Source organism: Fictibacillus sp. BK138 (genome assembly GCF_004216955.1).
Classification (GTDB): Bacteria; Bacillota; Bacilli; order Bacillales; family Fictibacillaceae; genus Fictibacillus.
Genome location: NZ_SGXL01000001.1, coordinates 2,780,392 through 2,837,324, shown reverse-complemented (window position 1 = coordinate 2,837,324; position 56,933 = coordinate 2,780,392). Strand labels below are relative to the sequence as shown.

Annotated in this window: 63 protein-coding genes and 1 pseudogene (2 of these 64 only partly in view); 47 read left to right on the top strand and 17 right to left on the bottom strand. The window is 40.9% G+C overall.

The features are described 5' to 3' along the window. The 5 genes from EV282_RS14325 to EV282_RS14305 form a co-directional block, all read left to right on the top strand. Positions 1 to 277 carry the final stretch of an amidohydrolase family protein gene (locus EV282_RS14325; protein WP_130296444.1) on the top strand. Its footprint begins 581 nt before the window's first position, so 277 of the gene's 858 nt are visible here — the last part of the coding sequence; the start codon falls outside the window, past its left edge; its stop codon occupies positions 275 to 277. Positions 278 to 375: 98 nt separating this feature from the next. Then, a complete protein-coding gene (locus EV282_RS14320; protein WP_130296443.1) occupies positions 376 to 933 on the top strand; it encodes a GNAT family N-acetyltransferase in 558 nt (185 codons plus the stop codon). Between the two features lie 183 nt (positions 934 to 1,116). After that, entirely contained in the window at positions 1,117 to 1,539 is a 423-nt protein-coding gene (locus tag EV282_RS14315) for a cytidine deaminase (protein WP_130296442.1), read from the top strand. A 24-nt stretch (positions 1,540 to 1,563) separates the two neighbouring features. Then, positions 1,564 to 1,746 carry a hypothetical protein gene (locus tag EV282_RS14310; protein ID WP_226536725.1) on the top strand — a complete coding sequence of 61 codons (183 nt, stop codon included), beginning with the start codon at positions 1,564 to 1,566 and terminating at the stop codon, positions 1,744 to 1,746. Beyond that, entirely contained in the window at positions 1,739 to 2,302 is a 564-nt protein-coding gene (locus EV282_RS14305; protein WP_130296440.1) for a chloramphenicol phosphotransferase CPT family protein, read from the top strand. The genes EV282_RS14310 and EV282_RS14305 overlap by 8 nt, the downstream gene beginning before the upstream one ends. 254 nt (positions 2,303 to 2,556) lie before the next feature. Here the strand turns inward: EV282_RS14305 and EV282_RS14300 are convergent, their stop codons facing one another. Both EV282_RS14300 and fdhF read right to left on the bottom strand, forming a co-directional pair. Then, the gene (locus EV282_RS14300; protein ID WP_130296439.1) at positions 2,557 to 3,036 is read right to left on the bottom strand and encodes a DUF1641 domain-containing protein; all 480 of its coding nucleotides are present in this window, start codon (positions 3,034 to 3,036) and stop codon (positions 2,557 to 2,559) included. Positions 3,037 to 3,051: 15 nt separating this feature from the next. Next, a complete protein-coding gene (gene fdhF, locus EV282_RS14295) occupies positions 3,052 to 5,979 on the bottom strand; it encodes a formate dehydrogenase subunit alpha (RefSeq protein WP_130297008.1) in 2,928 nt (975 codons plus the stop codon). Positions 5,980 to 6,310: 331 nt separating this feature from the next. Here fdhF and EV282_RS14290 point away from each other — a divergent pair, with 331 nt between their 5' ends. Next, on the top strand, positions 6,311 to 6,655 hold the full coding sequence (locus EV282_RS14290) for a DUF2294 domain-containing protein (protein WP_077363750.1): 345 nt from the start codon (positions 6,311 to 6,313) through the stop codon (positions 6,653 to 6,655). 10 nt (positions 6,656 to 6,665) lie between these two features. Continuing rightward, positions 6,666 to 7,460: a formate dehydrogenase accessory sulfurtransferase FdhD gene (gene fdhD / locus EV282_RS14285; RefSeq protein ID WP_130296438.1), complete on the top strand. Its 795-nt coding sequence runs from the start codon at positions 6,666 to 6,668 to the stop codon at positions 7,458 to 7,460. 59 nt (positions 7,461 to 7,519) lie between these two features. On the opposite strand, the gene EV282_RS14280 is transcribed toward fdhD, so the two are convergent. Then, complete coding sequence (locus EV282_RS14280) at positions 7,520 to 7,888, bottom strand: VOC family protein (RefSeq protein WP_130296437.1); 369 nt, start codon at positions 7,886 to 7,888, stop codon at positions 7,520 to 7,522. Positions 7,889 to 7,995: 107 nt separating this feature from the next. Next, the gene (locus EV282_RS14275; RefSeq protein WP_130296436.1) at positions 7,996 to 9,657 is read right to left on the bottom strand and encodes a serine hydrolase domain-containing protein; all 1,662 of its coding nucleotides are present in this window, start codon (positions 9,655 to 9,657) and stop codon (positions 7,996 to 7,998) included. A 214-nt stretch (positions 9,658 to 9,871) separates the two neighbouring features. Between EV282_RS14275 and mraY the strand changes: the two genes are divergently transcribed. The 4 genes from mraY (at position 9,872) to EV282_RS14255 (ending at position 12,977) form a co-directional block, all read left to right on the top strand. After that, positions 9,872 to 10,822, top strand: coding sequence for a phospho-N-acetylmuramoyl-pentapeptide-transferase (gene mraY / locus EV282_RS14270; protein ID WP_130296435.1), 951 nt, complete (start codon positions 9,872 to 9,874; stop codon positions 10,820 to 10,822). A gap of 90 nt (positions 10,823 to 10,912) precedes the next feature. Beyond that, entirely contained in the window at positions 10,913 to 11,815 is a 903-nt protein-coding gene (locus EV282_RS14265; RefSeq protein WP_130296434.1) for an alpha/beta hydrolase, read from the top strand. 19 nt (positions 11,816 to 11,834) lie between these two features. Then, the gene (locus EV282_RS14260) at positions 11,835 to 12,407 is read left to right on the top strand and encodes a DUF4256 domain-containing protein (protein WP_130296433.1); all 573 of its coding nucleotides are present in this window, start codon (positions 11,835 to 11,837) and stop codon (positions 12,405 to 12,407) included. Between the two features lie 60 nt (positions 12,408 to 12,467). Continuing rightward, entirely contained in the window at positions 12,468 to 12,977 is a 510-nt protein-coding gene (locus EV282_RS14255) for a GNAT family N-acetyltransferase (RefSeq protein ID WP_130296432.1), read from the top strand. A gap of 281 nt (positions 12,978 to 13,258) precedes the next feature. On the opposite strand, the gene EV282_RS14250 is transcribed toward EV282_RS14255, so the two are convergent. Beyond that, a complete protein-coding gene (locus EV282_RS14250) occupies positions 13,259 to 14,446 on the bottom strand; it encodes an endonuclease (RefSeq protein ID WP_425590195.1) in 1,188 nt (395 codons plus the stop codon). Between the two features lie 278 nt (positions 14,447 to 14,724). Here EV282_RS14250 and EV282_RS14245 point away from each other — a divergent pair, with 278 nt between their 5' ends. The 8 genes from EV282_RS14245 (at position 14,725) to EV282_RS14210 (ending at position 21,097) form a co-directional block, all read left to right on the top strand. Continuing rightward, entirely contained in the window at positions 14,725 to 15,369 is a 645-nt protein-coding gene (locus EV282_RS14245) for a pentapeptide repeat-containing protein (protein ID WP_130296430.1), read from the top strand. 248 nt (positions 15,370 to 15,617) lie between these two features. Further along, positions 15,618 to 16,145 (top strand): GNAT family N-acetyltransferase, encoded by a 528-nt coding sequence (locus tag EV282_RS14240; RefSeq protein WP_130296429.1) that lies wholly within the window; start codon positions 15,618 to 15,620, stop codon positions 16,143 to 16,145. 104 nt (positions 16,146 to 16,249) lie between these two features. Beyond that, a complete protein-coding gene (locus EV282_RS14235) occupies positions 16,250 to 17,314 on the top strand; it encodes an NAD(P)H-dependent flavin oxidoreductase (RefSeq protein WP_130296428.1) in 1,065 nt (354 codons plus the stop codon). A 111-nt stretch (positions 17,315 to 17,425) separates the two neighbouring features. Next, the gene (locus EV282_RS14230; protein WP_130296427.1) at positions 17,426 to 17,683 is read left to right on the top strand and encodes a phage holin family protein; all 258 of its coding nucleotides are present in this window, start codon (positions 17,426 to 17,428) and stop codon (positions 17,681 to 17,683) included. A 135-nt stretch (positions 17,684 to 17,818) separates the two neighbouring features. Beyond that, positions 17,819 to 18,157 (top strand): RNA polymerase sigma factor, encoded by a 339-nt coding sequence (locus tag EV282_RS14225; RefSeq protein WP_130296426.1) that lies wholly within the window; start codon positions 17,819 to 17,821, stop codon positions 18,155 to 18,157. 245 nt (positions 18,158 to 18,402) lie between these two features. Then, positions 18,403 to 19,656, top strand: coding sequence for an L-lactate MFS transporter (locus EV282_RS14220; RefSeq protein ID WP_130296425.1), 1,254 nt, complete (start codon positions 18,403 to 18,405; stop codon positions 19,654 to 19,656). Positions 19,657 to 19,775: 119 nt separating this feature from the next. Continuing rightward, positions 19,776 to 20,228 (top strand): GNAT family N-acetyltransferase, encoded by a 453-nt coding sequence (locus tag EV282_RS14215; protein WP_130296424.1) that lies wholly within the window; start codon positions 19,776 to 19,778, stop codon positions 20,226 to 20,228. 221 nt (positions 20,229 to 20,449) lie between these two features. After that, on the top strand, positions 20,450 to 21,097 hold the full coding sequence (locus tag EV282_RS14210) for a YrrS family protein (protein ID WP_130296423.1): 648 nt from the start codon (positions 20,450 to 20,452) through the stop codon (positions 21,095 to 21,097). A 67-nt stretch (positions 21,098 to 21,164) separates the two neighbouring features. Here the strand turns inward: EV282_RS14210 and EV282_RS14205 are convergent, their stop codons facing one another. Then, the gene (locus EV282_RS14205; protein ID WP_130296422.1) at positions 21,165 to 21,926 is read right to left on the bottom strand and encodes a class I SAM-dependent methyltransferase; all 762 of its coding nucleotides are present in this window, start codon (positions 21,924 to 21,926) and stop codon (positions 21,165 to 21,167) included. Between the two features lie 231 nt (positions 21,927 to 22,157). On the opposite strand from EV282_RS14205, the gene EV282_RS14200 reads away from it, so the two are divergent. Genes EV282_RS14200 through EV282_RS14190 form a run of 3 tightly spaced genes read left to right on the top strand, consistent with a single transcriptional unit; the run spans position 22,158 to position 23,997 of the window. Continuing rightward, positions 22,158 to 22,745, top strand: coding sequence for a SurA N-terminal domain-containing protein (locus EV282_RS14200; RefSeq protein WP_130296421.1), 588 nt, complete (start codon positions 22,158 to 22,160; stop codon positions 22,743 to 22,745). 28 nt (positions 22,746 to 22,773) lie between these two features. Next, complete coding sequence (locus EV282_RS14195) at positions 22,774 to 23,274, top strand: DinB family protein (RefSeq protein WP_130296420.1); 501 nt, start codon at positions 22,774 to 22,776, stop codon at positions 23,272 to 23,274. Positions 23,275 to 23,292: 18 nt separating this feature from the next. Then, entirely contained in the window at positions 23,293 to 23,997 is a 705-nt protein-coding gene (locus EV282_RS14190; RefSeq protein ID WP_130296419.1) for a polysaccharide deacetylase family protein, read from the top strand. Between the two features lie 52 nt (positions 23,998 to 24,049). Here EV282_RS14190 and EV282_RS14185 read toward each other — a convergent pair whose 3' ends face one another. Further along, positions 24,050 to 24,502: a universal stress protein gene (locus EV282_RS14185; protein WP_165389475.1), complete on the bottom strand. Its 453-nt coding sequence runs from the start codon at positions 24,500 to 24,502 to the stop codon at positions 24,050 to 24,052. Positions 24,503 to 24,661: 159 nt separating this feature from the next. On the opposite strand from EV282_RS14185, the gene EV282_RS14180 reads away from it, so the two are divergent. From EV282_RS14180 to EV282_RS14165, 4 genes are read left to right on the top strand one after another with little or no spacing between them, the layout of a single operon-like run. Next, positions 24,662 to 25,951, top strand: coding sequence for a phytoene desaturase family protein (locus tag EV282_RS14180; RefSeq protein ID WP_130296417.1), 1,290 nt, complete (start codon positions 24,662 to 24,664; stop codon positions 25,949 to 25,951). A 2-nt stretch (positions 25,952 to 25,953) separates the two neighbouring features. Further along, positions 25,954 to 26,817: an RNA polymerase sigma-70 factor gene (locus tag EV282_RS14175; RefSeq protein WP_130296416.1), complete on the top strand. Its 864-nt coding sequence runs from the start codon at positions 25,954 to 25,956 to the stop codon at positions 26,815 to 26,817. Positions 26,818 to 26,835: 18 nt separating this feature from the next. Continuing rightward, positions 26,836 to 27,399: a GNAT family N-acetyltransferase gene (locus EV282_RS14170; protein ID WP_130296415.1), complete on the top strand. Its 564-nt coding sequence runs from the start codon at positions 26,836 to 26,838 to the stop codon at positions 27,397 to 27,399. 16 nt (positions 27,400 to 27,415) lie between these two features. Then, positions 27,416 to 28,093, top strand: coding sequence for an HAD family hydrolase (locus EV282_RS14165; RefSeq protein WP_130296414.1), 678 nt, complete (start codon positions 27,416 to 27,418; stop codon positions 28,091 to 28,093). A gap of 249 nt (positions 28,094 to 28,342) precedes the next feature. Here EV282_RS14165 and EV282_RS14160 read toward each other — a convergent pair whose 3' ends face one another. Both EV282_RS14160 and EV282_RS14155 read right to left on the bottom strand, forming a co-directional pair. Next, complete coding sequence (locus tag EV282_RS14160; protein ID WP_130296413.1) at positions 28,343 to 29,584, bottom strand: MFS transporter; 1,242 nt, start codon at positions 29,582 to 29,584, stop codon at positions 28,343 to 28,345. Then, positions 29,584 to 30,021, bottom strand: a complete 438-nt coding sequence (locus tag EV282_RS14155; protein ID WP_130296412.1) for an ArsR/SmtB family transcription factor — start codon at positions 30,019 to 30,021, stop codon at positions 29,584 to 29,586. The genes EV282_RS14160 and EV282_RS14155 overlap by 1 nt, the downstream gene beginning before the upstream one ends. 299 nt (positions 30,022 to 30,320) lie before the next feature. Here EV282_RS14155 and EV282_RS14150 point away from each other — a divergent pair, with 299 nt between their 5' ends. From EV282_RS14150 to EV282_RS14130, 5 genes are all read left to right on the top strand, one after another. Beyond that, positions 30,321 to 31,208 (top strand): AraC family transcriptional regulator, encoded by an 888-nt coding sequence (locus EV282_RS14150; protein WP_130297007.1) that lies wholly within the window; start codon positions 30,321 to 30,323, stop codon positions 31,206 to 31,208. 106 nt (positions 31,209 to 31,314) lie between these two features. Beyond that, positions 31,315 to 32,430, top strand: coding sequence for a DNA polymerase III subunit beta (gene dnaN, locus EV282_RS14145; RefSeq protein WP_130296411.1), 1,116 nt, complete (start codon positions 31,315 to 31,317; stop codon positions 32,428 to 32,430). 17 nt (positions 32,431 to 32,447) lie between these two features. After that, on the top strand, positions 32,448 to 32,816 hold the full coding sequence (locus EV282_RS20690; RefSeq protein ID WP_165389473.1) for a DUF4181 domain-containing protein: 369 nt from the start codon (positions 32,448 to 32,450) through the stop codon (positions 32,814 to 32,816). A 16-nt stretch (positions 32,817 to 32,832) separates the two neighbouring features. Next, positions 32,833 to 33,279 (top strand): NUDIX domain-containing protein, encoded by a 447-nt coding sequence (locus EV282_RS14135; protein ID WP_130296410.1) that lies wholly within the window; start codon positions 32,833 to 32,835, stop codon positions 33,277 to 33,279. A 15-nt stretch (positions 33,280 to 33,294) separates the two neighbouring features. Continuing rightward, entirely contained in the window at positions 33,295 to 33,843 is a 549-nt protein-coding gene (locus EV282_RS14130) for a GNAT family N-acetyltransferase (protein ID WP_130296409.1), read from the top strand. Positions 33,844 to 33,861: 18 nt separating this feature from the next. On the opposite strand, the pseudogene EV282_RS14125 reads toward EV282_RS14130, so the two are convergent. After that, a pseudogene (locus EV282_RS14125) lies at positions 33,862 to 34,115 on the bottom strand (YiaA/YiaB family inner membrane protein). 101 nt (positions 34,116 to 34,216) lie between these two features. Continuing rightward, a complete protein-coding gene (locus tag EV282_RS14120) occupies positions 34,217 to 35,173 on the bottom strand; it encodes a helix-turn-helix transcriptional regulator (protein WP_130296408.1) in 957 nt (318 codons plus the stop codon). Between the two features lie 85 nt (positions 35,174 to 35,258). On the opposite strand from EV282_RS14120, the gene EV282_RS14115 reads away from it, so the two are divergent. Then, positions 35,259 to 36,170 (top strand): SDR family oxidoreductase, encoded by a 912-nt coding sequence (locus EV282_RS14115; protein WP_130296407.1) that lies wholly within the window; start codon positions 35,259 to 35,261, stop codon positions 36,168 to 36,170. Between the two features lie 41 nt (positions 36,171 to 36,211). Here the strand turns inward: EV282_RS14115 and EV282_RS14110 are convergent, their stop codons facing one another. Together EV282_RS14110 and EV282_RS14105 are read right to left on the bottom strand one after the other, a co-directional pair. Beyond that, a complete protein-coding gene (locus tag EV282_RS14110; protein WP_130296406.1) occupies positions 36,212 to 36,577 on the bottom strand; it encodes a cupin in 366 nt (121 codons plus the stop codon). Between the two features lie 15 nt (positions 36,578 to 36,592). Next, a complete protein-coding gene (locus EV282_RS14105) occupies positions 36,593 to 38,158 on the bottom strand; it encodes a hypothetical protein (RefSeq protein WP_130296405.1) in 1,566 nt (521 codons plus the stop codon). A gap of 88 nt (positions 38,159 to 38,246) precedes the next feature. Here EV282_RS14105 and EV282_RS14100 point away from each other — a divergent pair, with 88 nt between their 5' ends. Continuing rightward, entirely contained in the window at positions 38,247 to 38,819 is a 573-nt protein-coding gene (locus EV282_RS14100) for a GNAT family N-acetyltransferase (RefSeq protein WP_130296404.1), read from the top strand. A 14-nt stretch (positions 38,820 to 38,833) separates the two neighbouring features. Further along, positions 38,834 to 39,571: a DUF4362 domain-containing protein gene (locus EV282_RS14095; RefSeq protein WP_165389472.1), complete on the top strand. Its 738-nt coding sequence runs from the start codon at positions 38,834 to 38,836 to the stop codon at positions 39,569 to 39,571. 294 nt (positions 39,572 to 39,865) lie between these two features. Here the strand turns inward: EV282_RS14095 and EV282_RS14090 are convergent, their stop codons facing one another. After that, positions 39,866 to 41,407, bottom strand: coding sequence for an ATP-binding protein (locus EV282_RS14090; RefSeq protein ID WP_165389471.1), 1,542 nt, complete (start codon positions 41,405 to 41,407; stop codon positions 39,866 to 39,868). 397 nt (positions 41,408 to 41,804) lie between these two features. On the opposite strand from EV282_RS14090, the gene abc-f reads away from it, so the two are divergent. The 3 genes from abc-f (at position 41,805) to EV282_RS14075 (ending at position 45,880) form a co-directional block, all read left to right on the top strand. Then, a complete protein-coding gene (gene abc-f / locus EV282_RS14085; protein WP_130296401.1) occupies positions 41,805 to 43,535 on the top strand; it encodes a ribosomal protection-like ABC-F family protein in 1,731 nt (576 codons plus the stop codon). A gap of 255 nt (positions 43,536 to 43,790) precedes the next feature. Then, positions 43,791 to 44,663 carry a hypothetical protein gene (locus EV282_RS14080; protein WP_130296400.1) on the top strand — a complete coding sequence of 291 codons (873 nt, stop codon included), beginning with the start codon at positions 43,791 to 43,793 and terminating at the stop codon, positions 44,661 to 44,663. 242 nt (positions 44,664 to 44,905) lie between these two features. Then, positions 44,906 to 45,880, top strand: coding sequence for a bile acid:sodium symporter family protein (locus EV282_RS14075; protein WP_130296399.1), 975 nt, complete (start codon positions 44,906 to 44,908; stop codon positions 45,878 to 45,880). A 294-nt stretch (positions 45,881 to 46,174) separates the two neighbouring features. Here the strand turns inward: EV282_RS14075 and EV282_RS14070 are convergent, their stop codons facing one another. Next, the gene (locus tag EV282_RS14070; RefSeq protein WP_077362752.1) at positions 46,175 to 46,372 is read right to left on the bottom strand and encodes a hypothetical protein; all 198 of its coding nucleotides are present in this window, start codon (positions 46,370 to 46,372) and stop codon (positions 46,175 to 46,177) included. A gap of 212 nt (positions 46,373 to 46,584) precedes the next feature. On the opposite strand from EV282_RS14070, the gene EV282_RS14065 reads away from it, so the two are divergent. From EV282_RS14065 to EV282_RS14055, 3 genes are read left to right on the top strand one after another with little or no spacing between them, the layout of a single operon-like run. Beyond that, on the top strand, positions 46,585 to 47,859 hold the full coding sequence (locus tag EV282_RS14065) for an ammonium transporter (RefSeq protein ID WP_278043774.1): 1,275 nt from the start codon (positions 46,585 to 46,587) through the stop codon (positions 47,857 to 47,859). A 60-nt stretch (positions 47,860 to 47,919) separates the two neighbouring features. After that, on the top strand, positions 47,920 to 48,894 hold the full coding sequence (locus tag EV282_RS14060) for a DUF294 nucleotidyltransferase-like domain-containing protein (RefSeq protein WP_130296398.1): 975 nt from the start codon (positions 47,920 to 47,922) through the stop codon (positions 48,892 to 48,894). After that, positions 48,891 to 49,619: an exonuclease domain-containing protein gene (locus EV282_RS14055; RefSeq protein ID WP_130296397.1), complete on the top strand. Its 729-nt coding sequence runs from the start codon at positions 48,891 to 48,893 to the stop codon at positions 49,617 to 49,619. Before EV282_RS14060 ends, EV282_RS14055 begins: the two co-directional genes overlap by 4 nt. Before the next feature lie 35 nt (positions 49,620 to 49,654). Here EV282_RS14055 and EV282_RS14050 read toward each other — a convergent pair whose 3' ends face one another. Then, positions 49,655 to 49,972 (bottom strand): MerR family transcriptional regulator, encoded by a 318-nt coding sequence (locus tag EV282_RS14050; RefSeq protein ID WP_130296396.1) that lies wholly within the window; start codon positions 49,970 to 49,972, stop codon positions 49,655 to 49,657. A gap of 203 nt (positions 49,973 to 50,175) precedes the next feature. On the opposite strand from EV282_RS14050, the gene EV282_RS14045 reads away from it, so the two are divergent. The 5 genes from EV282_RS14045 (at position 50,176) to EV282_RS14030 (ending at position 53,714) form a co-directional block, all read left to right on the top strand. Further along, a complete protein-coding gene (locus tag EV282_RS14045) occupies positions 50,176 to 50,745 on the top strand; it encodes a nitroreductase family protein (protein WP_130296395.1) in 570 nt (189 codons plus the stop codon). A gap of 188 nt (positions 50,746 to 50,933) precedes the next feature. Continuing rightward, a complete protein-coding gene (locus tag EV282_RS14040; protein WP_130296394.1) occupies positions 50,934 to 51,113 on the top strand; it encodes an alpha/beta-type small acid-soluble spore protein in 180 nt (59 codons plus the stop codon). 114 nt (positions 51,114 to 51,227) lie between these two features. Continuing rightward, a complete protein-coding gene (locus tag EV282_RS20325; RefSeq protein ID WP_165389470.1) occupies positions 51,228 to 51,374 on the top strand; it encodes a hypothetical protein in 147 nt (48 codons plus the stop codon). 22 nt (positions 51,375 to 51,396) lie between these two features. Next, complete coding sequence (locus EV282_RS14035; RefSeq protein WP_130296393.1) at positions 51,397 to 52,032, top strand: FMN-dependent NADH-azoreductase; 636 nt, start codon at positions 51,397 to 51,399, stop codon at positions 52,030 to 52,032. Between the two features lie 380 nt (positions 52,033 to 52,412). After that, positions 52,413 to 53,714: an Nramp family divalent metal transporter gene (locus EV282_RS14030; RefSeq protein ID WP_242611882.1), complete on the top strand. Its 1,302-nt coding sequence runs from the start codon at positions 52,413 to 52,415 to the stop codon at positions 53,712 to 53,714. A 250-nt stretch (positions 53,715 to 53,964) separates the two neighbouring features. On the opposite strand, the gene EV282_RS14025 is transcribed toward EV282_RS14030, so the two are convergent. Beyond that, positions 53,965 to 54,945: a D-2-hydroxyacid dehydrogenase family protein gene (locus EV282_RS14025; protein WP_130296392.1), complete on the bottom strand. Its 981-nt coding sequence runs from the start codon at positions 54,943 to 54,945 to the stop codon at positions 53,965 to 53,967. 163 nt (positions 54,946 to 55,108) lie between these two features. On the opposite strand from EV282_RS14025, the gene EV282_RS14020 reads away from it, so the two are divergent. Further along, entirely contained in the window at positions 55,109 to 56,467 is a 1,359-nt protein-coding gene (locus EV282_RS14020) for a sugar phosphate nucleotidyltransferase (protein ID WP_130296391.1), read from the top strand. 13 nt (positions 56,468 to 56,480) lie between these two features. Beyond that, positions 56,481 to 56,933, top strand: partial view of a glycosyltransferase family 2 protein gene (locus EV282_RS14015; protein WP_130296390.1) — the 5' portion only. Its footprint extends 234 nt past the window's final position; the window shows 453 of its 687 coding nt (coding positions 1–453); the start codon lies at positions 56,481 to 56,483; its stop codon lies beyond the right edge, outside the window.

Genomic DNA, 56,933 nt, shown 5'->3' with positions numbered 1-56,933 from the left:
TCGCAACATGTATGCGGACCTTTCCGGACTGGTCGTCGGAACGAGAGAAGATATTAATAGATACAAAGATTCACCGCGGTTCTTTAACCACCTGAAGCATGCACTGACTTTTACAGATAACTATGAAAAGTTTTTGTTCGGAACAGACTGGCCGCTCGTGCCAATCCAGCCGTACATCGATTTTGTAAAAGAGATCATACCAGAAGAGCATCATGAGGATGTCTTTTACAATACGGCGGTAAAAATTTTTCCAAAGATCAGACCGTTTTTAAAATAAAAGATTGAGAGTGAGAGGGGTGATGCCTTTGGTACACGTAACTGGATTTTATCAAAAGAAGTTTAATAGAATACAAACGGAAAGAAGGGATCACCCCCATGATTACAGGGAAAAAAGTAGAGTTGCGACCGGTATCATTAGAAGATCATAAGCGATCGTACCATTGGCGCAATGACGAAGAAACGGCACGATTTGATGCGGGTTCGGGTCTATATCGGTATAGTCATGTACCGCTCGAACAACTAGAAGCAAGCTATGAGAAAGATATTAGGAACATCGATAAACGGGAAGTAGGAGAATTCTCGATTTATACACTTGGAGAAGATGCCAGGCATATTGGTTCGATCGGGTATCGGAATCTTGATATTGTTTCAAGACGGTGCGTAGTCGGTCTTGGGATTGGAGAAAAAGAGCTGTGGGGCAAGGGCTATGGAACAGATGCCCTTAAAGCTTTAATCAACTATCTGTTTAAGACGATGAATTTAAGAAGAATTCAACTGGATACGTGGAGCGGAAACACGCGTGCAGTCCGTTCCTATGAAAAATGCGGTTTTGTGGTCGAAGGACGTCTGAGAGAAGATACTTTTATCGATGGAAAGTACTATGACACCATCGTGATGGGGTTATTAAGAGAAGAATTTCAATATGAATCTTAATCTCCCATCATTTTTTCGTCTGATCGCATAATTTTAGCGGCTCATCACATAAATTCTGCGGTCAATCACATAAAAAAGTCGCAATATCACATAAAAATTAAGGGTCATCACATAATTTAACAAAATGTGGGAAATGAAGGTGGGCGTTATAGCTCACCTCTTCCTATGAACAGGAGAGATAAAATGCTGAGAGTAATAGATTTGGAAGAAAGAGATCACGAGCTCATTCGTGCAGCTGAACAAGTCATCGAAAAAAATTACATATACGGTAAGCATCACATTGGAGCGGCAGTCCGCACAAAATCAGGTAGAATTCATGCGGGTGTTCACTTAGAGGCAAACGTAGGCAGAATTGCCGTTTGCGGTGAAGCGATAGCGCTAGGGAAATCCATATCTGAAGGCGATCATGATATCGAAACGATTGTAGCTGTTGCACATCCTCACCCGCACGAGGATATAGAAAAATGCTGGGTCGTCGCACCATGTGGAATGTGCCGTGAATTGATCAGTGACTATGGACAGGATACGATGGTGATTTTGCCGTATCAAGGGCAGATTGTAAAATGTAATGTGAAGGAGCTTCTGCCGGAAAAATATAATAGCTGAGACTAAATGAAAGCGGGTAATGATGTGGACTTCTTACTTTTAATATTGATTTTTACAGCATTGTTTGCCATTTACGATGCGATCAGAAAAGTTAACAACAATATATTAAATCAGACAGAGGAAATAAAAAAATTAAACGAGCATTTAAAAACCAGCAATAAAGTGATCAAAATAGAAGGATTCAAATGGGGTAAACGAGATGAATAAAGGAAAGATCATCCTATTAAACGGGGTATCCAGCTCCGGGAAATCTACCTTAGCAAAAGAATTGTTGAAGAGGCTGCCGGATTATTTTCACTTCAGTATTGATGATTTTGACACCATTATTGAGAAGATGGAGGATCGGAACAGCGGTCATTTAATTCGTGTTCCAACCGAACATTTTTTTCATCGCAACATGGCGATGTTCTCTGATCAAGGCGTTAATCTCGTCGTTGATCAAATTTTACATAACAAAGATACCACGAAGGATTGCTATGAAATTTTGCATGATTATCCTGTATTTTTTGTTGGTGTTCATTGCGCAATTAATGAACTAGAAAAAAGAGAGAAAGAAAGAGGCGACCGGCCGGTTGGACAGGCAACATCACAGCTGAACTATGTGCATCAGCAGGGCGAAGTTTATGATATCGAAGTGGATACGTGTGAAGGAATTGAAAAGGCCGTTATAGCCATAGTTGAAAAAATTTCAGAGATTACGGATTCTAAAGCTTGGAAAACAACTATTGATTATTATAAGGATGCAGATAATACTCGTACTTAAGATGTTTAATCTTGAAGAGAGTGAAATAAAGGTGGGTTGAAGAGCAGTAATTTTTGTCGCAGTGTGTCGACTCGTGGTTATTTTTAAAATAACGTGGGATTAATTCGATTAACGTTAGAATAAATTCATTTAACGTGGGATTTTATCTACTTAACGTGGGATTCCCTGAACTGATACCTATAGAGGTATCGATCGAAATAATGAATAAATAATATAAAATAAAAGGTGACGCCAATTATAAGCGTCACCTTACCTTATTTCTTCAATTCCTGCCCCATGCCTTTTAAAAAGTGAAGACCGAAGCCGATCGCACGGTTAATATCCGGGTCTTTCAAAGACTTAACTAGATCGAAAGCTCCGATCTTTTGCTCACTTTCCACAAACATTTCGCCTTGCTTCAAACCAGAAACGACGCTGTCGAGGAGTTTCGCAGTTGCTTCGGGATCCATCTTTGTAAGGACGCCAGCCGCACCCATCAAGTTGTTAATCATGTTCGTGACCGGTTCGCGGGAAACCTGCCCGAGTGCAATGCTGGCGATTTTGTCTTTTGCTTCAAGCATGGCGTTTGCCGCTTCCAACGCGCCAATCTTATCGAGCTCTCCAATAAAATCGAGCGCCTTTGTTAAGGCTGCATCTTTTTCCGCTAATGCTCTTTGAAGTTCGGCGAGTTTTTCCTGCTGGATCTGTTCTTCTGTTTTTACATTTTTCTTAACAGCTGTAATCGGTTGTGCCATATTGAATCAGCCCTCCTACACTTCATCCGTCAGATGGACATAGCCAGGACGGTTCCATTTTCTTTCTACTTCCACGCCGTTTTGCGGATAACGTTTCTTGTTTCTTGGGTTGTTGCCAGGCAGCTTCACTTCGCCTTCACGGCTGATGATCTCCATTCTTACTTTAGTCTGCTTGTAGGCAGGCGTACGTGTTCGATGGTCAACGGCTGGGCCGGTAAGGAAGTTGATGGCCGAGTCCTTATCCACCGAGTTCATCGGCAGGTACAGCTCGTTGTTTTTAACACGATCGGTAACAAGTGCATTCAGTTTCACGGCTCCAAAAGGAGAAATAAGCCGGACGACTGAACCATCAATCAAACCGCGTTCCTCGGCAAGACTCGGAGACACTTCAACAAAAACATCTGGAACTTTGTGCTGAATTCCTTGCGATTTGTTCGTCAGGTTACCTTCATGGAAGTGCTCCAGCATACGTCCGTTGTTGATATGCAGATCGAACTCTTCAGGGAACTCGGCTGGCAGCATCCAGTCAGAAAGTGCAAAGCGCGCCTTTTTATCCGGGAAGTTAAAGCCTTCTGTGTAAAGAAGCGGTGTGCTCTTGCCGCTGAAATCTCCCCAAAGGAAACTGCCCCAGCCCTCAAGAACGTCATAGCTCGCTTCACCAAACAACGGTGCTAATGACGCCATCTCTGCAAAAATTTCGCTCGGGTGTGAGTAGTTCCAGTCAGCTCCCATACGAATGGCGATCGCCTGGATGATCTCCCAGTCCGGTCGTGAACCTCCTGTTGTCGGAAGCGCTTGATACAATCGCTGAACACGGCGTTCCGTATTCGTGAACGTTCCTTCTTTTTCTAAAGAAGGTGCCGCTGGTAAAATCACGTCCGCATATTGAGCGGTCTTCGTTAGGAAAATATCTTGAACGACGAAGAAATCAAGTTGAGATAACATGTCATGAACGTGGTTCGAGTTGGAATCCACTAACGCCATGTCTTCACCGATCAAGTACATCGCTTTGATCTCGCCTTTTCCAATGCCTTCAACCATCTGGATGTTGTCTTTTCCTGGTTTAGCGTCGATCGAAACGCCATACGCTTTTTCAAATTTCGCGCGGGCAACATCATCGGTAATGTGTTGGTAACCTGGCAGCCATGCAGGAAGGGTACCCATGTCACACGCACCTTGAACGTTGTTGTGTCCGCGAAGCGGGTAAGCTCCAGCACCAGGACGTCGATAGTTTCCAGTTGCTAAAAGGAGGTTCGAAATGGCAGCTGATGTATCACTTCCACCTGTGTTCTGCGTAACACCCATGCCCCAAAGGACACATGTGCCATCGGCGTCACGGATCATTTTCGCCACATTGATTAAAGTCTCTTGTGTCAATCCAGTGATCTCTTCTGCATATTCAAGAGTGTATTTCTCTAATACTTCCTTAAACTCATCAAGGAAATGAACGTTTTCATCAATAAACTTCTGATCATGCCAGCCTTGATCGATGATATACTTCGTAACGGCCATCAGCCATACCTGGTCGGTTCCTTGTTTCGGACTAATAAAGATGTCCGATCGCTCAGCAAGTTCATGTTTACGAAGGTCGGCGACGATCAGTTTTTGACCGTGAAGCTTGTGTGCGCGTTTTACGCGAGTCGCAAGTACAGGATGACCTTCTGTCGGATTCGCACCAACAACGATAACGAGCCCAGCTTCAGCGATATCTTGGATCGTACCGGCGTCGCCACCCATGCCGACTGTTCGGAAAAGACCGTCTGTTGCAGGGGACTGGCAATAACGCGAGCAGTTATCCACGTTGTTCGTACCGAAAACTTGGCGGGCAAGTTTCTGCATCAAATAGTTTTCTTCATTCGTAATTTTAGATGAAGAGACGAACCCTAGAGCGTTGCTTCCGTAATCTTGTTTGATCTGACTCATCTTGCTTGCGATCAAGGATAGTGCTTCATCCCAAGTTGATTCTACAAACTCCCCGCCTTTACGGATAAGAGGAGTAGTCAGGCGTTCCTCAGAGTTCACGAAATCCCAGCCGAATTTTCCCTTTACACATGTAGAGATTGCGTTTACTGGACCCTCACTCGGTTCCACTTTTAAAATCTTTCTGCCTTTCGTCCACACTTCGAACGAACAGCCGACACCACAGAACGTACAAACGGTTTTTGTCTTTTTCGTACGCGTCTCCCGCATGGCGGCTTCCACTTCAGATACGGCAAAAATACCGCTGTAGCCAGGCTCTACTTCTTTTACAAGCTCGACCATAGGCTCAAGAAGATCTTCTTTCAATCCAGTCATAAAACCAGCTTCACCGAGCATCGATTTTTCCATGAGCGCGTTGCACGGACAAACCGTTACACACTGTCCGCAGCTGACACATGAAGATTCGTCGATACTAGAACCCGCATCCCAAATAACACGAGGACGTTCACGCTCCCAATCGATCGAAAGTGTCTCGTTCACCTGAAGGTTCTGACATACTTCAACGCACTGTCCGCACGTGATGCACTGGTTCGCGTCATAACGGTAGAAGGGGTGAGACATATCGATATCCACGGTTTCTTCTTTTGGCGAGTAGGGAATAGACTGATGTTCGATTTCCATCAGTTCTGCCGTGTTGTGAAGTTTGCAATTCCCGTTGTTGTTATCACAGACTGTGCAATAGAGAAGGTGATTTTCAAGTAGTCGGTCCATCGCCTGATTTTGTGCATCCTTCGCTCGAGAAGAAGAACGCTCAATGCTCATGCCGTCCAGTGCCATCGTCGAGCAAGAACGCATCAGTTTGCCATCTACCTCAACGATACATGTGTCACACGTCTCGATCGGATCCACTTGCGGCGTGTAGCAAATTTGTGGATGAGGCAGTTCATTTTTGTTGATGATATCTAGGATGGACGTTCCGGTTGGTGCTTCGTACGCCTTCCCGTCGATCTTGATCTGAATCATTTTTTCCATTTGTGACCTTCCTTTCAAATATGAAAGTACAAAAAAATCCACCACGAAAGCACAGATTCTATGGAGCGCAGAAAATGTGTATCATGGTGGAATAGTTTAATAGCAGGGCTTACTATTGAGCCAATCCAACATATTATGTAATTCGGTAAGAGGGAAGAAGAACAAAACATTATTCCTGCATCCAACTTTTCTCCTCTTATTATAGCGTTTTCATAGAAAAAGAACAATGAATCTTCAAAGCTCGCTAAATTTTTTCACGTGCGAAAAGTAAGTACATCATGTATGATTAGTAAAAAATGGAGAAACAGTGGTGATGGTACAAATGTCTAAAAAGGTACACGACTTCAATGATATTATCCGAAAGCTGCGAAAGAATCTATTAGGAAAAGGGCCGGAAAAAATACATACAGTCTTTGTTGAAAACATGGCGATCTCAACCATGTATGGCAACTTGACTCCGACTGAGAAGTTTATCGCGAGAACGTCTGAAGGTAAAGAGATGGTGCATGCGGCCAGAACTCGCCTCATCCAGGATATTTATGCAACAGCTCCACCAGAAGGATTAGAAGATGTGACAGGTGCAAAGTTTGTATATCTGTTCTCAGATTTTAAAGTAGATGAAGACATGGCCGTATCTGTATTTGTTTTCGATAAACCCATCGCTTAAGGGGGCGCTCATGAAACCAGTTGTAACAAAACGCGAAGTTCTTCAATTTAAAAAGGGTAAAGCGTTTCAAGTGGAAGACACTATCGTAACCGAACTCCCAGTCACGATCAAAATCAACGGGGAAGAATTCGTGACGATGGTCTGCAGTCCGGAGTACATAGAAGACATGGTTGTTGGCTATCTCGCCTCAGAAGGCATTATACGAAACTATAAAGATATTAAAAACATCTGGGTGCAAGAGGATGGAAGCTATGTTCATGTGACGACGGAAAAGCTGAACCCGGTTTATCAAAACCTGCAGAATAAAAGATACATAACCTCGTGCTGCGGGATGAGCAGACAAGGGTTTGTCTTTGCGAACGATGCGCTTACGGCAAAATCTATGAATGACATCCGGGTAAGGGTGACCCCTGAGGACTGTTTCCGTTTGATGGAAGAGATGCAGGGAACCGCTGGCATTTTTAAAGAGACAGGCGGAGTGCATAACGCAGCACTGTGTGATATGAACGGAATCGTGCTGAGCCGGATGGATATCGGGCGACACAATGCACTTGATAAAATCTATGGATACTGCTTAAAGAATGATATTTTTATAGGGGACAAGATCCTCGTATTCAGCGGCAGGATTTCATCAGAGATCTTGTTGAAGGTAGCGAAGATCGGATGCGAGATCGTGCTGTCCAAGTCAGCGCCGACGGAATTTGCCCTGCAGTCAGCGGAAGAGCTCGGAATTACGACGGTCGGGTTCATCCGTGGAGACTCGATGAACGTGTATACGAGGCCGGAGAGGATTATAACGGAATGAAACTGATTAGAGTAAAGAGAATTGAGCAGTCCACCGTTATGGTGTGACTGCTTTTTGAATTAATTGTGTACTTGGAGTTTGTTTCCGCTAGGATCAAAGAAGTGAAAATAGCTGTGCCCGCTGTCTTCTTGCATCTCATCCACTTTTACATTTTGATCTATTAAATATGTATGAAGCTCATTAATATTTGAAGTTGTAAATCCTATAGAAAATTCAGCTTGCCCGTTTATGGTGAAATGCCCCCTGGAATCCGGATCTCCTTGTACTAAAATCAGTAATGGACCGGAATTCAGCTCTATAACAGCAAGTTTTCCATCACTGTGCCTTAATTGAAATCCTAAACATTCTGTGTACCAAGTAATGGACTCTTGAAGGTCCAGGACAGGTATCCTAAAGTAATGCATCTCATGAATTAAAGATTTAGTCATTGTTGTTCCTCCTAATAATTTCTTTTTGCATATTTCGGTAATAATTGTCATATTCCTTCAAAAAAATAAGCAGTCCTGCTACAAAGAGCAGGACTGCTTCATGCTTATTACCAGCTGCGCTGTTCCCACTGGCTATTGGTTAGTTCCAATCTCTCTTTATTTCCTTCCGAATCAGTAGCATACACATCATCGACATACCAGCCTCTGCCGTTTACAGAGCCATCCGTCTGATAGAGGAAGCGAACGAATTGTGTTCCATCAGGAAGGTCCACTTTTTCGTGCGACCATTTTTCATCCTTACCTGTATAAACGTCAGGTAAGTTCGTCCACGTTTCACCGTCTTCAGAAACTTGAAGTAATCCTTTGTCACTGCCGTTTTCGATGCTGAACCAGTTTTGGAAGTGAAGTGTATTCTGACCCTCTTCAAGTTTAAAAGTTAAATGCTTTGCAAGTTTGTCGCCGTATCCCGCAAACCAAGCTTTATCCTTTTGTCCCATAGCCACGGAAATCGAATCACCAGCGTATTGTGCAACCTGGCGTCTGATCGGATTCATCGAAACGGTAGCACGTGAGGGATGTACACGATTCGTCAACGTTAAAACGATCATCTGATTTTTCGGCGATACGACCATAGATGTACCTGTATATCCCGTATGACCGAGAGTCTCTTCATTTGCTAAAGAATCCATGTACCAGCCTTGATTCAGCTCCCAGCCGAGTCCGTGTGAGTTGCTAGGGAACTGAGGAAGCTGGTTTTCAGTTAATAAGCGAACGGTTTCTGGCTTTAGAATTTGAGTCGAACCATACTTTCCTTTTTGTAAGATCATGTGGCCAAAAACTGCGAGGTCTTTCGCGGTTGAGAAAACTCCAGCATGTCCGGCTACACCGTCAAGACTCCATGCGTTTTCGTCATGAACACTGCCCCAAACCATACCGCGGCCGATGTTCGGCTGATACTCGGTAGCAGCCACGCGGTCACGAAGCTCAGCAGGTGGATTGTACATCGTATCTTTCATCCCGAGCGGCTCAGTGATGTTTTCTTTTACAAACTCATCAAGCCTTTGACCAGACAGTCTTTCAACTAAAACACCAAGTGTGATTAGGTTCAGGTCACTGTATGTATAAGTAGTGCCGGGCTGATTTTTCAGCTGGTATCTTAAAGCGATCTGCAGTCTGTCTTCACGATTCGTTCCCATGTTGTAAAGCGGGATCCACGCTCTGAAACCAGAGGTATGCGTCATGATCTGCCGAATCGTTACGGATTCTTTGCCGTTCTCGTTAAACTCTGGAATGTACTTCCCGACGGGGTCATCCAGCTCAAATTTTCCTTGTTCGTAAAGCTGCATAGCAGCAGTTGTAGTAAAAAGCTTGGAGATGGACGCGATGTCAAAGATCGTATCCTTTTTCATCTCTACAGGGTTTTCCATTTCAGTAAACTGATCATCGGTATAGCGAGCAGAATAACCATAAGCATCATGCTTTGCGATACTGCCGCTGCGTGCAACGAGAACTACCGCACCAGGCATTGTCCGTTTCTCCATCTCACTCTCGATTAAAGAATCGATTTTTTGAAGCGGCTCTTTTTTGAGTGAAGCGCTTTCAGGTGTTCCCGGGTGAAGGACAGCAGAAGGCTGAACAGGCCGGTTCCAATCTCCTGGTTTTATTTGATTGTTGATTGAAGAATCTTCGGCAAAAATGGCAGGGGTCATACTGGATAAAAGCATGGCTGTACTTAGCATGGTACAAACTAATACGCGTTTTCCTTTCATATGTACATCTCCTTATTCTGAAAATTCTTACACTTTATTACAGTATCAATCCAGAAAAGGGCTGTCCATCACTCAGAAGACCCATAGCACAAGGACCTATAGAATTGTCAGAATTGTTTGGGGTCTGTCCCGGGACAGACCCTTTTTTATTTTGAAGGAACATTTTGCCTTTTATCGAATTCTATATAAATGGCAAACTTGAAAGGAGATTATCGTGCTTCTACAGCTAACCCCTGCATTTATTACGTTTTTATTAACGGTTCTTATAGCACCTGTATTGATATTCACTTTAAAGAAATTAAAATTAACACAGCCAATTAGAGTAGAACTCCCAGCAGATCATCAAGAGAAGAAAGGAACACCCCTCATGGCGGGGAGTGTGTTCTTCGTAGGAATCATAGTCGCTTTGTTTTATTACACAAGTCCCAGCATGCTCTTTTTGGTAGGTACATTTATATTATTTAGTTTTATCGGTTTTCTTGATGACTTTTGGAAAGCATCAAAACAAGATCCTGGCGGCGTGTCGGGGAGAACAAAGCTTATCTTTCAATTTGGATTTACGATATTGCTCTTATACATTGGCATCGATCTTTTCAACATTGATACGAGCATCAGGGTGACGGAATCCTTCCACATCGTATTGCCGTACATTCCGTATCTTGTGATTATCACGCTATTTATCGTAGGTACCGCCAACGCGATCAATTTTACTGACGGCATGGACGGGCTTCTGGGCATGGTAGCGATCCCGACATACTTCTTTTTCTTTGTGATCACGGAGAATATGGAAGTGAAGGTCTTTTGTTTAGTTATGATCGCGACCATTCTTGGTTTCTTGATCTATAATCTATATCCGGCAAAAGCGTTTATGGGGGATACAGGTTCGTTAGCATTAGGAGGGACGTTATCATTTCTCGCAATCATTGAAAACGTAGAAATTCTGATCCCGATCCTGTTTATCATCTATCTTGCCGAACAGCTATCTGTCATCATTCAAGTCGCTTATTTTAAACGAACGAAGAAGAAACTGTTCAGCTTTACGCCATTACATTACCATTACGGCATAAAACATGGCTGGTCTGAAAATATGATCGTCACCGTATTTGCCATGGTTTCATGGGCTGCGTGCGGAATATGTCTTTTCTACTTTGAAGTGTTTATGTAGTTTGATAGATGTTAAGGTTCATACCCCTTCTTTTTCCAAACAGAAGGGGTTTTCTGTATAATTGGAAATGGTTAGAAAAGGGGGATAACAATGAGTGGAGAACTAATTGAGATCAGAGGTAAAAAACTTTATGTAGAATGCATCGGCTCGTTGGATAAACCACCTGTTCTGTATCTTCACGGTGGTCCAGGAGAAAGCTGTCACGATTTTTCGTATCATCAATCTAAGAGATTGGGAGAACATGTTAGATTAATAGCTATTGATCAAAGAGGCGTTTGCCGGTCGGAGATTATCCATGAGAACGAAGAATTTGGATTAAACGATCTTGTAGAAGATTGCGAAGCGCTGAGAGAGTCACTTAATATTGAAAAATGGTCAGTGATTGGACATTCTTTTGGTGGATTCCTTTCTCTTCTGTACGTTTCAAAATATCCTGAATCCATAGACAAGGTGATCTTTGAGGGTCCTACCTTCGATTTTGAACTAACTTCGAGAAGTTTGATAAGAAAAACAGCCAGGTTATTAAAAAAACACGGGAAACCTGAATTGCACTTAAAAGGGTTAATTCTTGCAGAAAGTGATCTATCCATTCGTGAACTAACAGAAAAGTATATGGAACTAAGTGATGAACTCGGAGAAAACAGAATGGAGATCTATAGACATAATCATAACAATCCCACGGATTACTACTCGTTCTACTCGGAAAAAGAGTGGGATGAATTCTATGATCGGTCAGAAATACACTATAACTTATTAAGAGAAGAAGGGGAGATTTTCAAGTCTCTGCTTCCGAAGATTAAAGAGGTAACGAACCCTATGCTGCTGGCTGTTGGAAAGTACGATGCGGCAACCTGTGATAAACACTTCGAAATCTTTAGGGAAGATGCCATCGATGGGGAAGTATATATCTTCGAAAATAGCGGTCACACACCTCACTACGAAGAAGCTGATCTTTTTAAAGACATCGCAGTTGGGTTCTTAAATCGTAATTAAACAATAAGGAGGAACAAATATGACAGCGACTACCGGTAAAAAGGAATTATCACTCGAACAGCGTGAAGAATTACTGGAAACATTGAGTACCCGTTTTGAGAAAAACATGGACCGTCATAAAGATCTGGAGTGGGACAAAGTACAAGCAAAGCTTGAAGCTGATACAGAAAAGCTGTGGTCGCTCAATGAAATGGAAAGGACTGAAGGGGAACCGGACGTTATTGATTACGATGAAAAGACGGACGAATACGTTTTTTGTGACTGTTCAGCCGAAAGTCCCAAAGGCCGCAGAAGTCTTTGTTACGACCGTGAAGCACTCGAAGCGAGAAAAAAACATAAACCAGAGAATAGCGCACTTGATATGGCAGCTGAAATGGGCATTGAACTTTTAACGGAAGACCAATATCGGGCATTGCAGAAACTTGGAAACTTTGATAAGAAAACGTCCAGTTGGGTACAAACCCCTCCAGATATTAGAAAACTAGGCGGGGCTCTTTTCTGCGATTATCGTTTCGGGCATGTCTTCGTATACCACAATGGAGCTGATTCCTACTATGCAGCAAGAGGCTTCCGCGGCTTACTAAAAGTTTAATCTAAAAATAACAAAAAAAGCTTGGATTTGTTTAACGGTTACGAAAGGCTGGAATAAATCATGGCAAAAAAAGAAGCACCGAAAATTCAAACAGAACGATTGGTTTTACGTCCGAGAGCAGAAAAAGACATTCCCAATATGATTAAAATGTTAAACAATGATGAAGTAAGAGAATTTCTTGGAATTAATCCCCCTCGTGATGAACACTCAATGTTAGAAATGGTTAGGAATCGTACTGAAACAAAATGGACGGTCGCATTAAAAGATACGGATGAATTCATCGGTGATGTAATGATTCCAGAAATTGCAGAAGGTTATCTTGGCGAAATTGGTTATCGCTTCATGAGGGAGTATTGGGGAAGCGGTTTTGCGTATGAAGCGGTTTCCGCGATCATTGAGCATAGTAAAAGCACATTAAACCTCAAACGCCTATTTGCTACTATAGATAATAAAAATATACCGTCAAAAAAGTTAATTGAAAAACTTGGATTTACTTTGGTAGCGGTGTTGCCTGAATCGCATTTACACGGCAGAGTTGCTGATATAGCTTACTATTCTCGTATAGTATAAGCATTTTTACGCTCTCCTGAGAAAAATGGACAAACTGGTGAGTGATTAAACAACTAATAATAAGCTTATTCCACTAACGGGGGCTTTAATTGAATAAGACATTACTTAAAACTTAAAAGGACCGACTCTAATTTAAAGTCGGTCCTTTTGCTTGAGAATTATACTGTGATTCACTCATATAAACTTGTGTGATTTTATATGAGATTTTATACGTTTTTTATCTGTTTGCGCCTCACAAGTAAACCCGTTAGATTTTTTAGCCAAAGTGTTTTAATATTCGTTTACCAGATTTCTTCAGCCCATTCTGGATGGTCGATGAAAGGATTTCGGTTGTGCTGATAATCGTTATAGATGATGTTATTGCGGTTGCGTTCCCAGTTATCAACCGGATCTTCTAAATGCCACTGCAGCAGCACCGACATTTTACCGTGGTATGGAGCCGTTCCGTTATTCACGTTGTTGTTTAGCTCTAGCTGAGGCTCACCGCTGTCGCCTTCATAACGGACAGCCATGTAGAACAGCATGCGTGCAACGTCGCCTTTTACCGCATCCCTCGGTTCCCAAGAATCACTGTCATAATAGTTACCAAGTGCTTCAGAGTGTTGCGTACCTCCATTATCAAAATCAAGGTTGCCTCTTGAACTGTTTACTGTTACATCAGTCGGACGAAGGTGGTGAATGTCTGTACCCGGTCCCATCGTCGTACCGAAATCACCGTGAGATTTTGCCCAAACGTGTTCACGGTTCCAGTCGTTCACGTTGCCGCCGTTCGTTGTTTTACTTTGAGAACGTCCCGTATATAACAGAATTACGTTGCTGCTGTTGTTGGGATCTTCGTCTGTTTCTTTTAACGCTTCCCAAACTTCAGAATAAGAAAGCTCCGTGTGATCGTCGATGATGTTGTGCAGAGCGGTTTTTAAAGCTGCACCCGTTTTCCCTCTGGCTGAATCATAATAAGAATCGTCATACGCTGGCGGATCAGTCGGATCCCCTGGGTCACCTGGATCTCCAGGATCAGAGCCTGATGCTTTTTCCATCGCAGTTGCGTTCTTTAAGCCAGGGTGTGAGAAATAAGCGGTTAAGTTTCCGGTTACTTTAATCGATTGCCCTTTTAAGGTTGGATTTGATTGTAAGCCGAATTCTGAACGGAACGATGAAGGGATTTGGACATACACCATATTGGCCGTGTTTGTTTCAGAAGCATTGTCCGCGAGTGCGAGCGCATAGTCGTTCGGATAGTTGCTCGTCACAACCGTATTGGTAGCAGTAGGCTGCCCGACAACATACCCTTGCACCGTTTTGATGCTGTTGTTTTGATTGGATAGGGCTTGAGAAACAGAGTACGGACTTGTCCAGGAACCATCACCGGCCGCCTGAAGAGTAGGAATGAATGCTAGTGTACTGATCGCTAAAGCAATGACTACAGAAAAAAGAGAAAGAAACTTCTTGTTTCCATGCCTTCTTTTCATCATCAACGCCTCCATTATTTTATTTTCTTTCTAAGCTTTAAACTGCTTTTATTTTACAATTATTTCATTAACTTCATTTTACAGACTTGTAAAATCTCAACCTAGTTACTAAGGAACGAACTATTTATCAGGAAAAAGCAGTTAGATATGCCTAGTAGATAATCGGGAATGGAACGAAACCGAACTTTTATAGTATAAGTCTGCAGTCTAGTTAGAGGGAATATGCATGTTGTGTCGAAACAGACGAAAAGAGAAAACCGTGAAATGAGGTGAGTGAATTGAAAAAGAAAATAAGATCAATCAACAAGCCAGACCTGCCCGAACACTTGGAAAGATTAGAGATAAACGGGCTGGGGGATAGTGATTCATTCGAAATGGGGATGGTTGAATCATCCGTTGGAACACTTGATGCAAAGCATGTGCAATTTAATGAAGTTCTTATAAAAGGTGTCAACTTGGGAGATTCCCAGTTACCATTTTCGGCATGGAATGATGTTGTCTTTGAAAAATGCGATCTGTCGAACGTAAAGTTAACGGGTGCACGGTTCAACCGTGTGGAATTTATTGAATGTAAACTGGTAGGTGCGGATTTTGATGAAGCAGTTCTGCGTGATGTTCAATTTATCGACTGCCCTGCTCCGTATTCCTTGTTTAGTCTTACTGAACTTAGAGATGTTCGGTTTGATAATTGCTTGTTAAAAGAAGCAACTTTCATCGAGTCCAAGCTGGACAATTTACAACTTGGTACTTCAACGATTCAAGAGGTGCAGTTTTCAGACACATCATTAAAAAATGTAGACCTGAGCAGATGCCAATTTTCATTCATACATGTAAAGGAAGATGATCTGCGCGGTGCCATCATCTCACCTGAACAGGCAGTCACCTTAATTGAAGTGTTTGGTGTGGAAGTGAATGACGATTGAGGTTGGGACCGGACAAAAATGGCGGTTGACCGTACAATAATCAAGCTTGACCGAACAAAAAAGTGGCGTCACCGAACAATTTTTCTTCTTAACCGAACAAAAATAGTTTTACTCAAAAAAATATCCGCCTGAAAAAGACTGCCAGTACTTCCCCGTTGCGTTCTAATCTATCCCAACAAAAATACTAGTGGTTTAAATGAAAAAAGGATATTATTTACTATTGGGTGGAATTTACGATAGGGGGGTTAATGATGTCTGACCAAAAAACACATATTCGTCCTGTACGAGTAGAAGATGCTGAAGCTGTCTTATCGATTCAGCGTGAAGTCGTTGGAGAAAAAGATTATTTTATTGCGGTATCCGAGGAATTTAACAAAACGACGGAAGAGCATCAAGAATGGATTCAGAAGATTATTGAACACGAAAGGGAAACCATGTTCGTGACAGAAATAGAAGGCAAAGTGGTCGGATGGATCGTATTCAAATCACAAGAGCGCAAAAGAATGCATCATACAGGTTCGTTTGCGATCATGCTTCAAAAAGACTGCAGGAATAAAGGGATTGGCAAGCTGTTGATCCACGAATTGCTGCGTTGGGCAGAAGAGCATCCGATCATAGAAAAAGTTTCATTAGGTACGTTCTCGACGAACACAAGAGCGATCGAACTCTATAAAAAGCTTGGTTTTGTTGAAGAAGGACGCAAAGTGAACGAATTTAAGTTTAATGAAAATGAATACGTAGATGATGTACTTATGTACAAATTGGTAAAAGCATAAATAGATTGAAAGATTGCCGTGTAATAGATCTTGAGCTTTGGTCAAAACAGACTAAAGCTCTTTTTGATATGATGTTAAAAAACCATGTGGAGGGTGAATGCTGTATGATCTGTAAAAGACTGAACATCAAATACCCTATTATCCAGGCAGGAATGGCAGGCGGGCCGACAACTAAGGAGCTTGTAGCCACAGTCAGCAACGCAGGGGCTCTTGGAACGCTAGGAGCGGGGTATATGTCACCAGAAGATATACGAAATGTACTCTCGCAAATTATGAAACTAACGAAAGAACCTTTTGCCGTTAATCTCTTTCTTCCACAAGTCTATGAAAAAAACGAAGAGCAGATCTTAGGCATGCAGAAGTATTTAAATAAGTTCCGGATACAGCTCGGCATTCCGGAAGTCAGTTCTGTCCCGGATATCCAGGATCTTTTTGAACGACAGCTTGCCGTGGTGATTGAAGCGGGAGTGAAAATAGTTAGCTTTACGTTCAACAAGCCTTCTGCTAGTTTAATAGAAAAATTGCATGATAGCGGAATTACGGTGATCGCCACAGCAACAACTGTAAAAGAAGCGAAGGAACTAGATTCACTCGGTGTTGATATGATCGTAGCACAGGGGAGTGAAGCGGGTGGTCATAGAGGGACTTTCTTGGATGCTGAAGATGAAGCACTGATCGGCACGATGGCATTGGTTCCCCAAATCGTTGATGCTGTTCAATGCCCTGTAATCGTAGCCGGAGGGATTATGGACGGCAGAGGGATGGCCGCAGCATTCTCGCTAGGAGCATCAGCGGTACAGCTAGGAACAGCTTTTCTAACCGTTCAAGAAAGCGGTGCGAGCGGAATCCACCAGTCAGCCATCTTATCAAGCAAGGATACCGATACAAAAATAACCCAAGCGTTCTCTGGAAAAAGCGCGAGAGGATTTAAGAACGAAATGATGTTGAGTTTAGAGAGCGCAACTGACTTGCCGCCTTATCCGATCCAGCATGTATTAACATCAGACATCAGAAAAGAAGCGGCAAGGCAAGGAAACAAAGAGTTGATCTCTATGTGGGCAGGACAGGCATCTGCGTTAAGCAAGAAGCAATCGGCTAAGCAATTGATTGAACGAATTATACAAGAATACAAAACAACGATTTCAAAGATTTCAACTGAATGGAACTAAGCCAGCATCACATATCGTGATGCTGTTTTTTATTGTGCTGCTGTTCTTTTAGTTAAGCCATAAAAATATATTGTGAATAAGCAGTACAATACAGTGAACGGGGTGACAGTTATGGATTTTGCGAGTATGGCAGCAAATTTTTCACCGTATGTCGGTCTGGCTGTGATTTTATATGCGATTCGCCAAACAGAACGAGTGTCAAATAAGTATATCCCGATTGTAGCGATCGTGTTAGGAGTCCTATATTCTTTTTGGGAAACTGGAGGAGCAAGTCCAGGTGCTACATTAGAAGGATTGAAATATGCACTGCTTGGAATAGGAACGGTTGCTGGTGTTAAGTATTCGATTGAAAACAAAGGCAAGAAATAAAAATGAAAGCAGTACTGCGTAACAAGCGGTACTGCTTTTTTTGAGAAAAACAAATATGTACAATTATTATACAAATGTTTAACAATAATCAGAAGGGGTAATGTAAACTAAATCTATGAAAAGGGTGATGCTGCTATGAAACTGAAAAAAGATTTAGATTCTGAGCTTCTTGAGAGATTGTTGTTTAAAGATCCTGAGGCTCTAAAACAATTAGTAAGTTCATACAGCAGACTTCTCTTTCAGATTGCCGTTCGAATAACTGGAGATCAAAAAGCTTCTGAAAAAATACTTTGTGATGTATTTCGGGAACTTTGGGACAAGCCGAATCATTTTAATCAATCTGAAGACACTTTTCTTTCAAGCTACCTGATCAAACGCTGTAAAATCAAATGTGTTCAGTTTGAAGAGACTTATATAAATTCTCTTTTGTCAAAAAAATCAAAAAATTATATTGCGGCTTGCCGTTCTATCTGATAACATTAAAAGCGTTTACAACTATTGCAAACTGAAATGGAAGATTTGCACGATCTGCTCATTTTCTATTTTATAAAATAATGATGAATGATCTCTCTGCACGAGTATGTAGAGATGTTAGGCAACATTCTTAAAAGACTTATCATTGTATAAGTTCTTTTGGATGTTGCCTTTTTCTTTTGTTGCAATAGGCGTAACAAGAAATAATACTTAACAAAATTAACTTTTTAGGGGGGATATCCGAAATGAAAAAGACAAAAAACCGTTGGCTTATTGCATTGTCGGCTGTTGGTATTCATATTTCAATCGGGTCTGTTTATGCGTGGAGCAACTTTACTAATCCACTAATTGATAAGTTTGGCTGGTCAGCGTCACAAGTACAGATGACGTTCAGTATCGCTATTCTTTTCTTAGGATTTTCAGCTGCATTTCTAGGACATTTCGTTGAGAAGCACGGTCCAAAAAAAGCAGGTATGCTTGCTGCCATATTTTTTGGAGTAGGTATTGCTGGATCGGGGCTGGCAGTTAATATTGGCTCACTGCCGCTGCTTTATATCTTTTACGGGGTGCTTGGCGGAATAGGACTAGGCGTCGGATACATCGCACCTGTTTCAACACTGATCAAATGGTTCCCTGACCGTCGCGGTCTGGCGACTGGACTTGCAATCATGGGCTTTGGTTTCGCGGCTGCAATCAGTTCGCCGATCATGGACTCATTAATCAAGTCCGTTGGGGTAGCGAACACGTTCTTTATTTTAGGAATCGCTTATTTTGTCATCATGACATTATCTTCTCTTTATTTAGAAAAACCAGAAGAGGGATGGCTGCCGGAAGGGTTTAAAGAAAACGTAGAGAGTGGAAAGGTGAAGATCAAGAAGGACCTTTCTCAACTTACGGCAAATGAAGCTGTAAAAACTCGCCGTTTCTATTACCTGTGGATCATGCTTTTTATTAACGTAACGTGCGGAATTGCCATCCTTTCAGCTGCAAAACCTCTTGCGCAAGAAAGTATCGGTCTTTCAACCGCAGAGGCAGCAGCACTTGTCGGGGTACTTGGATTGTTCAACGGATTCGGTCGTATCGGCTGGGCTTCCATTTCGGATTACATCGGGCGGCCAAACACATACACGACGTTCTTTGTCTTACAGATCGCACTCTTTTTCATGCTGCCGCAGACAACATCATCGATTCTGTTCCAAGTGATGCTTGCGGTCGTTTACACGTGTTACGGCGGTGGATTCGCATCGATTCCAGCATACATCGGTGACTTGTTTGGAACAAAGCAAGTTGGTGCGATTCACGGCTACATCTTAACAGCCTGGGCAGCGGCGGGTCTTGCTGGTCCATTGTTCGCAGCATGGATCAAAGACACAACAGGATCATACGCAAACAGCTTGTCATTCTTCTCAGGTTTGTTCGTTGTGGCACTCGTCGTTTCCATTTTAGTACGCTTTGATATGAAACGATTAGCCGCGAAACAAGAGAAATCAGTAGCATAGTCTACCATAAAGAAATGCAGTGCTTTCATTGACGGGAAAGCGCTGTTTTTCTTTGAATAGTTTTTGAGAATATATGGTATGGTTAGGTTGATACATAATGACAGTCAAAAGGGGAATTTATGAATAACAACCTAGTAGAGATCGTAGAATTAAACGCAGAAAATTGGTATGAATGCTGTACGTTAGAAGTGTCTGAAGAGCAGGCAGGTCACATTGAGCCAAATGCCGTTTCAATCGTTCAATCGAAATTTGAACCGACTTTAAAGCCTTACGCTATTCAGTTTGAAGGCAAAACAGTTGGCTTTCTCATGTTTAATACAGTTGAAGAAGAACTTGGCGGGTATTGGATCTATCGAATCATGCTCGATAAGAACTATCAGCAAAAAGGAATCGGGAAAATCGCGACACAGTTAATGATTGAAGAAATGAGTACATTGCCTAACGTAAAAAGAATTGTAGTAGGTTATCACCCTGAAAACTTAGGAGCGCATCAGCTTTATAAAAGTATGGGATTTGTTGATAACGGAGATCGGTTCGGCAAAGAGATGGCCGTAGTTTTAGAAGTTAATTAATATTTTTCGACTGCCTGAATGGGTAGTCTTTTTAACATGGAAAGAAAACATCCTATAGCAATTTCTAACAAAGCTCCTTATACCCTCATCTTTTCACACCATTTTTACGAATAGTGTTGAGTGATTAAAAGAGATTCTTATTTGATAGAACTCCTCATAATGGAGTTCTTTTGTTTTGTTTCAAAGATAGAGGGAACCGTATTTTAAGGAGTGATTTATAGATGGGAAGATATAACAAAAAAGAGAGAAGTACGAAGAAAAGGAATGTTGTCCTGTTTACTGCGTTAAGTGCAGTCCTTTTAGCGCTATTGTTCCTACCGAAAGATGCGTTGTTAATGGGCAATGAAGAAGAGGAACCCGTTAAAAAAGAAAGCAAAGAACCAAAACATAAAGTTGTAAAGCTTCAGCCAGACAATGAAAGTGCATATGAAGATGAAGAGAAGAACTCTGATAAAAAGGAAGAAGCGCAAACAGCAAGTGAAGAATCGGAGCCTTCTGAAGAAATCGGTATAGATCCAGAAAAAGAAGCGGATAAAAAAGAAAAAGCTAAAAAAGCAGCAGAAGAGAAAAAGAAAAAGCAAGCTGCTGCGGATAAGCCTAAAATTAACGAACCGATCGGAACATCCCAAACCGGAACACACACATCAAGTTATGAAGAAGGCAGTGTAGATTGGAATGAGAAACTGAAAGCCATTCGTCTTGCTACAGGACTTGATGAAAACATGACAGTTTGGAAGATCGCAAACGGAGGCGGACCGCAAAAATCGGTAGCAGAAGTGAGTCCAGACGGTAAGCCTGGTGAAAGATATACGGTAAATCTTGAGTGGGTTGACCAAAAAGGATGGAAAGTAACGAGCGTGAAAAAGTAACAGGTTAATATAATGAAGCTGACTCCAAATAGGGATGAACCTATAATGGAGTCAGCTTTTTTTATGATTAACCTTTTTTAGCTTTAAGCAGGAAACGATGCTGCTTTACGTCAAAATACCCCTTTAAATGGATCATCTCATGAATTTGGTGAAGTTGAGGTATATAGTTTTCACTTTTGAAATCGGGAACTTGCCAAGGTATTGCTTTTAAATAATAGAGAAGAGCTCCGATGTCATAAAAACGTTGAGTCGGAAATTCTTCTTTCGCCTCCAGGACTTCGAATCCATTTTCACGTAATTCTTTCTCTGCATAAGCGAGCTCCCAATGTGAAAACTCGTCATTTACCGGAGCACCAAGAGCATGATTAATATCTACATAATCGGAACCGCCAACCTGCTGCGTTACAAAAATGCCATCATCAGTCAGTACTCTGCGCACTTCACTCGGAGAATAGGATTCATGTTTGTTGATGATCAAATCGAACTGCTGATCATCAAAAGGAAGCAAGTCATCCTCACCGATCTGATAAACCTCTACGCCTATTGGTTCAAGCCTTTCTCTAGCTACTGGAACATTCGGCGGGTAGCCTTCTGTTGCACAAACTTTTTCCGGAAAAGGCTGCAGCTTTGATAAGAGCTCACCACCGCCCGTTCCCATATCTAGCATGGATGCGGATTTCTGAATGAGCGGCAACACCATGCTTCCATATGACCAAGAAAGCAAACTGCTGCTCACCCGGCCGGTTTCTGTTATATAGGAAAAATCCCAACCCGAAAAAGGCTTTTCAATTTCTTTTAAATAACTCTCAAATGATTGATCTTTTAACATAATGGCACCTCCGTAATTTTTTGAAAATGATGATTAATAAAAGCAGCCGGAGGGCCTCTGCACAGATAGCGTTTTTATATGTCATGTTCAAATGTATTCATTATTTACTCCCCTCACACAGTTTTAGTTGTTTAGTTATTCTTTAAAAGAAGGCATTTTCCTCCAAAATAGCAGGGTTTTAAAACTTTTTGTCGAAATTCAGCAGACGCCGATTTATTAAGGAGCGACTGGATGAAAGATAAAAGGACAGTTTTTTTTGGAGCAGTTACACTTATTCTGCTCATTTTGGTTACCAGTCCTGGTGATCAAAGTTTTGCTCAATACATACGATCATTTGCTGACTCAAACATCACTTATAAAGAAGTTCTCTCTGAACATGAAATCGAGGAACTCACCTATTTTTACGAGCATGTGATGAAGAAAACAAAGAAAGAAGCAACAAAAACGGCTATTGATCGTTTATTAAATGATAAAGCAGTTCAACTAGAAGCCAAAAAGCAGAAGCTGAGTGTTTCAGATGAAGAAGTTCAAAAAACAATCAACATCCAAATGGAGCATGCAAAAAAGATAGATTCACCAGAATTGACATCACTACTAAAATCTTTAGATATGACGATCGAAGAGTATTATCAAGATTACGCCTATGAAAAGGTGCGCGGAAAGTTATTAGAAAATAAGTTATTTCATGAGGTCACAAAAGATATTCAAGATCCTGAAGAAAAAGACAAGGTATGGATGAAGGAGAAACAAAAACTAATTAGAAGTTTTATGGCCAAAAATCATGTAGAAATCGAGCAACTAAAAAAGAAGTATCTGTAGCTGAAAAAGAAAGGAAGGAGGAAGAATGATGTCTGGAACTCATCATGCCATTGAAATGTTTGATTATCACATTTGGGCAAATAAAACGTTGTTTAACCGTTTAGTAGAACTGCAAAATGATGTATATCATCAAGAGATTCAAAGTGTATTTCCTTCTATCTCTAAAGTAGTTTCACATATGTACATTGTGGATCAGCTATGGTTTCACATCATTTCTGGAGTAAGTATGAGTAAAGCCCTTGAAATTGAAAAAGTAGAAACGGATACGAAGAACATTGAAGAAATCGTTGTTATGTTTCAGGAGTTATATGATCAGTATAGAGACTTATTAAACAAGCAAGAAGACTTGGACAAAGTGACAGTCCTGGATACACCATGGGCAGGGCGGAGAGAAACGAGTCTCTCTGAGATGGTCATGCACCTTGTAACTCATGGGTCTTACCATCGTGGGAATATTACAGCAATGCTTCGTCAAATGGGCTACCCATCGGTTACAACAGATCTGACTAGCTATTGGTATTCAGGTTGAGCATAAAAGGAGAAACACATGAAAAAGACGATATTGATTGTTTTGATTTCTATCGTAATACTGTTTACGATCGCCTATGGTCTCCTGAAAATCAGCAGTTCAAGAGATTTTCAGTTTTACGGCGGTCTTGTTACAAAAGCAGAAACGACAGATAAGATAGTTGCACTAACGTTTGATGATGGTCCTACGGAAAACACAGATGAAATTTTATCGATTTTAAAAGAAGAAGATGTAAAAGCGACATTTTTTGTTACAGGGCGTGAAATTGAGGAAAACTTTAAAGAAGCGAAAAAGCTGGCTGAAGCAGGTCACGAACTAGGAAACCATTCCTATTCTCATAAAAGAATGGTCTTGAAATCACCATCTTTTATTAAGAGTGAAGTTGAGAAAACAGATGAACTGATCCGGAAAGCCGGCTACGAAGGGACGATCCAATTCAGACCGCCTTTTGGAAAAAAGCTGATCGGTCTTCCTCGTTATTTGGATAAACATGATCGAAAGACGGTCCTTTGGAACCTAGAACCTGATTCATATCCGGAAATCGCCTCGGATTCAGAGAAGATCGTAAAGCATGTAAATGAAAAAATAGAACCTGGATCCATCATACTTCTGCACGTTATGTATGAAAGCCGGGAAGAATCCATGAAATCAGTAAAAGGAATCATCAAGGACTTGAAGGCACAAGGATACACCTTTCAAACGGTCTCTGAAATGCTGGAATAAAAAAAGGAGCACACTCTCGCTAGAGTGGGCTCCTTTCCTGTATTTGCTGTAATTATTTTGCGACAAGTACTGGCTGGTGTGCGTCAGATACGACTTTTTGACTGACGCTGCCTAGGAATAATTTTTTAAATCCGCTATGGCCTCGGTTTCCGATGACGATGAGATCGATGTTATGGGTATCCGCATACGAGCAAATTGTCGAAGACGGGTCTCCATGCAGAATGGCTGATGTTGTTTTTGTTGCGGGATCGACTCTTCTTTGTGCTCTGTTCAGGATTTCTTCTCCATGACTTTGCTCAGTAATGGCAGCCTCTTTCACTTCAACAGTCGTACTTTCCATGCCTACTGGATAAACTCCGCCGTACAACGGAAGAGATACCTCATTCGTCACGTAGAGCAACGTTATTTCAGCACCTGTGTTTCTGGCGATCTCAATGCCATTGTGAAGAGCAACAAAGCTTCCTTCTGAACCGTCAACTGCTACGAGAATCTTTTTGTATAACATCACGTGATCTCCTTTCATGCAGATTTGGCAACTTCTATTAAAATAGTTACCTTATAAAAACATTACCCCTTGAAGTTTTATGTAAACAAATTCCGGTTTTCTGTCACAAAACATAACCCTTTCTCGTCTTGTTTGTAAAATCAGAAAGTGGTGATGGGATTGAATAAATACGATGCAGCGATTATTGGTGGCGGAGTTTCTGGATTGGCAGCGGCAGTGTACCTGGCTAAAGCAGGACGATCTGTTGTTATTTTTGAAAAAGGAAAAGAACTTGGAGGGCGAGCTCAAACTGTTAATCGAAACGGTGCACTATTTAACCTGGGAGGTCATGCATTATATAGAGGGGGAGCAGCAGAAGAGATATTACAGGAACTTGAGATAAACGTCTCTGGAAATGTTCCCGATACGAAAGGATATGCCATATGGAGCAATGGACTCCTAGAATTGCCAGATTCGTTAACCAGTATGTTAAAGACAAAGTTATTATCGTGGTCTGGAAAAATGGAGCTTGGCAAATTAATGATGAAACTTCGGAAAATAAATGCCGCTTCCATTAAACCAATGACATTGCGAAAATGGGCAGAAACAGAGGTTAAAGACCCAATGGTTAGACATGTGTTCTATGCACTCTGCAGGACATCTACTTATTGCATAGATCCGGATAAGCAAGCAGCAAGTGCTGTAATTAAACAAGTTCAGCTTGGTATGAAAGGTGTTCTGTATATAGACGGCGGATGGCAGACGATAGTAGATCATTTAAGAAGGAAAGCCGAAGAAAATGGTGTGGAAATCCTTACAAACAAAAACGTTGTTTCTATAGACTGTAAAGAAATGCAGCAAATCCATTTTACAGATGGAGAAAAGCTCGAAGTGCCAAACGTTATCGTAACAGCTGGTCCAGAACAAACGTGTAAAATTGTTAAAGGTGCTGAACAAACCATGCTTCAGGAATGGAAGGAACAGGCACAACCCGTTTATGCAGCGTGTTTGGATGTAGCATTAAATAATCTTCCCAATCCGAACCATAACTTTGCGATAGTAGTGGATCAGCACATTTTATTTTCGAACCACTCACGAGCTTCAACGTTAAGTAATAATGGATCGACAGTACTGCAGCTTATTAAATATCTAGGGACTGAAAAAAATAGCGATCCTAAGATTCACAAACAAGAGCTTGAAGAAGTCATGGATCTTATGCAGCCAGGGTGGAGAGAGAACGTAATTGCTCAACAATTTCTCCCTCAAATGACTGTTGTCCATGATACCATCACAGTGGATGACAAACGTTATTTTGGTCCATCTATTCCTGAGATTCCAGGGCTCTATATAGCAGGAGATGGAACAGGACATGGAGAAATGTTGGTGGACGCAGCACTTGCCAGCAGTAAAAGAGCAGCTAATGCCATAATCGAGAAGTATGGAGTTCAAAGGGTTCAGAGGGAGGCTTGACGATGAATGAAACGGAACAATTATTTATGGTGCATCGTCCTTTGTTATTTTCATTGGCGTACCGAATGTTAGGAAGTGTGCAGGATGCAGAGGATATTGTTCAAGAAGCCTATCTTACCCTGAGTGAGACAACAACGGAACACGTTCTGAACCCGAAAGCCTATCTCTGTAAAATGGTGACTAACCGCTGTATCGATTTGCTGAAATCAGCAAAAAAACAGCGGGAATCCTATACAGGTCCTTGGCTTCCTGAACCACTCCTAATAGATGACAAGGAAGATCCAGCTCAAAACTATATCATGAAGGAATCGCTTTCCACGGCTTATTTGCTTTTGCTAGAACAGCTATCAGAAACGGAACGTGCCGTATTCCTTCTGCGTGAGGCTCTTCAATATGACTATGACGCCATTGCGGATGTGGTAGGGAAGAGCAGTACAAACTGCAGACAGATTTATCACCGCGCGAAAAAAGCAGTCGGGAATCATAGACGATCTGATCCATTAACACCAGCTAAAGCGCACGCGCTCTCAGAACAGTTTGTTTCAGCGATTATTACAGGAAACGTTAGTAAACTATTAAGCTTGTTAGCCGTTGATGCGACTCTTTTATCAGACGGTGGAGGGAAAACAAAAGCAGCCCTATTCCCAATTCTTGGTGCAGAACGAATCTCTCGTTTTTATATGGGAATCCTGGCTAAAACAACTGAAGATTTTTCATTCGAATATACAACGGTTAACGGTGACCCTGGTATCGTATTGTATATAGAAAGCCAGGTCTATGGAGTGCTTTCACTTCATGTCCAAGACGACTTGATCAAAAAGATATACTGGGTAGCAAATCCCGATAAATTATCTCATATCAGCTGACATAATTGGAGGAACACGATGAAACCGATACTATTAGACTTTCCAACAGAATTTACAACAGATAGACTGCTGATCCGCTTGCCGAAGCCTGGTGATGGCAAGGCAAGGTTTGAAGCGATCAATGCTTCCATTGAAGATCTAAAACCATGGCTGCCCTTTGCTCATATAGATCAGACAGAAGAAGATGTTGAAGTAAATATAAGAGAGGCGCATCTGAAATTTTTGAAGAGAGAAGATCTGCGTCTTCTCGTTTTTCTAAAAGAAACAGGTGAGCTCATCGCCTCATCTGGTTTGCACCGGATTGACTGGGACATCCCGAAGTTTGAGATCGGCTATTGGATCGATTCGCGTCACGGAGGAAAAGGATATATGACAGAAGCGGTTCAAGGAATTACTGATTTCGCAGTCAATGAATTGAAAGCTCGTCGGATCGAAATCCGCTGTGACACGAAAAACGTAAGAAGTGCTGCGATACCTGAACGATTAGGCTTTACATTAGAAGGGATTCACAGGAATGACTCTTTAGCTGTTGGGTCAGTTACTGTACTTAGAGATACAAGTGTTTATGCGAAGGTGTTTTAACTAGGAGGACTTTCTTTTGATAAAAGCAGTTTTTTTCGACCTTTATGAAACGCTTATAACAGAGTGGAACGGCAATCAGAAAAAAGCAGTATATTCGACCGATGAGCTTGGACTGGATCCCAAGGTTTTTAAAATAGAGTGGGATAGCAGAAGAGAGCTGCGGATGAACGGAACCTTTCCAGATCACCCTAGTGTATTGAGGGATATCTTGAATTCTCATGACTTATCTCCAGATCTTGATTTGATCGAGAAAGTTCATCAACAGAGAGTGTGGGCAAAGACAGTACCTTTTCAAGAAATGCATCCAGAAGTAATAGAATTACTCGCAACCCTTAAAGAAAAAGGCATGAAACTTGGTCTGATCTCAAATTGTGCACCAGAAGAAGTCTTTTCCTGGAATACAAGTAAACTAGCAGACTATTTTGATGCTGTTGTTTTTTCTTATGAAGTAAAGGTCGCAAAACCAAGTTCTGAGATCTATCATATAGCATGTAAAAAACTTGGGGTAACACCAGAAGAAGCTATATTCATTGGTGATGGTGGAGCTAATGAATTAGTGGGGGCAACTGAAGCTGGTTTGAAAGCTTATCATGCTACTTGGTTTTTGCCTGAAAAAATAAGCAGTAAAATCATTGGTTATCCGAAGCTTAAAACGCCATCTGATCTATTAATAATGGAACTAGCACGATATTAACGTGCTAGTTCTTTCTGTATGGTCTGATAGGAACGGGTTAACAACCATATAATCAAAGTAAATATAGGGTCATGCGTGAAAATAAGGGGATACTGCGTGAAACTCGGGCAGTCTTGCGTGAAACCAGCACTTAATCGCGTGAAACCAAAGCGTTTATGCGTGATATAAGGTGTTTTTTGCGTGAACGTGTAACAGATAAAAGAACACGTACCGTAAAAATAGACTTAGATCCAAATTTTTTGCTCCTCGTTATCTTGCTGCCCTTTCTTGTTTTTCTTGGACCGTAATTGCTGCTTTTTGACCACCAAACATCATCACATTAAGAGTGACTGCTACTATTATGATAGCCAGAGATGTTCCGATCACAATGCTTTTTACTCCGAGCCAACTACTCATAAATCCAGCCGTAAAAATAGTCAAAATAAGGATGAAGCTTTGAAAAAAACCAAGGGTTGCCCCGACTCGACCCATCTTTTCAGCAGGCACACTTTTTTGGAAAAAGGTTTGGTACCCTGTGTTAGCAAATGATGAGAAGAATCCTAAGATGATAAATCCGATGCATGCTGATAAAAAGGACTGTGAAAAAGCATAGATCGCAAAACCGATACTAAAAAGGATGGAACCAAAACCGATCAAATAAGGGATCGGAATCTTGTTTGCAAAAACAGTCATAAGGAAAGAGCCTGATAAATAGCCGAGCCCAGTAATACTCACAAGTAAACTATACTGACTCTCAGATAAGCCGATGATCGTTTGTGTGAATACAACTTCTTGTGAATCAAGTGCGATGGCAAAGGTCATGATGATTTGGAAAAGGATATAGACGGATAGGAACAATCGATTCAGTTTTAAAAAGGAGAATACTAGTTTCCAGTCGCTCATTATCATTTTTATTCCTTTGTTACTTGAGATATCTGAGTCTACTTTTGTATGCAAGCTGGGTAAGAGGGATAGGAGAATGGCAGACAGTATAAAAGAGAGAGCATTACACCAAATGGCGATTTCATATGTACTATAAAAGACGAGTGCACCAGCAATTGCTGGTCCGATGACAAGCGCTCCTGTTATCAGTATAGACGCTATTGAGTTGTAGCGAAGCAGCTTGTCTTGAGGAACCAAGTGAACAGTATAAGCTCCAGAAGCTGGATTGAAAAAAGAACTGCAAAGACTGATGAAAAACAAAATTGCATAAATGAGCCAAACATCAGAAATGAGAGGGATAAGAGCTACAAGAATTCCTCGCAAAATATCGGTAATGATCATGATCGTTTTTTTATTCATGCGGTCTATTAAACTTCCAGACCAAGAACTTGTCATGATACCAGCGATTGGAGCGATCAGCCACAGTGTCGCAACGGCTGTAACAGAGTCAGTTTTTGCAAAAATAAACAAGTTCAGTGCAACAAGATAGATAAAATCTCCAATGTACGAAATGCCGACCGCTGATAACAGAAGACCAGGGTATTTCCAATCTTCAAATACTCGATTCATTATTTATTCTCCTCAAAAGTACAAACAACCTGATATTCTTTTTTATCGTTATCCTTTGTAATCTGGCTTTCCCAACGGACAAAAAGCTGCTCCAGTTCTAAGAAAAACTGCCTTTTTTCATCATCATTTAATAAAAGATTAGTAGATACGGAAGAAGGGGCTGATGCGTTTTTGTCCTTTATCTCAAAACGGGTTGATTTGGATCGGTAGTATTTTTCGATGATTCCGCCTTTCTTTTGTTCTCTTACAAGTTCAAGAATCCCCCCATTATAGAGAAGCTGAATGTGATAATGAACGGTCCCGGCGGTTTTACCTAACTTGTCTGCAACTTCTTTGGCTGTCAGTTCTTGTTCATTTAACAAGTGAATGATCTGGATACGGGTGGCGTTGGCAAGCAATTTTTGCTGATCAGCTGATATGGAAAGAGAAGTGGTCATGATTAAAACCTCCTAATAATCTAATTTTATAAATCATTCTATTTTTTTAGAACAAATCCTTCTTGTTCTTAAAAAAAGTGGATGTCGATTCTTGTCGAGGAAAGTAAACTCGTGGATAAACAGCAAATATTTTTGGATTCGAGCCTCAATCTCGTGGATAAAATACGAAAATTTTTGGATTCAGCTATAAAACTTTTGGATTGAACTCAGGTACAATACATATTAGGAAGAACTTAGCAAAAAAGGTTAAGAACGAATAACTGTTCGGGGATATGATGGAAGCAGGGTAGGTGATGGAGATGGATTATGAGGTTTGTATTCAGCGGACATTGGATTATATTGAAGAAAACTTGCACGAACGGATCACATTAGAGGAGCTTGCAGAGCTCGCTTGCTTCTCGCCGTTTCACTATCATCGGGTGTTTCATTTTCTCGTAGGAGAATCGGTCATGGATTATGTGCGGAAAAGAAGGCTTACGCATGCAGCACAAAGACTTTTAAACTCTGATGAAAAAGTGATCGATATCGCACTGGATCTTGGATTTCAATACCAGGAGTCATTCAATCGTGCTTTTAAAAAGTTCTTTGGTGTCTCGCCTAGACAGTACCGGAATACAACTTTTATTCCGAGGTCTCTTCATCAAAAAGCTTACCTGAATATGAGCAGTTTTACGGGAGGAATTTCTATGGAAATGAAGTTAGTTACGAAACCTGCGTTCAACCTGATCGGATATGAACTGAAAACACGAAATATCGATGGCGAAAACAACCATGAGATCCCAAAATTCTGGCAGCATTATATCCAAAACAACCTTGGAGCTAAAATACCAAACCCTCTTAATAGAAATGAACTTGGGCTTTGTACAGACTACAACATGACCACGGGCGAGTTCGTATATATCATTGGGATGGAAGTGGCAGAAGGAACACCTGCTCCTGAAGGCTTAGTGTACAGAAGCTTTCCTGAAAAGGAGTATGCTGTTTTTACAACACCTAAAGCGACAGAAGAAAACTTCCCTTCAACGATTCAATCTACTTGGGTTGAAATCTACTTAAAGTGGTTTCCGAATTCAGGATATGAACAAGAAGGGACCCTTGAGTTTGAGTTGTATGATGAAAAATGTTTGGGTAATGAAAAGCAGATCGATATTTATATCCCGGTAAAAAAACAAAAAGTAAAAGCATAGGGAAAAGTAAGGCAGCTGCAAAGGGCTGTCTTTTTTCTTTTTAAAAAGACTTTTGTATTTTTTGTCGAATAATAAAGTAGACAATAAGATTGGAAGGAAGTAACATATGGAATTTTTAATTTCACAGAATCTTTTTAGCAAAGCTCTTTCTGATGTTAGTAAAGCAGTTTCATCAAGGACACTATTACCTATTTTATCTGGTATAAAGATTGTTGCAGAAGAAGATGGTATCACTTTGGTCGGCAGCAACTCAGACATTATCATTGAACGAATCATTCCGGTAACGGATGAAAAAGTTAAGATACGAAAGACGGGGAGTATGGTTGTCTCTGCAAAACATCTAACTGAACTTGTTAAAAAGCTGCCCGAACGAATCCAAGTTAAAGCGGATAATAACCAAATACATATACAAGCAGGAACGATCAGCACCAAGCTGAATGGTATTGATGCGGAGGAATATCCCACACTTCCTGTAATTGTTGGCGATTCCATACATATACCAGCAGAAGAATTAAAGGATGCCGTGAAAACAACAGGATTTGCGACAGCGAAAAGTGAAACAAGACCTGTCCTGACAGGGGTGAACCTCACTTTTGCAGAGAACTCATTCACTTCGGTTGCCACAGATTCACAGCGTTTGGCATTCAAGAAAAGTGACATTCAAAGCTCAGGTGAAGGAAGCTTTCTCGTTCCGAAATCGAGCATAGATGAACTAGCCAAACTCGTAAACCATTATACGGGTATGGTAGAGATACAGTCAGCGGAAGGCTTTATCCATTTTAAAACCGATGAGATTTCCTTGTATTCAAGATTGATTGCAGGGCATTATCCAAATACTTCTGCTCTGATTCCAAATGAAGTAAATACGACTCTCGTATTGTGCAAAGAGACACTGATTAAAGGAATAGACCGTGCGTGCTTGTTTGCCGGAGAGTGGAAGAACAATAATGTCGTGCTAAGTATAAATGAACAAAAGCTGTCTATCTCTTCTGGTTCAACTGAGATGGGCAACATTGAGGAACTTCAAGAGATAAAGGCCATTGAAGGAGAGTCGGACTTGAAAATATCAGTCGACGGTCAATTCTTGCTGGATGCCTTGAAGACAATTAACGTCGCAGAAATCAAGATGAAATTCAGTGGTTCGATGAAACCAATCGTTATTGAATCTGCAAGAAAGGAATCAACCTACTTGCACCTGATCTCGCCAGTCCGGTCTTATTAAAGTTTCAGGAGGTACATGTGTCTATATTTCTATTAACCTTTATAGCCTTTTTGGTAACTGCCTTTGTTTCGGAAAAAGTATTAAGGAGAAAGTACAATATTCAAAAAAACAAATATAAACACGTTAACAGCTTTCACAAATGGGGAGAATTTCTGATTATAGCTGTTTTTATTATTAGCGGAATTGAATGGGTATTTAATGATAACGCACATCCGATGCTTCAGTATGTTTTTCCTATCAGTTTAACATTTCTTTGGGTATATAGGACTCTCATGGAATGGAAGTTTAATAGGGAAAGTAAGGAGTATATTATTTCTCTCTCGGGTCTGGTATGTATGACCGTTTTCGTTCCAGCTATTATTTTTTTAAATATATACGTTAAATAAAAGGAGAAACAAACATATGCTGACTTTTATAAATGAGCTTCCAACAGATAAAAAGATTGCGGGTGTTCATACCATTCCCATTACAGAAGAAGGGAATATTATGATGGCTTGGGACGAAGATGAGCAAATTCTCACAACGATTGGTGGCAGAGTGGAAGGAAATGAGAGTTTAGAAGTAGCTCTTACACGTGAAGTAATGGAAGAATCGGGAATAACGCTTCATGATGAAAAAATCCCACTTGCTTGCTGGTATTGGGATTCTACCAACACGTATACAGTTTGGTACTTGAGCAGAGTTGACCAATTTGTTTCAAATACTTTTACCTTAGAAAAAACAGGCCATGTAATAAGTAATTTTGAAACAATGAAACAAATGGTTAGAAAAATGGAAGGTGCCACAAGTATCCGGATGCAACTATTAATCGAAGCAGAAAAAAGAGTAAACCAATTTAGCTGCGTATAATCTTAGGAGATTTCAATGAAAAAACAAATGCCAAAAGTAATATTGCGTGAATTAATAATGAAAGATGCAGAAGACCGTTTTCAATGGTGCATGAATCCAGAAGTGACTAGACACCTCAACATGCCTGATCGAACACCACCATTCAGCTTGAATGAGACGAAGGACTGGATAGAAAAGTGCATCAACAAGTCAAATGGTTATGAACAAAAAGCAATACTTGCTGAAGATGGCAAACATATCGGTTGGATTGATTTGAAGAACATCGACTCTTTAAATAAACATGCAGAATTAGGCATAGCGATAGGAGATAAGAACTATTGGGGCAAGGGTTATGGACTTGCTGCAATGAATGAAATGTTAACATACGGATTTACAGAGCTCGATTTAAACAAGATCTGGCTTCGAGTGGAAGTGGATAATGAAAAGGCAATTAGATCTTATAAAAGAGCAGGATATGTAGAAGAAGGTATCCTAAGGCAAGATCGATTAAGAAAAGGCAAGTATGTGGACAGGCTAAGAATGAGTATTTTAAAAGAAGAATATGTAAAGGGAAGGCACTCCTGATGCCTTCCCTTGTTTTTGTTATTCAGCTTTACTCATTCTGCGTTCTTGCTCGGCGATGATCTCATCGTCTTCTGCATTATCACGTGTAACCTTTTGTGTAAGGATTGCGCCTACCGCGACTAAGATCATAACTGCAATGTAATACCCTTTTTCGTTCAGTTGCAGATTATCTGCATTTAGAGACCGATACAGAACATGGAAACTCCCGCAAAAAAAGTGAAATACGCCAATACCGTAAAGGCCGGAGTGTTTCTTCTTCTATATTTTTGCATATGTACTTCCCCCTTTTTAATTAGAGAGAATAAAAATATATATGCCAAATCGTATCTTCATTATAATCAAAAAAAGGATTAATTTCCTTATTCTTCTTGTTTTAATTGTATAGGTAAAGCACAGACTCCGCCATTTTAGTTACAGCTTCAATCAATGAAACAGGATGTTTAATCCTGATTTGATTACCAAAGCCTAATACATAGGCTTCTGCTTCTTCCTTCGTGTCAAAAGAAAGCTTAACAGGAATCCAGCCATCCTCGTTCGGTGCTCCAGTATGTAACACTTGAGCAAAACGTCCAGTAAACATTAAACGCGGAATAATGGCAGGAGACACCTCAACATCCACTTCAAAGACAGGTAGATTTTGAACAAAGGTTTGTTTGGACTCATTCCAATACTCAGCTAGTTTAAAATCTTGTGGTCTTGCAAATACCTCGTCAGTCATTTCAGCAGATTTTATTCGAGATACTCTAAAGTTTCTAATGTTATTTTTTGAGAGCGCGATAAGATACCACGTACGTCCTTTTGCTACCAATCCCAATGGCTCAACGATTCTCTCTGATGTTTCTTGGTTTGCTTTTTCATACCCCATCTTTATTTTTCGTTCTTCCCATATTGCTTGCTGCAAGGTGCTTAGTGCCGAAAGTTCTTGACTGGACTGTCTCCAAGTATCGGTATCGATATGAATGCGGTTCCACATATCATCTGCTTGTGATTGAAGAGCGTTTGGAAGAGATGCCAATAGCTTCTGCCGTGCTTCCTTCCAATCCTTTGTGAAACCAAGATCACTTAGAAGCTGAAAGGAAGGGGAAAGAAACAACGTTCTTAGCTCGTTGTCTTTTAATCCTGTTAGTTTTGTTCGGTATTGATCAACCAGACGCCATCCCCCATGTTTTCCGCGTTCGGCAAGTACCGGAATTCCAGCTGCACTCAACGCATCCATGTCACGATGGATAGTACGTTCTGTTACTTCTAGTTCGTCGGCTAAAGCTTTCGTAGTCATCTTTTCATGATTTTGCAGCAATAATAAGATACTTATCAATCGGTCTGCTCGCATACATTTCTCCTATTTTTTAATATGACAAAAGGTGTCAACTTTAAAGGTTATACTAAAGATAATTCAAAAAAGGAGCGGATGCAAATTGAAACCACTTGAAGGAAAAATAGCACTTGTAGCTGGAGGAACAAGAGGGGCTGGACGAGGAATCGCTATGGAGCTAGGTGCTGCAGGAGCGACCGTCTATATTACGGGAAGAACAACTCGCAATGAGATTTCTGAATACGGAAGACCAGAGACGATCGAAGGAACAGCTGACCTCGTGAACGAATTAGGCGGTGTTGGAATTCCGGTGCAGACTGACCATCTCGTACCAGAACAGGTTAAGGCATTGATCGAGAGAATTGAAAAAGAACATGGCAGGCTAGACATCCTTGTCAATGATATATGGGGTGGAGAAAATTTGATCGAGTGGGATACACCTGTTTGGAAACATTCGCTTGAAAAAGGGCTGCGAATGCTTCGTCTCGCTGTTGATACGCACCTTATCACCAGCCATTATGCACTCCCATTATTAATCAAAAATGAAGGCGGCCTGGTGGTTGAAATGACGGACGGTACAAAAGAATACAACGATAAAAATTACAGGGTATCGATGTTTTATGAATTAGCGAAAACCTCTGTAAACAGAATGGCAAAAGCTCTGTCGCATGAGCTTTCACTTTACAAATGTACAGCGGTTTCTGTATCGCCAGGCTGGATGCGATCAGAAATCATGCTCGAGGTATTTGGTGTGACCGAGGAAAATTGGCGAGATGGAACCGAGAAAGACCCGCACTTCGCAATCTCTGAAACACCGAGGTTTGTTGGAAGAGCTGTGGCTGCAATTGCGGGGGATGAAAATCGACATGAACTGAATGGTCAATCCTTTTCAAGCGGAGAACTTGCAAAGAAATATGACTTTTATGATTTAGATGGGTCACAGCCAGACTGCTTTCGTTATTTAGTCGAAGTGGTGGAGGCTGGGAAACCAGCAGATATAAAAGGGTATAAATAAAGCAAAAAGGCGTATTTCGTATACGCCTTTTTTTGTACCTATTAAACGGATGTAACGTCCGTATTCATAAATGAAGCAGGATCTAATGTTTCACTTTCAATCACTATCGCAGTCAATCCAGTTTTAGTAGTCGTTTCATGGAATTCATCTTTTACCCAAAATGCGGCTTCCCCGGCTTTGATAGGGTAGATCGCATCGTCCTCGCCGCGCACAAAACCTTCGCCGCTCACAACAAGAAGTAACTGTGGAACAACCGCCTGGTGGTAGCCGATGATGCCATCTTTATCAAGATGCATGCACCCAATATTTGCGGGCTTATCCGTAAGTAAAATGCGTGACATCACAAAATCAGAATCAAATCTCGTAATGTGTTTACCAGCTTCTTTACTAAAGTCAAAAATCTTCATAATGAACCTCCATCTCTAGAACATATATGGACCAACAGTTAGGGATAAAAATGTGATGTTTACTACTACAAAGTAACAAATAGATACAATCATACTCCAGTCTTTCTTTTTACCGAACATTACCGCCACTCCGCTTAAAACAGACAGAACTAATGGAATGATAACCGAACTTCCAGAGAACGTCAGAAAGTCAGGTGCAAAATAATAATAATGCTCGTTAAATAATTTTTGAATAAAAATAAGCTGTACGCCTAGATAAAGGGCAAGGATCGTAAACATAACCCGTTTGTCTTCGCCCTCTATCAGCGAAATTTTAACCAAATAGACAAGAAGAGCAAAAAGTACGGCAGGTGTAATCCAAAACAAAGCACTCATGGCAAGTACTAATCCTTGGAATAGGGTTAGAATCGTTGTTGAAATCGCCTGCTTATAATCTTCTTTTGTTTTTACTAGACTCTTTTCAATAATGTCAGGATTAGAAGAAGCTCCGCTAAACGTAAATTCCTTTTGTGAGATCATGTTCATCCAAACCATTGATCTTTCATCAATCCAGTGTGCATGCAATGAGCCATTATTCGTTGTGCTCCTTCTTTCTGTCAGCCACACATCACCTTTCTGGTATGCTTCGTAAACATTAACGGCTTCTTTTTCATGAGATTTCATGGCCCGTGTAGTAAAAAGAACTTTTGCTTGATTGTTCTCATCAACCCCATATTGTAAATGTTTTGGATTTTCTAGTTTTATCCCATTCTTATCTTGAAAGGTCATTTTATTAAATGTCCATTTTTCACCAGAATCCAATTGATTGGTTCCCTTAAAAATATAATATGATTTTCCCCCAGATGCATTTTGGAAAAGGCTATAATAAATAGTTATATCCAAACCTTTCTCGATAAAATAAAACCCAAAGTGATTTTGCGTGAGCAGTTCTTCTTTATTTATAACTTCGTGCTTTTTATATGATGAATCCTTAAACTGATAAAAAACCGCTTTAGCTTTCTTGGTATCACCTGTAATCACTCCAGATGCTAGGAATGATTGAGAAGTTTCGTTCAATACAACAGCTTCTAAACGCTCCTTTACTTTATCAATCGTTTTAATATTCCATGTTCCGGGTTCAAGGCTCAAAATTTCATGTTCTTTAAAATAAATAATTTTCTCTTGATTGGCATCCATTCCAAAAACTTCATCGTCAAGGAGGTTCTCTTTATTTCCATCAAAGTTAATCAGCTGTTTGTTTTTCACATAAACAAATTGATTTTCTTTTGCCCAGAAATTTTGAGGACTAGGAATAGAGATCGGTGTGGTCTTTTTATTTTTTACTTCGAGGTCACTGTTAACCGTAAAAGACAGCACTTCATTTTCTTTCGGAACGTATACATGCTGCTGACTGTTCTCTTGAATGAAAACAGGTTTAACTTCGCCGGAATTACCTGCATCTAAAGACAAGGAACGGCTCCATCCCTCAGCAGGAAGTTCCAGCTCAATTTGTAAGTTCTGATTCGTTAATATAGAAAAGACTAAAAGAAAAAATAAAATAGGAATTGCAAAAGGTTTTAACTTTCCACCTATTTTTTTCATAGAACATCCCCCTTGAATCAAATTTCGACACATGTCCATAATTTTCCTTTTTCATGTATAATGATTAAAAGAATTGGAGGGGAACGAAGTGAATGTGCAAGATATTTATAAAGAGATTCCGTCCTTAGAAACGGAGCGAATTTTACTTAGAAAAATAACGATGGATGACCTTGAAGATATGTTTGAATATGGATCTGATGAAGATGTGGCAAAATATGTAACGTGGGACAAGCACAAAACGACAAACGATACAAAGGAATTTATTGAATTTGTGTTGGGTCGATACGAAAAAGGCGAGGTTGCTCCATGGGGCATCGAACTAAAAGAAAACGGTAAGTTTATCGGAACTGTAGATTTTGTTTCATGGTCACCATACCACAATAATGCTGAGATCGGATATGTTCTTTCAAAACCTTATTGGGGGAAGGGCATTACGACAGAAGCCGTCCATGAACTTATTCGGTTTGGGTTTGGAAAAATGGATCTCGTCAGGATTCAGGCCAGATGTTTTATGGAGAACATAGGGTCAGAACGTGTGATGGAAAAGATTGGCATGACATATGAGGGAGTTATCCGAAAAGGGATGTTCGCAAAAGGAGAGCACCGAGACTTAAAACTGTACTCCCTGTTAAAAGAAGAGTTTGATAGATTCGATCTTTAAAAAGAGGTGGTATGTTGAAAAATTGGATAATGGTGATTGCAAGTTTAGTATGTTTAGCAGCTTGTTCTCAAGACACAGGAACACAAACTGATAAAGTAGAAAATCATGTGGATGAAGTCGTCATAGGGCACAATGCAATAGAAAATGCAGATCGTTTTCAAGCATTTTCAAAGCGTGTCTCTCAAAAGCAAAAAGACGAAATCCGCATCATGCAGCGCACTATAGAAGGTGATCCAATCTATCAAGATGTCCGATTTGACGGCAAGAAGTACGAGTATACACATGATAGCCGTGAAGACGCATATGGGAGCAAAGAAGTTACAAAAGATACGTGCAAAGAGTTTCGAGTAATAGAAACCAATACAGAAACTACCGCACTTCTAGAGAAATGTGATAATAGAATCGAGGGTATCACACTTTTTAATTTGAGTTATGATACAGCGAAAGAAGATCGAGTTGATTTTTTGCTGAAGTATGGTGAGAACCTAGAGAAGGTAATAGATACGAACAAAGTAAAGCTTGCAAACAAAGAAAAGAATATTGTGTTTAAAAACATGATTTACATGAATTTGTTCAAGGATAAAAAGCTGGAGAATTCTTGTTCGAATTCAAACATGCAATATGATCTGACTGTCTGGGTCAATCAAGGCAAAAAGAATTACAAATGGTTGGACTGTGATTCGGGTAAGGATGCGAAAGACTTAACTGGGCTCGCTGAGACGATTATCGGGGTGTTTGAACATAAAAGATAAAAATAATAGTTGGGGAGCTGACTTAAAAGATGCTAAATTCATCATTTAATGTCAGCTTTTAAATTTATTTTTTACATAAAAGAGTGAGAGATTAACATTGTGCGTGGTACAGGGCTGTTCTTGCGTGAAAAATAAGATTCTTGCGTGAAACTAGGGACTATATGCGTGGAAAGTAAGAGTTTCTGCGTGAAACTCACTAATTTTGGCGTGAACGTGTAAAAAAATAAAAAACACGTACCGTAACATCATTAAATAAATTAAAAGATGTCCCAAACGGGCATAGGGACATCTTCTTCATTTTTTATTGGTAGAACTGTATGTACTCATAGCGTTGTTTTCAATTAGTGGTAGTGTGATATCGAAGGTTGTGCCTTTGTTGAGCTCACTTTTTACAGAGATACTGCCGTTATGATTCTGAATAATTTTATAGCTGACCATAAGTCCAAGACCTGTACCGGTTGCTTTTGTCGTATAGAATGGCTCACCGATTTTCTTCACTTGTTCTTCGGTCATGCCTACGCCGTTATCCTCGATTGATATTCTGACTTTGTCTTTGACTAGAGCAGTGGAAACGCGAATGATACCGCCGTTCGGCAATGCTTCCATCGCATTTTTTATTAAGTTAACAAAAACCTGAGTAAGCTGGTTCTTTTCTCCATGCAAAGTGACGTCTTCTTCTATAAAATCATGAAGGATGACGACGTTCTTCAAATTCGCTTCGGCTTCTAGAAGGTAGATCACTTTTTTTAAAATATCTGTTAAACTGCACTCCGTAAAATAGATTGCATGCGGTTTTGCCAGCACCATAAATTCACTGACGATATAGTTGATCCGGTCGATTTCGGTCAAGATGATGTCCGAATACAGCACTTTCTTATCCTCGGTCGTTTCCTGAAGCACTTGAACCATACCTTTTATCGTAGTAAGCGGGTTTCTTATCTCATGGGCGAGGCCGGCTGCCAGTTCACCTACAAGAGATAGTTTTTCTGATTTGAGGAGCATTTCTTCCGTTTTCTTTTGTTCTGTTATGTCATATTGGATGGAGATGTGCTTATACGTCTTACCGTCATAATTCAAATAAGGAATAATGGTCGTATCCACCCAATACAGAGTGCCGTCTTTCGCTTTGTTGCAGATTTCGCCCTTCCACACTTTTCCCTGGTGGATGGAATGCAAAATGTTATCAAGGTATTCCTCCGTATGATAGCCAGACTTGAAGATCTCGCCATGGTTTTTTCCGATTAATTCGTCCCGAGAGTATTTTGAGATTTTACAGAAATGATCATTTACATAGGAAATGATGTTGTTCTGATCAGTCACCGCGAAAATCGTGGCCTCATTTAATGCGAATTTAAAATCCTTCAGCTCTTCTAACGTAATAATCAAGTCTTCATCTGTTTCGGTATGATATGTATTCATCGTATAGTTATTGGTCAATGAACTTGTTGCATGATCTAATAATGGATCGATCACCTTTAAGATCTCGAGAAGAGCTGCTGATGAGACGGTATTGTCATTTATTTCATTTTCTAAAACGCTTAAGATAAGGTTGCGGGAATAAAAAACGGAGTTTAAATAATAAGTCAGCGAATATTCATGAGGAACCTTTTGCTCTTTTAAATCAGCCCAGTCCTGGATTTCGGCTTGTGCTTTTTCATAGTTTTCACTTAAAGCATAGCCGAGGTGCTGGAAGAGCTTGCTACGCCATTCGATCATTTCTTTCCTGTCTTGTTCGGGTGAATGATTTCTTAGCTGATGAATCTCAGTTATTTTATTCGCTAACAGATGACTGCGCATCTGCAGCATATAACCGAACAAACTTACTTCAGTGTTCACGATTCTTTCACCTCTCGACAAAATTTGAATATTATTCCTATTAGACATTTAGAGTTAAATACCTTTATTTTAAATACAATTGACAATCTGTTACTGCCAAAATATACTATAAATTGTAAGAAGTCATATGGGAAAGGAATGGTACTACGCTGATGTGGAAAAATCTTATTTTCTTAGGCTAACTCATAATAAGTGAGACCTGGAGAATAGGATCAGTCTGCCCATTTTGCGTACACAAGTACCATTATTCCGAATATGATTTCACACAAAAAACTTTCTGCTTGTGTGTTTGTTTGGATACGTGTCAAAGCAAATTTGCGGTAACAACCTCTCTGGTCTCCAGGGAGGTTTTTTATTTTAGCCTCCTTTTTAATAACAGAGAACGAGGTGAAGCTGCATGTCTATCGTATTACAAGTAAAGAATCTGCAGAAAAAATTTGGAGAACGAGAAATTTTAAAAGATATAAGTTTTGAAATCAGGCAAGGTGAGAAAATCGGGCTTGTCGGCTGGAACGGGAGCGGGAAAACGACGCTTGTGAATATGCTTATGGGAAGAGTGGAGCATGATAGGGGATCAATCACAACGTGGCCGTCAAACTTGAAGATGGGCTATCTGCCGCAATCCACAGATTATACGCTGAATGTGCAAGATGAATTATTGAATTCAGCAGAAGAACTGTTTCAGACGAGTAAACGGCTGGGCCTTCATAAAAAAATTATTGAAAAAGAAGAGTTTCAGTACCTAAGTGGTGGAGAGCGGTTGAAGTTATCGATCGCGAAGATTTGGGCAAACCACCCAGAGTTCTTGATCCTAGACGAACCTACCAATCATCTGGACCTTCAGGGGATCACATGGCTGACAGAAGAAGTGGACCGATATACTGGAGCGGCTCTCATCATTTCGCACGACCGCCGTTTTCTGGATCAGACGGTGAATAAAATTTTTGAGATCGAAGAGGGTAAGCTTACTATATACGAAGGAAACTACTCCGCATACCGCATAGAGAAAACCCGCCGGTATGAACAGCAGAAACGTGATTATGAAAAACAGCAAAGAAAAGTTGCGATGATCGAACAACAAGTCAGCACGATCAAGAACTTTGCTGAAAAAGCACACAAACAAGCGGGTAAATGCGGCTCTCTATCTGAAAACAGACAGATGGGTCTCAAGCAGTTCGAACGGGCGAAAGCGAGGAAAAAGGATAAACAGGTGAAGTCGAAGCTGAACCGGTTGAATCTGGAGTTGTCCAAAAAGGGTGTGGAAAAACCAAAAGAAGAGACAGACGTGTTCTTTCATTTTGATGCTGCCGGTAAAAGAGGCAAAAGGCTGATTGAAGCACGAGGGCTGACGAAACAGTTTGGAGACAACATCCTATTTGAGAAGAGTCACTTTTACATTAAGCACGGTGAAAGGGTAGGACTACTCGGTTCGAACGGAGCAGGGAAGACGACTTTTATTAAGATGCTGCTGGGGGAAGAGCCGTTAACGAAGGGCTCGATCTGGAAAAGTGAATCGATGAAAATCGCCTATTTATCACAGGACGTCAGTGATCTCCCTGAAGAGAAGAACGTCTATGAATATTTAGTGTTGGAGGAACGGGACCGAGTCAGAAAAGCAGAAACCATTTTTGCGAACATGGGAATCGATAACACTAAACTATCAAAGCCAATCTCTCATTTTAGTTTAGGGGAACGCACAAGGGTGAAGCTTGTGCAGATGATTCTTCAAGACTATGATGTTCTTATTCTTGATGAGCCAACGAATCATCTGGACTTGCCAAGCCGGGAGCAGCTAGAAGAAACACTGAGTGAATTTAACGGCACCCTCATCATCGTCTCTCATGACAGATTTTTCGTGGAGAAGCTTTGCGATAAGCTGCTCGTTATCGAGAATAAGCGTATTAATCGCTATGAGATGGGGTTAGGAGAATATGAGGAAAAGAAGGCAGAGACGATTGGTCAGCCTGATCGGAATTTGGCTGATGAGCTTGTATTGGTCGAAAATAAAATAACTGAACTGCTTGGTAAGATCAGTTATTGTAAAACAGGTACCGATGAATACCTGCAAGTCGATCAGGATTTACAAGAGTTTATGGAAAGAAAGAGGAAACTTATACAAGAACTATAAAAATATCAGCTGGCTCAAAGGAAAACTTTTGAGCTGGCTTTTTTGTATTTGTTATTTGTACATCAGTCAGGATCGTCCGACTCAAATGGATATAATTTCGATGGTCATAGGCTGAGACCAGTAATCAAATAAAAAATCGAAACCATCACATATTTTTCCTATTTTTTACAAATGCAAATAAATATTTTTTCTAATGGCTCTTTTCTCTGTTTTCTAACCACTTATAGGTGAGTCAATTGTTAAGGGGGAAATAGAGTGAGAGCAGGGAATATCAAGCAGTTCACAAGATTTAGCCAGTTTACTAATGTGGGAGAGTTTAATGAGCATAAGAAGCGTTTTTTAGACGATCATCCTCAGCTTTTCTCAAAGTCTGAGTTCAAAGCCTTTGAGCTGTTGAGCCAATATAGTGTGGTCGTGCCGGGTGTGGCGAATGCAAAGATTGATACGCTTGTTGAAAGAAGCGGTGAAAAGGGGGAGGGAGTATCAAGGGCGTCCATCATCCGTATGCTGCGAAAAGCCAAGAAAGCCGGCATTCTCACCGTTCACAAAACATATCGATCAGGTGGGGGTTTCGCTCATAATGTCTTTGTCTTTAATCGCTTTGATCCACCGTCTGAAACAGGAGTGATCCAGCGTGAGGAAAACGAAACTCCTTGTGACAGTAGGATTGAACAAACGAAATGTGAGGCTGAAACTATAAATCTCTTAAGAAATCATCAAGATCAAAAGATAAACATACGTAAGGAAAGCGCCTCGACAAACACAACTCCGGATGATCCTTCTCTTAAAGACCTCGATGAAACCTTTACACCTGACAATGTTCCAAAAGAATTCATTCAAGCGGTAAAACCTTTTTACAACAGAGCCATTGAGATTTATAGGTTCTGGCAGAAAGCCCGTCTCGCTTATAACAAGTACAACTTCGATATGCCTCTGGAATTCATGACCCACGTTGTTATTGATGCCTTCAAAACAACCATTTTTCACTACAAACATCGCAAAATCAACACCACTTTCGTTCAATATTTCTATGGAACGCTGAATGGCATGTTTGGGGTGCAGAAGAGAAAAGAGCATATGGCGAAAAAGCCGCGCTATAACTGGCTGGAGGATGTTGCATGTGATTGAATGAGTTGGTTCCTGTAACCAATCGAACAGAAAATCGGCGCGACCGAACAAAAATTTGGCATGACCGTACAAAAAACATGGCTGACCGAACAAAAAATCGGCGTCACCGAACAAAAAACAGCCGCGACCGAACAATTTTACATTTTGAGCCAGGTGAAACAAACAATTTTCAACTTTTAACTGAATATATATTGAAATTTCTGATAACTAGTTTATACTCTCATAAAAGGAGAGTGAGAACCATGAGTTTTCTAGAGAAAGTAAGTAAAGCAGCAGGCAGTACATTCGCAGTTTGGGTGATTCTTTTTGCCATTTTAGCCTTTTTTATTCCAGGTGGATTCACATGGATCGCTCCCCACATTGCGCTGTTACTGGGCATAATCATGTTTAGCATGGGACTGACTTTATCGCTCGATGATTTTAAAGCCGTTTTTCAGCAGCCAAAAAGCGTTATGATCGGAGTGTTTGCTCAATACACGATTATGCCGCTCTTAGCGTTTGCACTGGCTGTACTTTTCCGTCTAGAGCCAGAAGTGGCAGTCGGCGTCATTTTAGTAGGGTGCTGTCCTGGTGGAACAGCATCGAATGTCATGACGTTTCTAGCGAAAGGAAACACAGCGTTATCGGTTGCGGTAACTTCTGTATCAACCTTGTTAGCGCCAATCCTAACACCAGCATTAACATTATTGTTTGCGAGTAAATGGCTTGCCGTTTCAGCGGGGGACCTGCTTTTATCAATCGTACAGATTGTGCTCGTCCCGATTGTTTTAGGAATTGTTGTAAAAGTTCTATTCCGGAAGCAGGTAGAGAAGAGTATCGCCGTCTTGCCGCTTATTTCAGTTTTGGGAATCGTAGCCGTTGCATCTGCTGTAGTAGCAGTAAACGCCGGGAAAATCGCTGAAACAGGTCTGTTGATTTTCTCAATTGTTGTCCTTCATAATGTGCTGGGTCTTTTAATCGGCTTTCTAATCGCAAAAGCATTAAAACTGAATTTTGCCGATCAAAAGGCGATTTCGATAGAAGTTGGTATGCAGAACTCAGGCCTAGGTGCTGCTCTCGCAGTTGCTCACTTTTCACCGCTCGCAGCTGTACCGAGCGCCATCTTCAGCGTATGGCACAACATCTCAGGGCCGCTCTTAGCCACGTGGTGGGGAAAAAGAACAGAAGAACCCCCCGCGGCGAACGAGCTGCATGAAGCTGAAGTCAATACCTTCTAATAGAAATAGTGTTCGCGAAAGGCTCTTATCAAAATGATGTTGCTATAGAGTTTTTAAGACGTTCTTCTTTGTAAAGTTGATTGGAGTGGAAGGTGCGAGACTCCTGCGGGACGAGTGTGACAGGTGAGACTCCTAATGGCGCAGAGCGGCAGGAGGCTCACCGCACGTCCCGAGGAAAGCGAGCACCTGGAACGGAAATCAACTACTTTCAAAATGTTTACGACAGACGTTCTTGCAAAAGGACTAAAAAGAGAACTCCCCAATAAGGAAGTTCCCTTTCACTTCGTCATCATATTATTTGAAAATGTCGATCGGAATCGTCCCTTTTTTTACAGAAAGTGATTTGATCTTCTGCACATCCTGGTTGTTCTTTATTTCTCCCATAAACTTCTCATACGCCTCAGGTACTGAAGGAACCGTATATACCACGCGATGTAATCTGTTTTCAATGGCAGCTTCAACTAGAAACAGTTCAAAATGATCCTTATTCAAAATTGAACCCCCTTCGTATTTCAGAATAATAATAAATTCTCCCTATTAGTCGAGTGTCCCTTTTTCCTTAAAATATTTGTAATAGAAAAGTAAAGAAAAAAGAAGGATTTTATTTGATGAAAAAACCATGTTAGATTTTCTGACATGACAGTAGAATCTGCGCCAGAACTGTATAGAATGAAAGAAACATCACATACAGGGGGCGTTCAAAATTGGAAGAAATCATATTTTCATTAAATAGTGTGTGGCTGGTGCTAGGTGCACTGCTCGTTATTTTGATGCAAGGTGGATTTATTTTACTTGAAGCGGGTTCCACTAGAATGAAAAACGCCGGTCATATTGCCGGGAAAACAGTCTTTACGTTTGGGCTGGCGTCCATCGTGTTCTGGGCGGTTGGTTACGGATTTATTTTTGGGGGAAACTCTAATTTCTTTATCGGCTTGTCAGACTTTTTCTATTCAGGTGAACAAACAGGTGACATGCCATATTCAACAGCAGCGTTTTTCCTTTTTCAGTTAGCTTTTGCTGGCATCTCGTTGACCATCGCGTTTGGTGGTTTTGCAGAGCGCGCAAAGTTATCGGCGTATCTCGTATTCGCGATTCTCTTTTCGGTTGTTGTTTATCCAGTTGTTGCTCATTGGATCTGGGGTGGAGGATGGTTGGCTGAACATGGCAAGCAAGACTTTGCAGGTTCGACAGTTGTTCACTTAACAGGTGCGATGGCTGCGTTCGCAGCAACGATCTTATTGAAACCGCGTATTGGCAAGTTCAATAAAAACGGTACAGCAAACAATATCTTTGGCCACAACCAAGTCTATACTGCACTTGGAGTTATCGTATTATGGGTAGGCTGGTTTGGTTTCAACGGCGGCAGCACGTTTGTTGTAGACGATGGCTTTTTTGGATTCGTTGCACTTAACACAAATATTGCTGCTGGGGCTGGGGCAGTAGCTGCACTTATCATTTCATGGATGGTTCTTGGTAAATCAGACATACCGACGATACTAAACGGTGCACTTGCAGGACTTGTGGCGATTACAGCATCATGTGCTTTCGTTGAAACGTGGGCCGCTGTTGTGATCGGGTTTGTAGCCGGAATCTTAGTATTCTACAGTGTAAAGTTCTTCGACCGGTTAAAAGTAGACGATCCGATCTATGCATTGTCTGTTCATGGTGCAGCGGGTGTGTGGGGCACGTTATCAACGGGTCTGTTCGCTACACCTGAACTCGCGGCAGTCGGTCAGCCAGGATTATTTTATGGAGGAGGATTCTCTCAGCTTGGGGTTCAGGCGATGGGAGTTTCCGTATCCGCCATCTACGCTTTTGCTGTCTCATTCGCGATTTTATATATCATGAAAAAAGTAATGAAAGGATTGCGAGTAAGTGAGGAAGAAGAAATTATAGGGCTTGACGTAAGTGAGCACGGCAACTACGGTTATCCGGAAGCTTTCAGGACAAACGAAGAAAAGAATAAAATTGCAAATTAAATCTGTGTGATAAGCATTGGGGATAGCCTCAATGCTTTTACACAATTGGATGTGTTTTTAATGTCATATATCGAAATAAAACAATGGCGGGACAGTCAGATCGAAAAACAAGAATCCTCAGAGGAATTGAATGCATTTCACGATTCTATAATGAAACGAGTATTTGAAACGGCTCTTAAAAAAGTGAAAGAGAAAGCGGGGCATCCTCCATGTAGATATGCCTGGTTTGTCATGGGCAGTGCAGGCAGGTTCGAACAGGCGATCATAAGCGATCAAGACCACGGTATCGTCTATGAAGAAGATGGAGAAGAGAACAGCGCTTACTTTAACACATTCGGAAAAGAATTATCTTTTGGATTGCATGAAGCGGGTTATCCGTATTGTGATGGGAACGTGATGAGTTCGAATCCCGTCTGGTGCAGATCAAAAGCGAGCTGGACCGAACAGCTGGAAAAATGGTTGAACGAAGAAAGCTTTGACAGCATTCGTTATATGCTGATCTTTTATGATGCAAGGGTGCTTGAAGGAGAGAGGGAATACATCCTTCAATTAAAAAAATATATTCACGACGCCATCAAGGATAAACCAGATCTGTTAGAGCGTTTTTTAGAAAATACGATTCATACCAAAAAGGCCGTCGGTTTTTTTCGGCAGTTTTTGCCCGAAACACACGGTTCACATGCCGGCAGCATTGATATCAAACAATCTGGATTCCTGCCTTATGTGAATGCCTTTCGATTGTTAGCGTTAAAAGAGGATGTTGAGAGAGCTTCGACATTGTCTAGGATTGAAGCTTTATCCGAGCTTCCAAAATACGCACGCGAACTGCAAGGTTATAGGAATGCCTTTGAGAAACTGCTTCATTACAGGCTTTTGCATCATAAGAAAATGACCGAAAGTTATGATGATATTCATTATCTGGATATAAAAGAATTAACTAAAGATGAAAGAAAAGAACTCAAACAGATTCTAAAAGATGGACAGAAACTGCAGGATTATACACAGTCAGTCATCAAAGGAATGATGAGAAGGTGAGGATCAATCCGCTCGTACAGTTTATGAAACAGATGCAAGGCAAGGTCAATTCAAGTATTTATGCTTCGATACAAGGGCAATCCAGCGCGCAGCATATCGCATTTTTAAGACAATTGCAAAAAGAAGTGAAATTAGAAGAAAGTCTTGAGATTCCGCTGAACGAACTGAATGTCGTTGTATTCGATCTCGAAACAACCGGCTTCTTTCCAGACCAAGGGAATAAGATCCTCTCGATTGGTGCAGTAAAAGTAAAAGGCGGTGAGGTACGGCATGAAGAGTGTTTCTATTCATTAGTCCAGTGCAATGCTGAACTTACTCCTGAGATCAAACAGCTGACAGGATTAAAGGAAGAAGATCTTGAAGGAGCTCCGGAATTATCAAAAGTACTCGTCGCCTTTTATGAGTTTGTAAAAGGCGAAGTCCTCGTGGCGCACCATGCGAGTCATGAAAAAAGCTTTCTGCAGCATTTCAATTGGAAGCTTTTCAGAACCCATTTCAGACACAGAATCGTAGATACGTCGTTTTTATTAAAAATTGCTGATCCACATTCAAACCTGATCCGTCTGGAAGATTGCTGTGAACATTGCGGAATTCCTGTAAAAGACCGGCATCATGCATTAGGAGATGCGAAGATGACTGCTGCACTTTGGAGTGTGTATGTAGATAAGATTCAAGAGCGGGGTTGTAAAACGCTGCGTGATGTATATGAAAAGCTTTCAAGATAAAACAGCTGGCATCCTACAATTGGGAGCCAGCTGTTTTAGTTTCTTATATTAAACTGTGCGTTGATCTGTCCGCGGATCATCTTGTTTCTTTCTTCTCGCTGTTGTTTTTTCGTCATTTCCTTTTTGATCTCAAAGGTTTGGACACCATCTTCTATCTGATTGGCGATCTCCATCAATGTTTCCACGTCAGAGAATGAATATTTCCGGGTTCCCCGACCTGTACGCTCAGGAAAGATCAGCTTTCTTTCTTCGTAATATCGAATCTTACGTTCTGACAAACCTGTCAGCTCACTGACGATACCGATGGATATTACTTTCTTGTCTTTGTAAGATGATGTTTTATCAACAGACATAGAGTGACCTCCACTTTTTAGGATGAAAGAAAGCTAACAAATCGAAGTTTTTCAGAATATTGTTATTTATTATATCATATTCATGTTAGAATTCCTTACATTAATTTTATGTTGGTTATGGAAAACGGTGATTACTTCCTATTTATTAAGCATTCTTACAGAAAGGTCAGAATAACTCTAATAAGGAGGGGAGTGTTGCGATTATGGATGTGATAGAAGCGATTAAAACACGAAGAAGCATCGGGAAAGTTAAAGATGACCCTGTTCCTTCTGATTGCATCGAAAAAATTCTGGAAGCCGGAACTTATGCCCCAAACCATTACAGGACGGAACCTTGGCGTTTTTTTGTAATAACCGGAGATAGCCGAAAAAAGCTTGGAGCGATTTTAGAAGAGATTGCACGAATTGAACATACAGATTTAGAACCGGATGAATGGGCCAAAAAAGCAGAAAAAGCGAGGAATAATCCTTTAAGAGCACCCGTTATAATCGCTGTAGGAGTGGAACCAGGAGATAAGAAGAACGTTATCATGAAAGAAGAATACGCGGCAGTCTGCAGCGCGATTCAAAACATGCTGCTTACTGCGCATTCATTAGGATTAGGAGCGATTTGGAGAACGGGTGCTGTAACCTATCATGAGAAAGTGAAGGATTTTTTTGGACTTACACCAAAAGGAGAAATGGCGGGTTTTATTTTTATCGGGTACTCAGATTTAACAACAAAGTTGGTAAAGAAAACAGGTTTTGAAGATTTTACAGTGTGGATGAACTAATCGGAATATTAGTTAAATATTAGGAGAAAATAAAAATAAGAAATTTAAAGTTTGCCATTAGTTTCACGGGAACGATTGACTACAATCGTTCTTTTTTTATTGTCTTAACAAATACTACCTCTTCCTAGAGTGTATAAGAAAAAGGGGGAGTGGCATTATAACTTTAATAATTAAAGGAGGTGAAAATAATGGCTAGAAACAATCAATTAGTAGTACCAGGTGCTCAACAAGCTATCGACCAAATGAAGTATGAAATCGCTTCTGAGTTCGGTGTTAACCTTGGACCAGACTCTACATCTCGTGCAAACGGATCTGTAGGTGGTGAGATCACGAAGCGTCTTGTAGCACAAGCTCTTGGCGGACGTTAATAATTAAATAACATGGCTATGGCTATCTGTTTAAGCAGGTAGCCTTTTTATAATAAATTGTAAATGTATAGATGTAAATATATGGTTTAAAATATAGAGGGGGGTGAGTGATGAATGGATAATAAACCAATTCATTATGATGGAAGTTTGCATAGCACAAATGAAACGGAGCAAGAGATTATTACAGAGCCGTTTAAATTAACGGATGAAGTAAGAGCAAAGATTAGCGGGAATCCTTATTTACATGAAGCAAATGAATAAATAGAAAGGTCAGGTTCATTCTATGACAAGAGTTTTGTACATAACAGCACATCCGCATGATGATACAATGTCATACAGCATGGCTGTAGGAAAAGCGTTTATCGAGGAATACAGATTAATTAATCCGGATCACGAGATTGTGAATGTCGACCTTTATAAGGACGATGTTCCGCAAATTGATGTGGATGTCTTCAAAGGCTGGGGGAAACTTCAATCTGGTAAAGGGTTTGAAGAACTGTCTTCAGAAGAAAAGGCTAAAGTAGGAAGACTCACAGAGTTGTGTGATCAGTTCGTTTCAGCAGATAAATATGTTTTTGTTACACCATTGTGGAATTTTTCGTTTCCGCCAGTTATGAAAGCATACATCGATTCAGTAGCTGTTGCCGGAAAAACATTCAAATACACTGAACAAGGCCCTGTTGGTCTTTTAACTGACAAAAAAGCTATGCACATCCAAGCCCGCGGAGGCATTTATTCTGAAGGGCCTGCAGCAGGAATGGAAATGGGACATCGCTATCTAAGCATCATCATGCAATTTTTCGGGATTCCATCCTTCGAGGGCGTTTTTGTCGAAGGGCATGCCGCAATGCCTGATAAAGCAAACGAGATAAAAGAAAATGCCATTGCAAGGGCTAAGGATGCGGCGCATACTTTCTAACACAATAAAATGGAGATTTTAAAGCCTGTGATTTTTCACGGGCTTTTTATTTAGCTTTTTAAAGGATTTTTGCTTTTGATTTTTTTCCTCTTCAAGGACAAGTTGATTGGAGTGGAAGATGCGAGACTCCAGTGGGAAGAGTGGGACAGGTGAGACTACTAACGGCGCATAGCGTCAGGAGGCTCACCGCCCGCCCCACGGAAAGCGAGCATCTGTAACGGAAATCAACCACTTCCAAGAGCATTAAAGGTTGCGAAAACAGCTTTTGAATTTCAGAAAATTTTAAACTTACAGTTGAATGAATTTTCTGAACTATGTCATAATGGGTAAATACTATTTTGAAAACGTTTCCGAAATGATTTAGTAGAGGAGGAGTAAACTTGAAAAGTGAATCATCATTGAATCATGACCTGCATCAAGCAACAGCAGATTCTGGTCCTTTGCCGCCACAGACAATAGGGCAAAAGCTGAAAATGATTGGTCCAGGATTTGTAGTCGCTGCCACTGGGGTGGGAACAGCGGATATGATCACTGCTATTGTGATCGGAACTTCTTTCGGTATGACCTTCGTATGGGCCATTATTGTGGGAGCTATCTTAAAATACTACTTAAACGAAGGTGTGGGACGCTGGTATCTTGCAACAGGACAAACCATCCTGCAAGGCTGGCATTCCCTCGGAAAGTGGGCAACCAACTATTTTGGAGTGTACTCCGTTATCTGGGGTTATATTTACGGAGCAACAGCCGCGATGACTTGCGGGTTAGGCATGCATGCTATGCTGCCGATCATGCCGATCTGGGCATGGGCCATCGTTCACTCACTCGTTGGATTCGCGCTTGTGTGGACTGGCCGTTATTTGCTGTTTGAACGAATCATGACGATTTTGATCGGTGTAATGTTCATCACGATCATTGGAACATCTCTCCTCTTTTTACCATCAATCGGTGAATTCACAGGCGGTTTTGTACCTCGGATGCCTGAAGGGTCGCTCATGCTCGCATTAGGTTTGATAGGTGGTGTAGGCGGAACGATCACGATGGCGTCCTATGGGTATTGGCTGAAGGAAAAGGACTGGAAAGGAAAAGCTTTTGTTCCCATCATGAGATTGGATACGAAAGCCGCTTATGTAATTACGGGAATTTTTACGATGGCAGCACTTGTGATCGGTGCAAAATTCCTATTTGGGACAGATGTGAAGCTGGAAGGGGACCAAGGCTTGCTTGATCTTGCCGGATTATTGGGGCAAGAATTCGGAACACCGTTGCGCTGGCTTTTATTGATTGCCTTTTGGTCAGCTGCTTTCACTTCACTTCTAGGTGTATGGAACGGCGTACCGTACTTGTTTGCTGACTTCTTAAGGACGATTCGAACTAAAAAGGAAGAGCTTCACAAAGTTAAGCCTGTATCGGAAAAAGATAAGTCTTACCGTGCATATCTCGCTTGGCTGACATTTCCGCCGATGCTTATTTTCTTTTTAGGAAAACCCGTGCAGCTCATCATCATTTATGGAGTCCTCGGGGCTTTGTTCATGCCGTTTCTAGCGATCTCACTCATCATCTTGTTGAATTCTAAGAAAGTGGACGCAGAGTACCGCAACAAATGGGTGACCAATGCAGTCTTAATAGGATGCCTTCTTATGTTTGCGTACCTTGGACTAAACGAATTGCAAAAGCTGTTTTAAGGAAAGGCTGTTTTCGCAAACTTTGTTGCTCTTGAAAGTAGTAGATTTCCGTTCCAGGTTGCTTCGCTTTCCGCGGGGCGTGCGGTGAGCCCCCTCGCCGCTTTGCGCCTTTGAGTGGTCTCACCTGACCGCTCGTCCCGCAGGAGTCTCGCACCCTCCACTCCAATCAACTTGACAGTGAAGGAAAGAAAAAAACTACATAAAAGCAACAATCTTTTAGAAAAGAGCCTAAAGAAAAAAAGCCCATCGATCAAACGGTGGGCTCACTTTTATGGATTTTTTCAAGGTTTACGACTCGTTTTGGCTTTCCTTTGATTAAAAAAGAAAGGATATTATCAATGCTTACAGTTAAAAACTGATGAAACATATTATCTGTCTTCCATCCGATATGAGGCGTTAAGATTACGTTATCCAGTTTCAAGAGCGGGTGATTCTGATCAATCGGTTCATGGTTGAAAACATCAAGACCTGCTCCACCAATCCAATTTTCTTTTAATGCTTGTACAAGTGCAGCTTCATCCACTACTTCTCCTCGGGACGTGTTAATCAGAAAAGCTTCCTTTTTCATTAGCTTGAAGTGTTTCTCTGTCAGCAGGTGTTTTGTTTCTGGAACGAGTCTCACTGAAATCACTACAAAATGAGCTCTTTGCAGCAGTTCCTCCAGTCCGCAGAATTCAACACCTTGAGATTCTGCACGGTTTTCCGTTAATCGGGGTCCCCACGCTACAACATTCATATTGAATGCTTTTGCCATTTTCACGACGCCCGAACCAATTTTGCCAAGCCCGATAATACCTACCGTTTTGTTTTCAAGTCCCAGACCGACTGACTCTGCCCAATGTCCTTGTTTCATCTGCTGATGTAAGTACAAAAGATTGCGGGAGTGGTTGATCATCATGCCGATGATTAATTCCACAACAGCAGCAGACCCCCCAGGAGTGGTGGCTACAGGTATGTTCAGCCTGTTCGCCTCATCCATGTCAATATGAGCGATACCAGCACCGGTTTGAGCGATTAGTTTAATATTTTTCAGTTGCTGAAGCAATTCTTTAGAAAAACGCGTACGTTCTCTTATCGGTAAAATAACATCTGCCTGTTCGATACGGCTTAAAAGATCATCATGAGAGGGTTGATCGTGATAGATCTCAACGTGAAAGTGCTGTCGCAACCGCTCTATTTCTGGATTTTCTGCAAAACTTTTTTCCCAATCATCTAAAATGACTACTTTCATTTTTGCTCACCCCATCATGTTTGCTCACTAATTTTTATCATAAAGTAATATGAAGGAAATTTCTTCTATTTAAACTGCATTTATAATGTGCTGACAGAACCGCATATCACCTTCCTGATTTTCATAATATAGCAGAGGCTGTTTTACACAAAGGAGGATTGATATGAAAATTCTTCTTTTATCAGGTGGTGCCGGAAGAAGACTTTGGCCGTTATCGAACAAGATCAGGGCTAAACAATTTCTAAAACTGCTAAGCACAGAAAATAATCGTAAAGAATCGATGCTTCAGCGTGTATGTAAACAACTTGAAGATGTTGGTCTTATTTCAGAGACTTATCTTATTACGAATCAAAAACAGAAAGACCTCATTCAAAACCAAGTATCTGCACAAATACCAATCATCTGTGAACCAAGTCAAAAAGGTACCTTTTCAGCGGTAGCATTAGCAATTGCTTATCTGCATTCAAAACAGGAAACAGGAATCGATGAAACGATTTGTGTTCTGCCTGTTGACGCATTTGCAGACCTGTCCTTTTTTTACCTTATCCAACAAGTGCCTTCTATCCTCGCAAAATCCTTGGCAGAACTAGCACACATAGGTGTTGAACCTGAATTTCCTTCCGATCAGCTAGGCTATATCGTTCCAAACATCATAGAACAGTCCAATGACTATTTCCAGATCACACATTTTATTGAAAAGCCAAATACGAAAAAAGCGGCTGAATTAATAAAGAAAAAAGCGCTTTGGAATTGCGGAGTCTATAGTTTCAAGATGAGCTTTATGCTTCAGTTGTTGAAGGAAAAAGGAATTCCAACACAATACGCTGAACTGCTGAGCGTTTATTATAAGCTTCCCAAATTAAGCTTTGATGTAGAGGTAGCTGAGCATAGTAAGTGTTCGATCGTCGTACCTTATAGCGGACCGTGGAAAGATATTGGTACATGGAAGGCGATAAGTGAACATATGACTTCATCGGTCACAGGTCGGGGCATGATCTCAGACGACTCAATCAATACACATGTGGTAAACGAATTGCCGCAGCCGGTTCATGTGATAGGAATTTCAAATAGTATGATTGTGGCTGGCGCAGATGGAATACTTGTAGCGGATAAAAACAGATGTGCAGAAGTAAAGCTGCAGCATACAAAAGAAATACCCCGCTATGTGGAAAAAAGATGGGGAAGCTACAAGGTGTTAGAAAAAGTAGACGAGGCGGATGAGCAGCAGTCCTTTACAAAATTCGTAAACGTGCTGCCGAACTGCAACATCAGTCTACATGTGCATCAGAATAGACAGGAGATCTGGACCATCCTTTCAGGTTCTGGTGAAGTAATTGTAAACAGCCAGCTGCATTCAATTAAAGCGGGGGACGTCATTCGAATTCCTAGAGGTTGCAGCCATTCGATTAAAGCGTTAACGCCTCTTACGTTTATTGAAGTGCAGATGGGAGCTGAAATTAACGAGAACGACATACTGCGTATTACGTATTCATGGGACGAGGCAGTACAACAATGTACGTAAGGTGGAGAGGATCATGGTCTCAATCATCTGCTGCACAATGAGAGAACAATTGATGGAGAACGTTTTTCGGAATTACGAAAATCAATTAATGGCAGAAAAAGAAATGATTATTGTATTAAATAATGACCAGTTACAGCTAGACAAATGGAAAGCAAGGGCAAGATCGTTCCAAGCCGTATCCGTGTATCAACTCCCTGAAGAGACGACGCTTGGCGAATGTTTAAATGCTGGGATCCAAAAAGCCAGCTATCCTTATATCGCCAAGTTTGATGACGACGATTATTACGCACCACATTATCTTCACCATGCGTTCGATACTTTGCAGGAGACGAAAGCGGATGTAGTAGGGAAACGGTCAGTCTACATGTACTTTGAGGATGAAAAATTACTTTCTATCAATAGTCCGAAAAGAGAGAAGATGTTCGTGAAACAAGGTCTGAAAGGAGCTACTTTGTTTTTTAATAAA

Excerpts from the sequence above, each read along its gene's own strand:
- EV282_RS14320 (WP_130296443.1), top strand. The coding sequence starts at position 376 with ATGATTACAGGGAAAAAAGTAGAGTTGCGACCGGTATCATTAGAAGAT.
- EV282_RS14315 (WP_130296442.1), top strand. The coding sequence starts at position 1,117 with ATGCTGAGAGTAATAGATTTGGAAGAAAGAGATCACGAGCTCATTCGT.
- EV282_RS14305 (WP_130296440.1), top strand. The coding sequence starts at position 1,739 with ATGAATAAAGGAAAGATCATCCTATTAAACGGGGTATCCAGCTCCGGG.
- EV282_RS14300 (WP_130296439.1), bottom strand. The coding sequence starts at position 3,036 with ATGGCACAACCGATTACAGCTGTTAAGAAAAATGTAAAAACAGAAGAA.
- fdhF (WP_130297008.1), bottom strand. The coding sequence starts at position 5,979 with ATGATTCAGATCAAGATCGACGGGAAGGCGTACGAAGCACCAACCGGA.
- EV282_RS14290 (WP_077363750.1), top strand. The coding sequence starts at position 6,311 with ATGTCTAAAAAGGTACACGACTTCAATGATATTATCCGAAAGCTGCGA.
- fdhD (WP_130296438.1), top strand. The coding sequence starts at position 6,666 with ATGAAACCAGTTGTAACAAAACGCGAAGTTCTTCAATTTAAAAAGGGT.
- EV282_RS14280 (WP_130296437.1), bottom strand. The coding sequence starts at position 7,888 with ATGACTAAATCTTTAATTCATGAGATGCATTACTTTAGGATACCTGTC.
- EV282_RS14275 (WP_130296436.1), bottom strand. The coding sequence starts at position 9,657 with ATGAAAGGAAAACGCGTATTAGTTTGTACCATGCTAAGTACAGCCATG.
- EV282_RS14265 (WP_130296434.1), top strand. The coding sequence starts at position 10,913 with ATGAGTGGAGAACTAATTGAGATCAGAGGTAAAAAACTTTATGTAGAA.
- EV282_RS14260 (WP_130296433.1), top strand. The coding sequence starts at position 11,835 with ATGACAGCGACTACCGGTAAAAAGGAATTATCACTCGAACAGCGTGAA.
- EV282_RS14255 (WP_130296432.1), top strand. The coding sequence starts at position 12,468 with ATGGCAAAAAAAGAAGCACCGAAAATTCAAACAGAACGATTGGTTTTA.
- EV282_RS14250 (WP_425590195.1), bottom strand. The coding sequence starts at position 14,446 with ATGAAAAGAAGGCATGGAAACAAGAAGTTTCTTTCTCTTTTTTCTGTA.
- EV282_RS14240 (WP_130296429.1), top strand. The coding sequence starts at position 15,618 with ATGATGTCTGACCAAAAAACACATATTCGTCCTGTACGAGTAGAAGAT.
- EV282_RS14235 (WP_130296428.1), top strand. The coding sequence starts at position 16,250 with ATGATCTGTAAAAGACTGAACATCAAATACCCTATTATCCAGGCAGGA.
- EV282_RS14230 (WP_130296427.1), top strand. The coding sequence starts at position 17,426 with ATGGATTTTGCGAGTATGGCAGCAAATTTTTCACCGTATGTCGGTCTG.
- EV282_RS14225 (WP_130296426.1), top strand. The coding sequence starts at position 17,819 with ATGAAACTGAAAAAAGATTTAGATTCTGAGCTTCTTGAGAGATTGTTG.
- EV282_RS14220 (WP_130296425.1), top strand. The coding sequence starts at position 18,403 with ATGAAAAAGACAAAAAACCGTTGGCTTATTGCATTGTCGGCTGTTGGT.
- EV282_RS14215 (WP_130296424.1), top strand. The coding sequence starts at position 19,776 with ATGAATAACAACCTAGTAGAGATCGTAGAATTAAACGCAGAAAATTGG.
- EV282_RS14210 (WP_130296423.1), top strand. The coding sequence starts at position 20,450 with ATGGGAAGATATAACAAAAAAGAGAGAAGTACGAAGAAAAGGAATGTT.
- EV282_RS14205 (WP_130296422.1), bottom strand. The coding sequence starts at position 21,926 with ATGTTAAAAGATCAATCATTTGAGAGTTATTTAAAAGAAATTGAAAAG.
- EV282_RS14200 (WP_130296421.1), top strand. The coding sequence starts at position 22,158 with ATGAAAGATAAAAGGACAGTTTTTTTTGGAGCAGTTACACTTATTCTG.
- EV282_RS14195 (WP_130296420.1), top strand. The coding sequence starts at position 22,774 with ATGTCTGGAACTCATCATGCCATTGAAATGTTTGATTATCACATTTGG.
- EV282_RS14190 (WP_130296419.1), top strand. The coding sequence starts at position 23,293 with ATGAAAAAGACGATATTGATTGTTTTGATTTCTATCGTAATACTGTTT.
- EV282_RS14185 (WP_165389475.1), bottom strand. The coding sequence starts at position 24,502 with ATGTTATACAAAAAGATTCTCGTAGCAGTTGACGGTTCAGAAGGAAGC.
- EV282_RS14175 (WP_130296416.1), top strand. The coding sequence starts at position 25,954 with ATGAATGAAACGGAACAATTATTTATGGTGCATCGTCCTTTGTTATTT.
- EV282_RS14170 (WP_130296415.1), top strand. The coding sequence starts at position 26,836 with ATGAAACCGATACTATTAGACTTTCCAACAGAATTTACAACAGATAGA.
- EV282_RS14160 (WP_130296413.1), bottom strand. The coding sequence starts at position 29,584 with ATGAATCGAGTATTTGAAGATTGGAAATACCCTGGTCTTCTGTTATCA.
- EV282_RS14155 (WP_130296412.1), bottom strand. The coding sequence starts at position 30,021 with ATGACCACTTCTCTTTCCATATCAGCTGATCAGCAAAAATTGCTTGCC.
- EV282_RS14150 (WP_130297007.1), top strand. The coding sequence starts at position 30,321 with ATGGATTATGAGGTTTGTATTCAGCGGACATTGGATTATATTGAAGAA.
- dnaN (WP_130296411.1), top strand. The coding sequence starts at position 31,315 with ATGGAATTTTTAATTTCACAGAATCTTTTTAGCAAAGCTCTTTCTGAT.
- EV282_RS14135 (WP_130296410.1), top strand. The coding sequence starts at position 32,833 with ATGCTGACTTTTATAAATGAGCTTCCAACAGATAAAAAGATTGCGGGT.
- EV282_RS14130 (WP_130296409.1), top strand. The coding sequence starts at position 33,295 with ATGAAAAAACAAATGCCAAAAGTAATATTGCGTGAATTAATAATGAAA.
- EV282_RS14120 (WP_130296408.1), bottom strand. The coding sequence starts at position 35,173 with ATGCGAGCAGACCGATTGATAAGTATCTTATTATTGCTGCAAAATCAT.
- EV282_RS14110 (WP_130296406.1), bottom strand. The coding sequence starts at position 36,577 with ATGAAGATTTTTGACTTTAGTAAAGAAGCTGGTAAACACATTACGAGA.
- EV282_RS14105 (WP_130296405.1), bottom strand. The coding sequence starts at position 38,158 with ATGAAAAAAATAGGTGGAAAGTTAAAACCTTTTGCAATTCCTATTTTA.
- abc-f (WP_130296401.1), top strand. The coding sequence starts at position 41,805 with ATGTCTATCGTATTACAAGTAAAGAATCTGCAGAAAAAATTTGGAGAA.
- EV282_RS14075 (WP_130296399.1), top strand. The coding sequence starts at position 44,906 with ATGAGTTTTCTAGAGAAAGTAAGTAAAGCAGCAGGCAGTACATTCGCA.
- EV282_RS14060 (WP_130296398.1), top strand. The coding sequence starts at position 47,920 with ATGTCATATATCGAAATAAAACAATGGCGGGACAGTCAGATCGAAAAA.
- EV282_RS14050 (WP_130296396.1), bottom strand. The coding sequence starts at position 49,972 with ATGTCTGTTGATAAAACATCATCTTACAAAGACAAGAAAGTAATATCC.
- EV282_RS14045 (WP_130296395.1), top strand. The coding sequence starts at position 50,176 with ATGGATGTGATAGAAGCGATTAAAACACGAAGAAGCATCGGGAAAGTT.
- EV282_RS14040 (WP_130296394.1), top strand. The coding sequence starts at position 50,934 with ATGGCTAGAAACAATCAATTAGTAGTACCAGGTGCTCAACAAGCTATC.
- EV282_RS20325 (WP_165389470.1), top strand. The coding sequence starts at position 51,228 with ATGGATAATAAACCAATTCATTATGATGGAAGTTTGCATAGCACAAAT.
- EV282_RS14035 (WP_130296393.1), top strand. The coding sequence starts at position 51,397 with ATGACAAGAGTTTTGTACATAACAGCACATCCGCATGATGATACAATG.
- EV282_RS14025 (WP_130296392.1), bottom strand. The coding sequence starts at position 54,945 with ATGAAAGTAGTCATTTTAGATGATTGGGAAAAAAGTTTTGCAGAAAAT.
- EV282_RS14020 (WP_130296391.1), top strand. The coding sequence starts at position 55,109 with ATGAAAATTCTTCTTTTATCAGGTGGTGCCGGAAGAAGACTTTGGCCG.